The organism is Micromonospora sp. NPDC050686, assembly GCF_040654475.1.
Taxonomy (GTDB): domain Bacteria; phylum Actinomycetota; class Actinomycetes; order Mycobacteriales; family Micromonosporaceae; genus Micromonospora.
Window position 1 is genome coordinate 225,852 of record NZ_JBFAID010000002.1, and the last position, 47,266, is coordinate 273,117.

Here is a 47,266-nt window from a genome sequence, read left to right on the forward strand (position 1 = left end):
AGCACCGCGGCCACCCTGGCGGAGGTGCTCACCGGCACCATCCTGGTGCTCTTCGCCACCTTCTTCTTCCTGCGGGACGGCAACCGGATCTGGCGGTTCCTGGTCGGGCTGCTGCCGTTGGCGGCCCGGTGGAAGGTCGACGACGCGGGCCGGGCCTCCTGGGCCACCCTCGGCGCCTACGTCCGGGCCACCGTGCTGGTCGCCTTCATCGACGCCGTGGGCATCGGCGTCTTCCTGGTCATCTTCGACATCCCGTTCGCCTTCCCGCTGGCCGCACTGGTCTTCCTCGGCGCGTTCATCCCGATCGTCGGCGCCACGCTCTCCGGCGTGGTGGCGGTGCTCGTCGCCCTGGTGGACAGCGGTCCGTACATCGCCCTGGTGATCCTCGGCGTGGTGATCGGTGTGCAGCAGGTGGAGGGGCACGTGCTCCAGCCGCTGATCATGGGCCGGGCGGTGGCCATCCACCCGCTCGCCGTGATCATCGGCATCGCGGCCGGCGTGGTGCTGGCCGGGATCACCGGCGCGGTGGTCGCGGTGCCGCTGATCGCCGTGCTCAACACGGCCGTCCGCCGGCTGGCCGCCCGGTCGGTGCCGGAAACCCCACCGGACGCCGTGGTGGTCGCCTCCCAGGCGCCCTGACCGTTCCGTGCCCGGCCCCGTTCCCGCTCGCCGGGAGCGGGGCCGCGTCAGGACCTGCCGAGGCGCTCCAGGGCGCCGCGGGCCACCTCCGGGCGGGTGGTGTACCAGAACGGGGGCAGCGACCGGCGCAGGAACGGGCCGTACCCGCGGGCCGTCTCCAGCCGGGAGTCCAGCACCGCCACCACGCCCCGGTCCCCGGTGGCCCGGATCAGCCGGCCCACCCCCTGCGCCAGCCGGACCGCGGCGATCGGCACGCTCACCGCCGCGAAGCCCGAGCCGCCGGTCGCGTCCACGGCCGCCGCCCGGGCCGCGGCGAGCGGCTCGTCGGGGCGGGGGAAGGGCAGCCGGTCGATCACCACGAGCTGGCAGGCGTCGCCGGGCACGTCCACCCCCTGCCAGAGCGACATCACCCCGAACAGGCAGCTGGCGCGCTCCTCGCGGAACCTGCGGACCAGCAACGGCAGCGCTTCCTCCCCCTGGAGCAGCACCGGCAGGTCGGTCCGCGCCCGCACCAGCTCCGCCGCCTGCTGCGCGGCCCGCCGGGAGGAGAACAGCCCGAGGGTACGGCCACCGAGTGCGCCGATCAGCCCGAGCAGCTCCTCACCGGCCGCCGTGGGCAGGCCCGACACGCTGGGGCGGGGCAGGTGCGCGGCGACGTAGAGGATGCCCTGCCGGGCGTAGTCGAACGGGGAGCCGACGTCCAGTGAGGACCAGCCCGGCCCCTCGGTGGCCGGGACGGTGCCGGTGGCGGCCCGGCTGCCCGGCGCGGCGGCCACCGGGGCCTGCGCCGCCGCGTCGCCGCGCGCCGTGCTGGCGGCCAGCGCGGCGGCGGCCGGCGACGGCGGGGCCGGAACGGGGGCGTCCAGCCCGAGCGCCCGGGCCACCGTGTCGAAGCGGCCACCCAGCGCCAGCGTGGCCGAGGTGGCGACGACGGTGCGCTCGTCGTACAGATGGGTGGCGAGGGTGCCGGCGACCGAGAGTGGCGCGACCACCAGCGCCCGGCGACTGCCGTTCTCCGGCTTCTCGACCCAGGCCACGTCGTGCTCGGCCTCCTCCAGCAGCCGCTGCGCCGTGGTGGAGAGCTCGTCCAGCACGGCCTTGGTCTGCTGCTTGCGGACCGGGTCCGGATCGTCCGACTTCACCTCGCCGATCGCGTCCAGCCCGGCCCGGGTGGCGGCGTCGAGCAGCGTGCACGCCTCCCGCAGCGGGACCGGCAGCCCGGTGGTGAGCCGCCCGGCCGGCGCCTCCGCCAGACCCACGGCGAGCGCGTCGCCGGCCTCGGTCAGCCGTTCGGCGACGTCCGGCTTGAGCAGCGGCCGGGCCCGCCGGGCCGCCCGGTCGATCAGCTCGGGCACCAGCTCGGCCTGCGCGGCCGAGGAGACCCGGTCGGCCAGCTCGTGCGCCTCGTCCACGATCAGCAGCTTGTGCGGCGGCACGATGTGCCGGCCGGCGAGCATGTCCACCGCCAGCAGGCTGTGGTTGGTCACCACGATGTCGGCCTCCCGGGCCCGGGCCCTTGAGGCCTCCGCGAAGCACTCCTGGCCGAACGGGCAGCGGGTCGCCCCGACGCACTCCCGGGCCGGCATGGAGACCATCCGCCAGGCCTGGTCGTCGACGCCCGGGTCCAGTTCGTCGCGGTCGCCGGTGTCGGTCTCCTCCGCCCAGTCCCGCAGCCGCTGGATCTGCTTGCCGACCCGGCCGGCCTCGCCGAGCCACTTCGTGCCGCCGCCGGAGCCGGGCGCGTCGAAGAGGGCGTCCTCCGGCTCCTCCTCCGTGGAGTTGTCCAGCCGGGCCAGGCAGAGGTAATGGTGCCGGCCCTTGAGCACCGCGAAGGTGGGCCGCCGGCCGAGCAGCGGCTCCACCGCGTCGGCCAGCCGGGGCAGGTCGTGGTCGACCAGCTGGGACTGCAGGGCCAGGGTGGCGGTGGAGACCACCACCGGGCCGTCCACGGTCAGCGCCGGCGCCAGGTAGGCCAGCGACTTGCCGGTGCCGGTGCCGGCCTGCACCAACAGGTGCTCACGGCTGGCGATGCTGTGCTCGATCGCGACGGTCATCTGCTGCTGACCGGGACGGGTCGCGCCGCCGGGCACCGCGCCGACCGCGGCGGTGAGCAGCTCCGTCGCGCCGGGCCGGGAGCCCCGGCGCCGGGCTCGGGGCGAAACGGGGCCGGTGGCGGTGCGGGGCGCGGTCACCGTGCGACGGTACCCGCCGAGGGCGACACCGCCGGCCGCCCCCGCCCGCGTGGCGCCGTCACCGTACGGAATCGCACCCGCGCTGTCCGGTTACTTTCGTCGCAGCGTTGGTTGGGCGATATCGGTTAGGGTGCGACTCATGCCGAGCGACGTGGTCCGTGTGATCTACCGCAAGTACGACGGCAGCGCCCACCGCGACTACCCGGCCCGCCGGCTCACCGAGGACGATCTCGGTGTCTGGCTCGGCGTGCCGACCGGCACCGAGTCCGTCTACCATGGCCGCCCCTCGGTCGAGCAGATCCCGTTCGTGCTGCTGGTGCCGCACCACGGCTGGTGGACGGGGATGTTCAACCCGCCGCCGCGGACCAGCGAGGTCTACTGCGACATCGCCACCCCGGCCCGCTGGGAGGGCGACACCGTCCACCTGGTCGACCTCGACCTGGACGTGGTGCGCCGGCGGGGGACCGGCCTGGTCGAGCTGCGCGACGAGGACGAGTTCGCCGATCACCGGGAGCGCTTCGGCTACCCGGACGACGTGGTCGCCGAGGCGCGGGCGGCGGCCCGGTGGCTGCTCACCGCGCTCGGCGACGGCACCGAGCCGTTCGCCACGTCGTACCGGAAGTGGCTGGCCCTGGTGGTCTGACCCGGCGCCCGGTCAGCGGCCCGGCGGCCAGCCGGCCTCCTGGGGGAGCGCGGGCACGGCGGTGAGTTTCTCGGGGTTGAGCTGGTTGAAGATGCCGGTGATCCGGCCGTCGGCCACCGCGAAGGTGGTGACCACCCGGATCAGCTGGCCGGCCCGGTCGAGGGTCTCCAGCTGCAGGCCGAGCGTCCCGTCCACCAGCACGGCGCGGGCCTTCACCCGCCCGCCGTAGCGCCCGGCCTGGCCGAAGAGGCCGAGGGTGAACCGGCCGACCGCCTCGGCCCCGGTGACCGGGCGGCGGGCCGCCGGGAAGTGGCCGCCGCTGTCCCCGATCAGCACCACGTCCGGGGCCAGCACCTGGACCAGCGCGGCCAGGTCGCCGGACTCGGTGGCGGCGACGAACGCGGCCATCACCCGCTGCTGCTCGGCGAGGTCGGCGGTGTGCCGGGGCGCGTCCGCGGCGGTGACCGCCCGACGGGCCCGCGAGGCGAGCTGCCGGGCCGCCTCCGGGGTGGTCTCCAGCGCCTCGGCGATCCGGGCGAACGGAACGGCGAACACGTCGTGCAGCACGAACGCCACCCGCTGCTCCGGGGTGAGCCGCTCCAGCACCACCAGCAGCGCGGTGCCCACCTGGTCGCGGCGGACCGCGCGTTCCGCCGGGTCCGGCGCGAAGCCGTCGGCGGCCGGGGCGAACGGGGCCACCAGCGGCTCGGGCAACCACTGCCCCGGGTACGTCTCCCGGCGCACCCGGGCGGAGCGCAGCACGTCCAGGCAGATCCGGGCGCAGGTGGTGGTGAGCCAGGCGCCGAGGTGCCGGATCTCGGCGCGGGCGGCCGGGTCCCCGAGCGCCGACGAGTAGCGCAGCCAGGTTTCCTGGACGGCGTCCTCAGCCTCGCTCCGGCTGCCCAGCATCCGGTACGCCACCGAGGTCAGCCGTCCTCGCTCGGCCTCGAACTCCGTCGCCGACATGCCGCCTCCCGCGCAGATTGTCCCCACCCACCGGACGCACCGTAGCCCCCGAACCTGACACGGAGGCGTCCCGGCGGGGCGGCGTCCGCTCGGGAGGCGAGGGCCGACGCCGTGGGTGAAGATCGGGGGATGGGCGTTGATGACGTGACGGAGATCGTTCCGCCCGAGGGCGGGACGATGCGCGAGCTGCTGCGGGTCGGATCGGACGGCGGCGGGGTGGACCTCGGGGCGATCGATCCCCGGTCCACGCCCGGCCTGCCTGCGGCGGCGGGCGCCGGGGGCGCGCGCAAGGCGTGGGCCCGGCAACAGGTCCAGGCGACCGGCGCCGAGCTGGGCCGGCAACAGGAGATGTTGTTCGCCGCCGCGAAGGCCGCCCAGCCGGGCGCGGCGACCTCCGTGCCGACCACCGGCGGGCCGGACCTGGGCGCGGACCGGCCCCGCCGGGTGCTGCTGGTCCTGCAGGCCATGGACTGCGGCGGCAAGGACGGCACGATCAAACGGGTGGCCGGCGCGATGAACCCACTCGGCCTGCACATCCGCTCCTTCGGCCCGCCCACCGCAGAGGAGTTGCGGCACGACTTCCTGTGGCGGATCCGGCGGGCCCTGCCGCCGCCCGGGTACGTCGGGATCTTCAACCGGTCGCACTACGAGGACGTGCTGGTCGCCCGGGTGGACGGGCTGGTGCCGGAGGCCACCTGGCGGTCCCGGTACGACGAGATCAACGCCTTCGAGCGGGAGCTGACCGAGGGTGGGGTGACCCTGGTCAAGGTGCTGCTGCACATCTCCCGGGCCGAGCAGGGTGAACGGCTGCTGGAACGGCTGACCGAGCCGCGCAAGTACTGGAAGTACAACCCGGGCGACATCGACGCCCGGTCGCGCTGGGACGACTACCAGGCCGCGTACGCCGAGGCGCTGGCGCGGTGCGGCTTGGCCGGGGCGCCGTGGTTCGTGGTGCCGGCGGACCGCAAGTGGTACCGGGACTGGGCCGTGGCCCACCTGCTGCGGGAGACGTTCGCCACGCTGGATCTGGGGTATCCGCCCGCGGACTTCGACGTGGCGGCGGAACGGGCGCGTTTGCGTGGACTCCGGCCGGGTGAAGGTGAACGGCGGGTGAACGAGGCATGAATCCCGCCTGACCAGGGGTGGGCCGGTCAAGGACCGGTCCTGGCGTTTTCTAGCATTCCCCCGGCAGGCACCCCCGGTGGCCGCGCGCCACCCCTACCACCAAGACGACGAGGTCCGTGCTGTGAAGTTTTCCTTCCGCCCTACCGAGGGCGCCTTCTACGAGCTCTTCACCAGGGCCGCACAGAACCTGGTAAGGGGCACCGAACTGCTCAACGAGCTGGGGCTGCCCGGCGCGGACGTGCAGTCGGTGAGCGAGCGGCTGACCGAGGTCGAGCACGACAGCGACCAGATCACCCACGAGCTCTACAAAAAGATCAACTCTACCTTCATCACGCCGTTCGACCGGGAGGACATCTACCGGCTGGGCTCGCTGCTCGACGACGTGATGGACCACCTGGAGGCGGTCGGCAACCTGCTCTACCTGTACGGGCTGACCAAGCTGCCCTCGCTGCCCCGCGAGATGCACGAGCTGGTGAACGTGCTGGACCAGCAGGCCAAGCTGACCGCCGAGGCGATGCCCCGGCTGAAGTCGATGAAGGATCTCGAGGACTACTGGATCGAGTGCAACCGGCTCGAGAACGACGGCGACCGGGTGTACCGGATGCTGCTGGTCCGGCTCTTCTCCGGCGAGTACGACGCGCTCACCGTGCTGAAGATGAAGGAGGTCGCCGACGAACTGGAGGCCGCCTGCGACGCCTTCGAGCACGTCGCCAACACCGTCGAGACCATCGCGGTCAAGGAGTCCTGAGCCGGTGACTCTGACACCCGAACTCATCGCCGTGCTGGCGGTGATCGCGGTGGCCCTGGCGTTCGACTACACCAACGGCTTCCACGACGCCGCCAACGCGATCGCGACCAGCGTCTCCACCCGGGCGCTGACGCCCCGGATCGCCCTCGGGCTCGCCGCGGTCGGCAACTTCGTCGGCGCCCACTTCGGCGCCGGCGTGGCCAAGACCGTCGGCGACGGCCTGGTCACCCTCCCCACCGGCGTGGGCAGCCTCGGGGTGGTCTTCGCCGGGGTGCTCGGCGCCATCGCCTGGAACCTGATCACCTGGTACTTCGGCCTGCCGTCGTCGTCCTCGCACGCGCTCTTCGGCGGCCTGGTCGGGGCGACCCTGCTCTCCACCGGCGGCATCGTGCAGTGGGTCACCATCGGCGAGAAGGTCATCCTGCCGATGATCCTGTCGCCGATCGTCGGCCTGGCCCTCGGCTACCTGGTGATGCTGGCCATCCTCTGGCTGTTCCGCAACGGCCAGCCCGGCAAGCTCAACCGCGGCTTCCGCTGGGCGCAGACCGCCTCGGCGGCGGCCATGTCGGTCGGCCACGGCATGCAGGACGCTGCGAAGACGATGGGCATCGTGGTCCTGGCGCTGTACACCGGCGGCTTCCAGAACGACAAGACGCACATCCCCGGCTGGGTGTTCTGGACCTCGGCGACCATGCTGGCCCTGGGCACGTACGCCGGTGGCTGGCGGATCATCCGGACCCTGGGCCGGAAGATCATCGACCTCGGGCCGCCGGAGGGCTTCGCCGCCGAGACGGTGGCCAGCGCCGTGCTCTACTTCAACGCGCTGGTGCTGAAGGCCCCGATCTCCACCACCCACACGATCACCTCGGCGATCATGGGCGTGGGCGCGACCAAGCGGCTCTCCGCCGTGCGCTGGAACGTCGCCGGCAACATCGTGATCGCCTGGATCATCACGTTCCCGGCCGCCGCGCTGATCGCCTGCCTGGCCTACCTGCTGGTCCGCCCCCTGTTCTGAGGCGTCAGGCGGGGGCCCTGGTTGACACACGGGTGTTAACCAGGGCCCCCGCCTTTCACAGGTAGTCGACGCCGACGAGGGCGCGGACGTCGTCCAGCAGGCCCATCACCTCGAGGGTGGCCGCGTGCGGCACCAGCGGGCTCTCCAGCAGTCCGTCGGCCAGGCAGCGCTGCACCTCGGCCGCCTCGTACTGGTAGCCGCCACCCTCCAGCGCGACCTCGATGGTCTCCGGGGCGGCCTCGGCCCGGTGCACGGTGACCGAGCCGGGCCGGAAGAACGGCTCGGCCAGCTCGATCCGCCCGGCGCTGCCGGTGATCGAGGCGACCAGCGGGGTGGCCCCGATCATCCCGCAGCTCAGCGTGGCGACCGCGCCCGAGTCGTAGCCGAGGACCATGCCGGTGTTCTCGTCCACCCCCTCGGGGCCGATCTTCGCCCAGGCGCGGAGGTGCTGCGGCACGCCGAGCAGCAGGTGGGCCAGGCTGACCGGATAGACCCCCAGGTCGAGCAGGGCGCCACCGCCCAGCGTTCGGGCCCGCATCCGGTGCTCCGGCGGGAACGGCCCGGCCACGCCGAAGTCCGCCCGCACGCTCGTCACCGCGCCGATCGCGCCCTTCTCGATCAGCTCGACCACCGTGCGGATGGCGGGGTTGGTCCGCATCCACATGGCCTCCATCAGGAACAGGCCCCGCTCCCGGGCCGTCTCGACCAGCTCCCGGCTGCTGGCCAGGTCGAGGGTGAGCGGCTTCTCCACCAGCACCGCCTTGCCGCCGGCCAGGCAGGCCATGGTCGCCTCGTGGTGCGCGGAGTGCGGAGTCGCCACGTAGATGACGTCCACGTCCGGGTCCGCCGCCAGTTCCGTCCAGGAGGCGTACGCCCGGGGCACGCCGTGCCGGGTGGCGAACAGGTCGGCGCTCTGCCGGGTCCGCGAACCGACCGCGACCAGCTCGGCCCCCGGCACCAGCCGCAGGTCCTCGGCGAAACGGGCGGCGATGTGCCCGGTGGCCAGAATTCCCCAACGCGTCATGCCGGCACGCTAGCCCAGCGGGTCCGACGGCCGGAAAGTTGATCCACGGGTCGGGAACCGGACCTGGCCACGGCGTGACCTAGGCTCGCGGAATGACAATCGACAGCCACGGTTTCCCGCCCCCGCCCGGCCTGGTCGAGAACGCCCGCCGGTTCTATGCCGAGGGTGGCACGCCGGCCGTCCCCCGGGTGGCGGCGACCGTCATGCTGCTCCGTCCCGCCGGCGACGACTTCGAGGCGTACGTCATCCGCCGGGTCGCCGGGATGGCCTTCGGCGGGGTGTACGCCTTCCCCGGCGGCGGGGTGGACCGCTCCGACTCGCAGGCGCACCTGGACTGGGCCGGCCCGCAACCGGCGTCCTGGGGCGAGCGCCTGTCGCTGTCGCCGGACGCCGCGCAGGCGGTGGTCTGCGCCGCCGCCCGGGAGGTCTTCGAGGAGGCCGGCGTGCTGCTGGCCGGGCCGGACGCGGCGACCGTGGTGGGCGACGTCAGCGACGACGACTGGGAGCGGGCCCGGGAGGACCTGGTGGCCCACCGGCTGGGCTTCGCCGACCTGCTCGCCGGGCGGCGGCTGACGCTCCGGTCGGACCTGCTGCTGCCGTGGAGCCGGTGGATCACGCCGGAGTTCGAGCCGCGCCGCTTCGACACGTACTTCTTCGTGGCACTGCTGCCCGAGGGACAGCGGACCCGGGACGTCTCCGGCGAGGCCGACCACACCATGTGGATCCGGCCGGCGGACGCCCTGGCCCGGGCGCAGGCCGGCGAGATCAGCATGCTGCCGCCGACCGTGTTCAACCTGGCGGAGGTGGCCGCCGCCGGGAACCTGGCCGGGCTGACCCGCGCGGCGGCCACCCGCGACCTCGCCAGCCCGGTCACCCCCCGGGTCGAGTTCCCCGACGGTGCCGCCCCCCGCTTCGTCGTGCGGTGAGCGCCGCCGGGGTCTGGCGGGCGTTAGGAGGGGCCCCCGCTTAACGCATCCCGGAGGAAGGGGCCCCGCCTAACACCTCAGCCGAAGCGGCCGGTGATGTAGTCCTCGGTCTTCTTCTGGCTCGGGTTGCTGAAGATCTTCTGCGTGTTGTCGTACTCGATGAGGCGGCCGGGGTCACCGGTCTTCTCGATCGAGAAGAACGCGGTGCGGTCGGAGACGCGGGCGGCCTGCTGCATGTTGTGCGTGACGATGATGATGGTGAACTTGTCCTTGAGCTGGAACATCAGGTCCTCGATGGCCAGCGTCGAGATCGGGTCCAGCGCCGAGCACGGCTCGTCCATCAGCACCACCTGCGGCTCGACCGCGATCGTCCGGGCGATGCAGAGCCGCTGCTGCTGGCCGCCGGAGAGGCCGGCGCCCGGCTTGCCCAGCCGGTCCTTCACCTCGTCCCAGAGGTTCGCCGAGCGCAGCGCCTTCTCGGCCGCCTCCTCCAGGATCGACTTGCGCTTCAAACCGTTGAGCCGCAGGCCGGCCACCACGTTCTCGAAGATGCTCATGGTGGGGAACGGGTTGGGGCGTTGGAAGACCATGCCGATGGTGCGGCGGACGGCGGTGACGTCCACGTCGCGGTCGTAGATGTTCTGCCCGTCGATGGTCAGGCTGCCCTCGACCCGGGCACCCGGGAGCACCTCGTGCATCCGGTTGATCGACCGCAGGAAGGTCGACTTGCCGCAGCCGGAGGGGCCGATCAGGGCGGTCACGGTCTTCGGTTCGACGGTCAGGTTGATGTCCTCGATCGCCTTGAAGTTGCCGTAGTAGGCGGTGACGTTCGTGGCGTCGATGCGCTTGGCCATGGTGGTACCTCCGGGGTTCATCGGCCGAGCCGGTTGCGACGGGCCAGCAGCTTCGCGGCGATCGTCAGGATCAACACGAGGGCGACCAGGGTGAGTGCCGCCGTCCAGGCCCGCGCCGGCGCGTACCTCGACGCGTCACCGGCCTGCTGGTAGACGTAGAGGGCCAGCGACGACTGGTTGTTCTCGAACGGGTTGAAGTTGATCGCGGCGCCGCCGCCGGCGACCAGCAGCACCGGGGCGGTCTCGCCGGCGGCGCGGGCCACGGCGAGCATCACGCCGGTGACGATGCCGGGCAGCGCCGTCGGCAGCACCACCCGCAGGATGGTCTTCCACTTCGCCACACCCAGGGCGTACGCGCCCTCGCGCAGCGGCGCGGGCACCAGGCGCAGCATCTCCTCGGTGGAGCGGACGACGGTGGGCAGCATCAGCACCGCCAGCGCCAGCGCCGCGGCGAAGCCGGAGAAGCCGGGCCGGCCGTCGTTGAACACCGGCGAGACGATCAGCACCCAGAACGCCAGCACGAACAGGCCGGAGACGATCGACGGGATGCCGGTCATCACGTCGACGAAGAACCGGATCGTGAAGGCGAACCGACCACGGCCGTACTCGACGACGTAGATGGCGCAGAGGATGCCGAGCGGGACGGTGATCAGGGTGGCGATCCCGACCTGTTCCAGCGTGCCGATGATCGCGTGGTACGCGCCGCCCTGCGGGTCCCGGGCCCCGATGTTGTTCATCGAGGTGCCGAAGAAGTTGCCGTCGAGGCGCTCGACGCCCTTGCTCACCAGGGTCCAGACCACCGAGGCGAGGGGCAGCACGGCCAGCACGAAGGCCGAGTGGATCAGGGCACTCCAGGCCCGGTTGCGAGCCGACCGGCGTCCCTCCACTCTGGTCGCGGCCGTGTAGAGCCCGGCCAGGTAGAGCAGGGCACCGACGACCACCACCAGCACCGGGCCGCCGACGCCGGTGCCGAGCACCAGCGCGGCGGCGACGAGCAGGGCGACCACGGCGATGGCCGGCGAGGCGTACGCGGGCAGCCGCCTCGCCTTCAGCGTCGCCGGCTGCGCCGGCGGCCGGGAGCGGCGCGGGTTGAGGGTGGTGGTCATGCGGTGCTTCCTCCAGTTCGCGACTGCGGGGCTCGCAAACCCGGCTCACTCCTCGCGCTCACGCGGCGGACTCCGTGAACTCGCGGCGGCGGTAGATGATCGCCCGGGCCGTGATGTTGACGATCAACGTGATGGTGAAGAGCACCAGGCCGGAGGCGATCAGTGCGCCCCGTCCGGTCGCGTTCGCCTCGCCGAACGCGTTGGCGATGTTCGCGGCGATGGTGTTGCCACCGTTGGAGATCAGGTTGACCGAGATGCCGAAGGTGATGCCGAGGGTCATCGCCAGCGCGATGGTCTCGCCGAGGGCCCGGCCGAGGCCGAGCATCACCGCGGCGATGATGCCGGGCTTGCCGTACGGGAGCACCGCGGTGCGCAGCATCTCCCAGCGGGTGGCGCCGAGCGCGAGCGCGGCCTCCTCGTTCATGGTGGGGGTCTGCAGGAACACCTCGCGGGAGAGCGAGGTGATGATCGGCAGCACCATGATCGCCAGCACCAGCGAACCGAGCATGATCGAGCGGCCGAAGGGACCGTCACCGCCGAAGAGCGGGATCCAGCCGAAGTACTCGTTGAGCCAGGCCGAGAAATCCCGTACCGGGTTGACGAAGACGTCCCGCCCCCACAGGCCGAACACGACGCTGGGCACCGCGGCCAGCAGGTCGATCAGGAAGCCCAGGGCGGTGCCGACCCGGCGGGGCGCGTAGTGGGAGAGGTAGAGCGCGATGCCGAGTGCCACCGGCACCGCGATGAGCAGCGCCAGCGCGGCGCTGAGCACGGTGCCGAAGGCGAGCGTGCCGATGCCGAACTTCGGCTGCGACTCGTTGGGGGACCAGCCCTCGTAGGTCCAGAAGTTCTCGGTGTTCGCGCGCAGCGCCGGAACGGCCTTGGCGATCAGGAAGACCGCGATCGCCGCGATGATGACCAGTACGGCGGTGCCGGCGGCCAGGGCGAGGGCGCGGAACGCCCGTTCCGCGCCGAACGCCCGGGCCCGGGGCAGCCCGCCGCCGCCGCCCATTCCGTTCCCATCCGGGATGCGGGTGCTGACTGGCGCCTCGGCCACACGCGCCGAGGCACCGGCGGGCCACTCGTGACCTTCAGTCACGGAGTTCCCGCCGGTGCCGGCGTGTGCCGAGCGCTGAGGGGTTTCACCCATCTGCTCGCTCGCTTAGTTGAGAAGGTGGTGTCGCTTCGGTCAGGAGAGGTTCTTGACCGCGGCCTCGACCTTGGTACGCACCGAGTCCGGCAGCGGGGCGTAGCCCAGCTCGGTCAGTTCCGACTGGCCCTGGCTGCTGGCCGCGTGCCCCAGCAGGCCCTTGACCAGCGGCAGCTTGTCGGCGGCGAGGCCCTTGTCGCAGACGATCTCGTAGGTCACCAGGACGATCGGGTACGCCCCGGCCTCCTTGGTGTTGTAGTCGATCTTCATCTTCAGGTCGTCGCCCTGGCCCTCGACCTCGGCGCTGGCGATGGTCTTACCGGCCGACTCGGCGGTCAGCTCGGCGAACTCGCCGTTGCCGTTGCCGATCTTGGCCTTGCTCAGACCGGAGTTCTCGGCGTACGACCACTCCATGTAGCCGATGGTGCCCTCGGCGCCCTTGACCGCGCTGGCCACGCCGTCCGAGCCCTTGGCGCCGGTGCCGCCCGGGGCCTTCCACGCCTTGGCCTTGCCGAAGGTCCAGTCCGCCTCGGCGGTCTTGGACAGGAAGTTGGTGAAGTTGTCGGTGGTGCCCGACTCGTCCGAGCGGTGCACCGTCTGGATCACGCTCGACGGCAGCTTGGCGTCCGGGTTGTCGGCCTTGATCGCCGCGTCGTCCCACTTGGTCACCTTGCCGGCGAAGATCTTCGCCAGGGTGGCCGGCTTGAGCTGGAGGTTGTCCACGCCGCCGAGGTTGTAGGCGACCGCGACCGGGCCGATCACCATCGGCAGGTGGATGGCCTTGCCGCCGTTGCACTTGGCGTCGGCCTGCGGCTGCTCCTCCTCCTTGAGGGCGGAGTCGGAGCCGGCGAAGTCGGCGGTCCCGGCGATGAACGCCTGGATGCCGGCACCCGAGCCCGAGGGCTCGTAGTTGATCGTCGTCCCGGAGCACTGCTGCTGGTACGCCTTGATCCATTCGGCCATGGCGTTCTTCTGGGCGGAGGAGCCCTGCGCGTTCAGGGTGCCGGAGGCGCAGTCGGCGGCGGAGCCGGAAGCCGAGGGGCCGGCCGACTCGTTGTTGTCCGAGCCGCAAGCACTGAGACCGAGCACCGCTGCGAGAGCGAGGCAGGCGATGGCGCCCTGCCGCTGGAGCTTCACCTGAGGGGTTTCCCTTCACGTCTTTGATCAGGTCACCCGGACCGTGGCCGGGTACCGGTGCGCTGACCGGCTGACACGAAAGGTAGGAGGGCCAGGTGGACGGTTCGCCGGTCGGAAGTGAACGACGGATGAACAAGCCCGGCCGCCGTGGTGGCCGTTGCCTGAGGGCCGGCTGTCTTCCGAGTTAACGGCGGCCGAGTTATCCACATTTATCGGATATGCCAGGTGGTCCGTTACCGCGCGGAGGTCGCCGCGTGACCGCGCTGTGACCGCCTGGCCGGGGGCTCAGCCCAGGTGGTAGTTGACGTGCGCGGACCAGCGGGCGAACCCGAGCCGCTCGTACAGCGCCACGGCGGCGCTGTTCGACTCGTCCACGTAGAGCATCACCCGGCCCAGGGACCGCCGGTCGCGCAGGTACGCCAGCCCGGCCGTGGTCAGCGCCCGGCCCAGCCCGCCGCCGTGCGCCGCCGGGTCCACCCCGAGCACGTACACCTCGCCGATCCGGGCCGAGCCGGGGCGCTCGTGCACCTTCGTCCAGTGGAAGCCGAGCAGCCGGCCGGTCGACTCCTCCGCCGCGAGCAGGAAGCCGGCCGGGTCGAACCACGGCTCGGCCAGCCGGAGTCGCAGGTCGTCGGCGGTCCACCGGCCCTGCTCGGGGTGCTCCGCGAAGGCCCGCGCGTTCAGCGCCAGCCAGGCCTCGTCGTCGGCCCCGGGCCGGAAGGCGCGCAGCGTGACCCCCGCGGGCAGCCGCGGCTCGGCCAGCGGGGCGGTCAGCGGGCGGCGCAGCTGCCAGAGCACCCGGGCCCGGGTGAAACCAAGGTCGACCGCGAGCGCCGCGGCGGACGGATGGTCGCCGTGCGCCCAGGCGCGCAGCGATCCGGCGGCCACGGCCAGCACCCCGCGGGCCAGCGCCCGGCCGGCGCCCCGCCGCCGGTACGCCGGGTGCACGACCAGCTCGACGCCGATGCCTTCGGGGTCGCTGGTGTCCAGGTGGGCGTAGCCGGTGAGCGTGCCGTCGGTGGCGCGGGCGGTGAGGTGCACCGCCGCGGCCTCCGGGTCGCGCAGCCGCAGCAGCACGTGCTCGTCGAGCGGGTCGGCGCCGTCGGCGTCACCGGCCACCCGGGCCAGCGCCAGGATCTCGGCCGTCTCGTCGGGGCTCAGCCGCTCGGCCCGGGTCACCTCGTCGATCGTCGCCTCGGCGTTGCTCACCCCGTCACCGTAGTCGCCGAGGACCGGCCGGCCCACCCGTACCGGTGAGCCGGCCGGAGGCCGCCCGGCACGGTGCGCCCGGCCGAAAGCGGGCCGACGCCGCCGACGGCCGGCCGGCGAGCCCGGGCTCAGGTGGCGCCGGTGGGCAGCGCCTCGAGCTGGAACCGGTACCGCAGCTCGGGCAGCAGGGTGTGCAACGCCTCGACGGTGCCGCGCCGGTCGCCGCCGGCGTCGTGCAGCAGCACGATGGCGCCCGGTCCGGTGCCGGCCAGCACCGAGTCCACGATCCGGGTGCTGCCCGGCGCCTGCCAGTCGGCCGGGTCGACCGTCCAGTGCAGCGGGGTCAGGCCGAGCCCCTCGGCGACCGACACCAGCTGGTAGCTCCAGTTGCCGCCGGGCTGGCGGTAGTAGGCGACGTGCGCGTCCGGCACGGCCGCCCGGATCGCGTCGTTGGTGTGCAGCAGGTCGGCGCGGATCTGGTCGGGCGAGCGGGTGCCGAGCTGGATGTCGTGACTCCAGCTGTGGTTGCAGAGGGTGTGCCCGTCGGCGACGATCGCCTGGATCAGGTCCGGGTGGTCCTGCGCGTTCTGGCCGACGACGCAGAAGGTCGCCTTCACCTGGTACGCGCGGAGCAGGTCCAGCACCTGCGGGGTCCACTGCGGGTCCGGACCGTCGTCGAAGGTGAGGGCGACCTCGGGGGAGCCGGTGCTGATCCGGCTGCCGAACGGCCCGTCCCCGTCCGCGGCGGGGCTGTCCGCCGGGCCCGGGGTCCGCGCCGGCGCGCTGCGGGTGGCCTCCGGCGGCGTACGGCCGCCGGGCGTGCCCGGCCGGGTGGCGCCATCCTCGGCGGGCTGCTCGGCGTAGTGCGGGGACGCCACGCTCGCGCCCACCCCGGTGTCCTGGCGTGGCGGTTCCGGCACCATGCCGCGGCCGAGCGCGTACGCCGAGCCGAGCAGCGCCGCCACGACCAGGCTGGCCACCACCACGCCGCGGCCGGTCGTCCCCGCCGGCATCAGCTGTCCCGCCTCGACGGGGCCCGGCACGCTCGCGCCGTCGCCCCCGTGGTCACCGTGCGCACCGCTGCCCCTTCCGCCGCCCGACCAGGCAGTCAGAATAGAACCGGCATCACGTTCAAAACGGGCTTACGGGAAATAGTCCACCGAGCGGTGCGATCGGGGAAGCGCGGCCGGTCAGACCGGGATCGGCGCCGGCTCCGACTCCGGCAGCGACCGCGACGGCGGTACGACGAACTTGTAGCCGACCTGCCGCACCGTGCCGATCATCGACTCGTACTCGGAGCCGAGCTTGGCCCGCAGTCGCCGCACGTGCACGTCCACGGTCCGGGTGCCGCCGAAGTAGTCGTACCCCCAGACCTCGCGCAGCAGTTGGTCGCGGGTGAACACCCGGCCCGGGTGCTGGGCCAGGAACTTCAGCAGCTCGAACTCCTTGTAGGTGAGGTCGAGCGGGCGGCCCTTCAGCTTTGCGGCGTACGTGTCGGGGTCGATCATCAGCTCACCGGCCCGGACCGATCCGCCGGCGCCGGCCGTCGCGTTGCTCAGCCGGCCGACCGCCAGCCGCAGCCGGGCCTCCACCTCGGCGGGCCCGGCGCCGGCGAGGATGACGTCGTCGACGCCCCAGTCGGCGTTGAGCGCGATCAGGCCCGCCTCGGTCACCACGGCGACCAGCGGCACCCCGAGCCCGGTGGCGTGCAGCACGCGGCAGGTCGCCCGGGCCTCGCTCAGCTCGGAGCGGGCGTCCACCAGGACCGCGTCCGGGCTCGGGCCGGAGACCAGCGTCCGGACGTCCCGGGGCGCGGTACGCACCGAGTGGGGCAGCAGGTCGAGTGCCGGCAGCACCGCGGACGGCTCGCCTGCGCGTGCGGTCACCAACAGCAGGAGCTCCACACGATCACCTCCGTCCCGGCGGCCCTCGGGCCGCGCGCGACCAGCGGCGGCCTGGGGGCCGCCCGCTGAGAACTTCGTGGGTCCCGGCGTCGATGACGGGGCGGGTGTAACGGGTTGAGCCTAACGGATGGCTCGGAGGCCACCTTGGCGGTCCTTACCCTTTGCCCGAGATGCCCCTCCCGGCGGGCCGAGTTTTAACGTTGCCGAAACCGTGGCCTCCGCGGCGGCCCGTCGGTCTGGCACGATCGGGTCGTGTATCCCTCCTCCGCCTCGTCCGAGACCGGCCGCGACCCGTGGGCCGACGGCCCCCGACCGGCGCCAGCCGGTCCGACCCGCGGCTACCCCCCGGAGCCGCGTACCGGCCCGGCCGCCGAGGAGACCGGTGAGCGGCGGCAGCGGGGCCCCCGCCGGGCCCGCCGCGGCGGCGAGCCGCCCCGACGCGCCGACGACGAGCCGGCCGAGCCGGCCGAGGAGGAGGCCGTCGAGCCGGTGCCGGTGAACCGGCCGCTGGCGCTGACCGTGGCCGGCTTCGCCGCGCTGCTCGGCGTCGGCCTGGTGCTCGGCGCGCAGACGGCCGGCCCCGGGCACCGGCTGCCCTTCGCGGGCATCATCCTCGGCGTCCAGCTGCTCTACGTGCTCGCCTGGACGATGGCCATGCGCCCGCCCGCGCTGCTGGTGGTCGCGCTGGTCAGCACGGCCGCCGCGGTGGCCGCGGACGCCGCCGCCGTACGCTCCGACATCGCCGCGCTGGCCCCACTGGGGTACGTGGCCGCCGGCGGCTTCCTGCTCGGGGTGCTGGGCCAACTGGTCCGGCGGGTGGACCGGGCCCGGGTGACCGAGTCGCTCGGCGCCACCCTGCTGATCGTGGTCGGGGTGGTGGCCTTCGCCACCCTCGTCGTGCTGAGCCGGATCCCGGCCGGCACCCAGGCGATCACCGTCTGTCTCACCGCGGCCGGCGTCGCGCTGACCGTCGCCCGGCTGACCGACGCCGTGGCGCCCTGGCCGCGGCTCGCCCCGCAGGTGCCCAGGGGGGCGGCCGGCGTGGTCGCCGGGGCGATGGTCGGCACGCTGGTCAGCGCGGTGCTCGGCAGCTACCTGGTCGGGTTCACGCCGACCAGCGGGGCGTTGATCGGCGTGGTCACCGCGGCCACCGCCGTCCTCGCCGACCTGGCCGTCGGGTACGCCGAGGCGGGCCGCCTGATGGCCGGCGAGCCGCCGACGATGTGGGTCGCCCGGCACCTGCAGGGGCCGCTCGGCGGCTTCGCCCTCGCCGCCCCGGCGGCGTACGCGATGTGCACGCTGTTCCTCTGACGCGGTTGAATCCCTTTCCCATCGGGTATCACCGGTGCGCCCCGCCCCGCGCCGGCGTCGTCCGGTGGCGGGTCGGGCTGGCAAGCGCCGCGACGGTGGCGCCCGGACACAGGAGGCGGCGTGACTGAGGCCTACCCGGCGGACGAGAAGCGGCCCCGGCGTCGGGGCCGCAAGGTGCTCGGCACACTCGTCGTGCTGCTGCTGGTCGTCGCGGGACTGCTGGTCGTCGCGGACCGGGTGGCCGTCGGGGTGGCCGAGCGGACGATCGCCCGGCAGGTCAGCGACGAGTTGGCGAAGCAGGACGCCCGGTCGGCGAAGCCGCAGGTCGAGGTGGCCGGTTTCCCCTTCCTCACCCAGGTGGTCGCGGGCAGGTACGAGCACATCTCGATCGTGCTGCGTGACGTGCAGGGCTCGGTGCAGGGCGACGCGGTCAGCCTGCCGCGGCTCGACGTGGACGCGCGGGACGTCCGGGCCTCGCTGGACACCCTCCGCTCGGGCCGGGGCGACGTGGTCGCGGACAGTGTCCGGGGCACCGGCACGATCAGCTACGACAGCCTCGCCGCGCTGCTCGACCGGCCCGGGTTGAAGCTCGGCGAACAGGGCGGTCGGCTGGCGGTGACCGCGCCGCTGGACATCCTCGGCGCCAAGCTGACCGTCAACGGCACCGCCGACATCACGGTCAGCGACCAGGGCAAGGTGGCCCTGCGGTTCAACGACCTGAACGCCGAGGGGCTGCCCGCGCTGCCGCTGGCCCAGACGATGCTCAGCAACTACGCGAAGGGCATCTCCGTCGACATCCCGCTGCCGGAACTGCCCTTCCAGCTCGCCGTCCGGGAGGTCAGGCCGACGCCGGAAGGGCTGGTCGTGACCGCCGACGCGAAGAACGTGCCGATCAACTCGGTCAGCTGACCCGCTCCCGCCGGCCCGCCGGCCGTCCCGGATGCTGGTCGGTCCGGTGGCCCTGTGCGGGACGGCTGGTAGGCTCCGTGCTCATGGGGACCCTCCTCACCAAGCGGCGCGCGGTCGACCTGTGCCGTGTGGCCACCTGCCTGTGTCGCAGCGTCATCTGACGGCGACGCAGTTCCCGGTCGCCCCGGCGGCCGACCGGCATTGAGGGTCCACGTTCCTTCTCGTGCCCTCCCCGTGAAGCGTCCGGCAGCGGCGCCGTCGCATGAATCCGTCCATCCTCCATGGGTCCTGCGCACGATGAGATATCCATGCCTCGAAATCTGTGCGTAGGCTCGCAACCATCCTCACCAGGGAGTGATCTGATGAGTCGCGACTCCGCACTCGTGTCGGCCGAGTGGGCCGAAAAGAACATCGACGCGCCGGGCGTGGTCTTCGTCGAGGTCGACGAGGACACCTCCGCCTACGACACCGGCCACCTCGCCGGGGCGGTCAAGCTGGACTGGAAGACCGACCTCCAGGACCCGATCCGCCGGGACTTCGTGAACAAGGCCCAGTTCGAGGCGCTGCTCTCCGAGCGGGGCATCGGCAACGACGACACCGTCATCCTCTACGGCGGCAACAACAACTGGTTCGCCGCGTACGCGTACTGGTACTTCAAGCTCTACGGCCACCGCGACGTCAAGCTGCTCGACGGCGGCCGCAAGAAGTGGGAGCTGGACGCCCGGCCGCTGGTCACCGACCAGGTGCGGCGCCCGCGCACCGAGTACGTCGCGCAGGAGCCGGACACCTCGATCCGCGCCTTCCGGGACGAGGTCGTCGCCGCGATCGGCACCAAGAACCTGGTCGACGTGCGCAGCCCCGACGAGTTCGCGGGCCGGCTGCTCGCCCCCGCCCACCTGCCGCAGGAGCAGGCGCAGCGGGCCGGGCACATCCCCACGGCGATCAGCGTTCCGTGGTCCAAGGCGGCCAACGAGGACGGCACCTTCAAGTCCGACGACGAGCTGCGCCGGATCTACGCCGACGCCGGGCTGGACGACGGCAAGGAGACGATCGCGTACTGCCGGATCGGCGAGCGCTCCTCGCACACCTGGTTCGTGCTCCAGGAGCTGCTCGGCCACCGCGACGTGAAGAACTACGACGGCTCCTGGACCGAGTACGGCTCGCTGGTCGGCGTGCCGGTGGCGCTCGGCGACGAGCCGGGGGAGGCGTGACGATGACCGCGCCCACCGCCGCCGGCTGCGCCGCGCCGGACCAGGCCGCCCCGCTGCCGGCCAGCCTGGACCTCGAGAAGGAAACCGTCATCACCGGCCTGGTGAGGGCCGAGTCCGGGGAGTTCGTGCCGGGCGCGTACGTCCGGTTGCTGGACTCCACGGGCGAGTTCACCGCCGAGGTGGTGACCTCGCCGGCCGGCCAGTTCCGGTTCTTCGCCGCGCCGGGCAGCTGGACCCTGCGGGCGCTCTCCCGGCACGGCAACGGCGACACCGCCGTCACCGCCGACCGCGGCATCAACGAGGTGACCGTCACGGTCAAGGCGTGAGGAAGGGCCCCCTGTTGACGCTTTCGGTACAGCAGGGGGCCACTGTTGACACCCCGCTCTGGTACCGCCCCGTCGGGCGAAACCGGCGTCCCGGCGGGGGCGGTGACGGCGCGTGACACGATGGCCCGGTGAGTGGTGCTGCGCAGGCGGGATACGCCCCGCCGACCGGTCCCCGAGACCCGGTGCCCGCCCGTCGGCGGTTCCGCTGGCTGCTCGCCGCGGTGGTCGCCTGGGCGGCCCTGCTGGGCGTACTGACCTGGGTGTCGGTGCGCGACGACCCGCCGACCGTCCGGGAGCAGCGCACCCTCGCGCAGGCCGGCCCGGTGGTCGACCGGGCGGTCGGCGAGCTGGTCGGGGCAGCCGGCGACCGGGTCGTGGTGCTCCAGCCCGAGCGGGTCGAGCGCGGCTGCCGGTTGACCCCGGCGCTCGGCGGCGCGACGCTGGAACGCGCGGTGGAGGTCCTCGATCCGGGCGCCGACCCGCGCGCGGTGCTCACCGAGATGGCCGACCGGCTCCCCACGGGCTGGCTGGCCGGGGTGCGGGTCACCGGCGACGGTCCCCGGCTGCGCGCCGACGCGGGCGAATTCGTCCTGGTGGAGGGGCGCCCGGCCGGTGGCGACCGGCTCCGGTTGACCGTACGCACCGGATGCCGCCCGGTCGGCGCCGGCTACCGGCCGCCCGCCGCGCAGGGCGGCCCGGCGGCGGACGCGCTCGCCGCCGCCCTGCGGACGCTCGGCCAGTCGACCGTCCCGGCCGTGCCGCAGGTCGCCGCGCCCTGCCCCGGCGGCGACCGCCAGGCCCGCACCGCCCGGGTCACCCTCGACCAGGCCCCGGCGGAGCCGGCCCGCGCGCTGGCCCCGGTCGCGGGCGACGCCGTCGTCCTGGAAACCCCCGAGGTGTACGCCTACCGTCAGGGCGCGGTCACCGTGGCACTGGCCGGACCCGACCTCACCGCCACCACCGGCTGCCCCGCCTGAACCCGCCCGCGCAACTGGTGGAGGCAGACGCGGCGGCGGAGGCCGCGGTGGAGGCGGGCGGCCCGGGAGAGCGTGGGCGATGCCGACCCGGGCAGCGGCCGGCGAAAGAGGGGCCGGTCGGACGGCGGGTGGGTAGACCCGCGCCGGCGTGTCCGCCGGGCCCGGGCTGACCGGCGCCGGCTCAGTGTCCGTGGGTCCCGTTGTGCGGGCCGCGACTGCGGCCGAGGGCGTCCACCCGGCCCCAGCGCCCGCGGATGTCGAGCAGTTCGACCCGGCCCATGCCCTCCGGCACCGCCGGGTCGATGATCAGGTGCTCACCGTGCGGTTCCAGGCCCAGCATCACCCGCAGCAGGAGCAGTGGCGTGCCGGCCGACCAGGCCTGCGGGCTGCACGCGGTCGGATACTGCACCGGGTAGTCGGTGAGGTCGCGGTCGTAGCCGGCGAACGCCTCCGGGAGGCGCCCGTCGAAGAACCGCGACGCGCTCAGCATCGCGTCGCAGATCCGGCCCGCCTCCTCGCGGAAGCCGTACCGCCACAGGCCCCACGCGATGATCGAGTTGTCGAACGGCCAGACCGTGCCGACGTGGTAGCCGATCGGGTTGTACCGGCCCTCGTCCGAGGCGAGGGTGCGTACCCCCCAGCCGGAGAAGAGCCGGGGCCCGAGCAGGTGCTCGACGACCGGGCGGGCCCGTGGCTCGTCGACGATCCCGCTCCACAGCAGGTGGCCCATGTTCGACGCGAGGGCGTCCACCGGCCGGCCGTCGGGGTCCAGGGCGAGCGCGTAGTACTCCCGGTCCGGCAGCCAGAAGTCGCGGTTGAACCGCTCCTTCAGCTCGGCCGCCTCCCGTTCCAGCTGGTCGGCGTACACCGGGTCGTTCCAGAAGGTGCGGGCCAGCCGGGCACCGCGCAGCTTCGCGTCGTACGCGTACCCCTGGATCTCGCAGGTGGCGCGGGGAAACCCGGGGAGCCGGCCGTCGGCGTACGAGATGGAGTCCCACGAGTCCTTCCAGCACTGGTTCTGCAGCCCGGTCTCCGGGTTGCGGGTCTCGTACCAGACGTAGCCGCTGCCGAGCAGGTCCCCGTACGTGTCGAGCCAGGCCAGCGCCGCCCGCGCCGGCGCCTCCAGCTCCCGGACCAGCCGCGCGTCGCCGGTCCAGCGCTCGTACTCGTCGAGCAGGATCACGAAGAGCGGGGTCGAGTCGGCGGAGCCGTAGTAGGGGGAGTGTGGCTGCTCCTCGAAACCGGCGGTCTCGCCGTACCGCAGCTCGTGCAGGATCTTGCCCGGCTCCTCGTCGCGGAAGTCGTCGAGGCGGGAGCCCTGGAGACCGGCCAGCATCAGGATGGTGGGCTTGACCAGGTCCGGCAGGAAGGGCAGCACCTGTAGCGAGGTGAGGAGGCTGTCCCGGCCGAACAGGGTCATGAACCAGGGCAGCCCGGCGGCGAGCAGCCGCACCCCCAGGGTGATCGACTCGTAGCGCAGGGCGGCGAGGTCCTTGAGGCTGCGCTGGTACGCCCCGGCCAGCGGCTGGCAGTCGCAGCCGAGCGTCGGCGCCCGCTTGATCAGGTCCTGTTCCTCGGCCCGGATGGCGCCGACCGACCGTTGACCGCCCAGCGGCAGGGCTGCCCGGGCGTCCTCGCCACGGGCGCCGTAGATCACGGTGGCGACGTGCAGGCTGGTGACCCACTCGCCGTGCGGGTCGAGCCGGATCACGAACGTCATGCCCGCCTCGTCGACCCGGCACGGCATGCTGCTGTTGACCACCGACTCCCGGTGGAACCGGTCCCGCCGGTACACCAGCCGCAGCTCGTTCTCGCCCACGGCGGTGGTCACCCGGCCCTTCTTCTGCCGCCCGTGCTTGATCTCGAAGAGGTCGGCGAAGTCGGACCCGATGTCGAGCCGGACGGTTAGTTCCACCTCCCGTCCCTCGTGGTTGAGCACCCGCAGCTCCTCGTCGAGGCTGCCGCCGATGGACCGGGAGCGGATCACCGACACCTTGGCGTCGAGGTAGTGCGTGGGCTCCCCGGGCACCATGAAGAAGCGGGTCCGGTACGACTCCGCGTCGTCGATCGACAGGGCGTGCAGGAACTGCCCGTTGAGGGTGAGCACCCAGGTGGAGAGGAACCGGGTGTCGAAGGAGAACAACCCGGTCGGGAAGTCGAACGACGGTTCGATGTTTCCCCGCACGTCGCTGACCAGGAACGTGTTCCCGTCGAGGATGCTGACCCGTTCCCTCACCGCGATCGTCCCGCCTGCTCCCGGGCCACCTCGCGGGGGTCGCGGGTGCCCGGCGGGTCGGGGAAGAAGTGCCGGAAGAGCAGGAAGAGGGTGAGGTCCCCGCTGAACGTGCTCTCGTTGCGCAGCACCGCGGCGATGCCCTGGGTCCGGCCGGTGACCAGCCGTTCGAAGAGGTCGGCGCTGCTGTACCAGATGGCGTCCGCCGGCTCCGGCGAGCGGGAGACCCGGGCCTGCCCGGGGGCCAGCTCGACCCGCCAGTGGTCGGTACGCGCGCCGGTCGAGAGGTCGATCCGGATGGTGCCGCTGACCGGGCTGCGGAGGACCGCCGGGGCTCGCGCCGGCAGCGATGCGAAGAAACTCTCCGTCACCTCGGTCACAGACGAATCGTAGGCAGCGGAGCGGCCCGCCGGGACGATATCGACGCTCAGCACAGCGCCGACGGTAGGCCGCCGGCCGGGCGTCAGTAGACCAGCGCCCGTACGTCCTCGGCCATGATCTCCTCGACGAAGACCGCCGCGCCGGCGATGCGTACGCCCGGCAGCACGTCGTCCGGGCCGATGTCCCGGCGGGCCGCGCACTGGGTGCAGGCGGTGACCCGGCCGGTGCTCAGCAGCACGTGCAGCAGCTCGGCCAGCGGGGCGGAGTGCGGCAGCTCGAACTGCTCGGCGCGGCCGGGCAGCGCGAACCAGGTCGACTCGCCGGTCAGCCAGAGGGACACGTCCACTCCGGCCGCGGCGGCGGTGGCGGCGACGGTGAAGGCCTGCGCGCACCGCTCCGGGGCGTCCGCCCCCGCGGTGACCTTGACGACGAGGGATCCGGCCATGGGCTCAGCATAGGATGGCCCGGATGGTTACCGAGATCGGGTTCGTCAGCCTGCTGGTCGCCGGCCTCGGCGCGCTCGCCGGTGGCCTGGTCTACCTTGCCGTACGCATTTCGAGAGGTAATTGGTGAGCGCGAGGAGTGAGCCGGGTTTGCGAGCCCCGCAGTCGCGAACGAAGGTGGCAGAGTGAGCGAGGAGAATCCGCTTCAGCCGCCGTGGCTGAACGCGCCGCCGGTCGACCCGTACCCGTACGAGGAGAGCCACGACCTGCGCGTCGGCCCGAAGCTGCACCCGAGCCTGGACGGCCTGCTGCCGTACATCGGGGTGTGGCGCGGTCGCGGGCGGGGCGGTTTCCCGACCATCGAGGACTTCGACTTCGCCCAGGAAATCCGGATCAGCCACGACGGCCGGCCGTTCCTGTCCTACGAGTCCCGCGCCTGGATCCTGGACGAGCAGAGCCGGCCGGTCCGCCCGGCCGGCCGTGAGGTCGGCTGGTGGCGGCCGGTGATGGACGGCGAGCGGGTCACCGACGAGATCGAGGCCCTGATGAGCACGCCGACCGGGATCGTGGAGCTGCACATCGGCAAGCGCACGGGCACCCAGATCGAGTTCGCCACGGACGCGGTGCTGCGGACCGCCACCGCCAAGGAGGTCACCGCCGGGGCCCGGCTCTTCGGCATCGTCGAGGGCGCGCTGCTCTACGCCCAGGAGATGGCCGCCGTCGGCCACGGCCTCAGCCCGCACCTCTCCGCCCGCCTGATCCGGGTGGGCGGCTGACCCAGCCGCGGCCTCCCGTCCGGCACCCCTTCAGTGGCCGGGCGGGTCGACGGGAAAGCCCAGCAGGGCCTGCAGGGCTCCGGTGTGCGGGGAGGGCGGCAGGGGGCGGCCGTCCAGGGAGCGGAACTCGGCGAGGCCGCGTACCGACGAGGTGAACCAGCGGCCGTCCGCCGCGACGAGGTCCGCCGGGGTGGCCATCCGTTCGGCCGCCGTGAAGCCGGCCGCGTCGGCGTGGGCGAGCAGCCAGGCCACCGTGGTGCCGGGCAGGATGCCGGTGCTGGCCGCCGGCACCGTGCACAGGGTCCGGCCGGCCAGCCAGACCACGTTGGCGCTGGGGCCCTCCAGCACGTAACCGTCGCTGGAGACCCAGAGCACGTCGTCCACCCCGGTCCGGGCCGCCCACCGCCGGGCCGCGCTGCTGGCGCCGTAGGACGTGGACTTGATGCCGGCGGGCAGCCAGTCCAGCTCGGGCCGGGCCGCGGCCGGCACCCCGAGGGGGAGGGTGGCGACCGTCACCCCGTCCCGGCGGGCTCGCCGGGTGGCCGGCGTCACCTCGCTCAGCGTGGCATAGACCGTCGGCGGCCCGCCGCCCTCCGGCCCTCGGGTGCTGACCAGGCGCAGCGCGCCCTCCACCTGCGCCGGCCAGCCGTCGGCGACGGACTCCAGCAGCTCGACCAGCGCCTCGTCGGGGGGCAGCGGCAGCTCCACCGCCGCCGCGCCGCGCCGCAGCCGGGCCAGGTGCTCGGCGCGCAGCCAGGGCCGTCCGGCCCGCAGGTGCATGGTCTCGAAGAGCCCGTCCCCGCGCAGCACCCCCAGGTCGTCGCCGCGCAGCACCGCCGCCCCGGTCGGCACGAGCCCCTGACCGAGCAGCGCGATCCTCGGTGCCACCATGACCGCCGAGCCTAACGACGCCACGGCGGTGGCGGAACGGCGAACTATGATCGGATGGTGTCCGAATCCTCCCTCGCGGAAATGCTCCGCGCCCGTGGGCTGCGGCTGACGGCGCAGCGTCAGCTGATCCTCCAGGCGGTGCTGGATCTCGGGCACGCCACCCCGGAGCAGGTGCACACGGCGGTCCGCGAGGTCGCCGCCGGGGTCAACATCACCACCATCTACCGGACCCTGGAGCTGCTGGAACGGCTCGGCCTGGTGACCCACACCCACCTGTCGCACGGATCGCCGACGTACCACGCGGCGGGCGAGCATCAGCACGTCCACCTGGTCTGCCGGGAGTGCGGCGCGATCGACGAGATCGACCGCGAGCTGCTCGGCCCGCTCGCCGACCAGTTGGCGGCCCAGCGTGGGTTCCGGGTCGACATCGGGCACGTGGCGCTCTTCGGCGTCTGCGGACGGTGCGAGGACGGGGAAGAGAAATGATCGACATCGCGGGCGCGGTGCGCGCCGAGGCAATCGACGAGCAGACCCGGGACCAGCCCGAGCCGGCGCACCGCGCGGCCGGGGTGGGCCCGGTGGCCGCCCACTACGGCGACCCGATGCGCGAGCAGCGCGTCCTCGCCACGGCGGTCGGCCTGGTCGACCGTTCGCACCGGGGCGTCGTCGCGGTGCCCGGCGAGGAGCGGGTCGGCTGGCTGCACACGCTGACCAGCCAGCACCTGGCCGCGCTCGCCCCCTGGCAGGGCAGCGAGCTGCTGGTGCTCTCCCCGCACGGGCACGTCGAGCAGCACGCCATGGTCGCCGACGACGGCGAGACCACCTGGCTGGACACCGAACCCGGGATGACCGGCGGACTGTTGTCGTACCTGGAACGGATGCGGTTCTTCAGCAAGGTCGACCCGCGCGACGCCACCGCCGATCACGCGCTGCTGTCGCTGGTCGGCCCGGAGGCGGTCCAGGCCGCCGGCACGCTCGGCGTCACCGGGCTGGCCGCCCCGGACGTGCTCGCGGTGCCGGGCCCGAAGTTCCGCGCCGGCGAGCTGCCGCCGCGGCCCACCGTGCTGTACGACGTGCGGCCGCTGGCGGCCGGCGGCTGGGCCCGCCGGGTGGCGCTCGGGGTGGACCTGCTGGTCCCCCGGGAGGCGATGACCCAGGTGGTGGACGAGCTGCGCGGCGCCGGGGTGCCGGTGGCGGGACTGTGGGCGTACGAGGCGGTGCGGGTGGCCGCCCGGCTGCCCCGGGTCGGGGTGGACACCGACCACCGAACCATCCCCGCCGAGGTCGGGCTGGTCGCCCCGGCGGTGCACCTGGACAAGGGCTGCTACCGGGGCCAGGAGACGGTGGCCCGGGTGCACAACATGGGCCGGCCGCCGCGTCGCCTCGTACTCCTGCATCTGGACGGGGTGACCACCGACCAGCCGCCGGCCGCCGGCACGCCGGTGACCCTGGACGGCCGGGCGGTCGGCTTCGTCGGCACCGCCGTGCACCACCACGAGCTGGGCCAGGTGGCCCTCGCGGTCCTCAAGCGCAACGTCCCCGACGACGCCCACCTCCTCATCAACGAAACCGCCGCCGCGGTGGAGGCGTAAGGAAGGGCCCTTCTTGACGCCTCCGGTAGCGGAAGGGCCCCCTCATAGCGCGCCTGCCGCCGGAAGACTTCCTGTTCGGCGGCGTCTAGGATGCCGGGCATGAGCACAGGGACGTTGATCACGGTTGCCCCCACCGGCGCGGAGTCGGCCAAGGCGGAGGTGCCGGCGCTGCCGGTGACCCTCGACGAGTTGCTGCTGACCGCCAAGGAGTGCGAGGCGCTGGGCGCCGCCGTGATCCACGTCCACATCCGCGACGACGAGGCGAAGCCGACGCTCGACCAGGGCCGGCTGCGGGAGACCGTGGCCGCGCTGCGGGAGGGTACCGACCTGATCGTGCAGCTCTCCTCCGGCGGCGCGGTGACCGACCCGGAGTCCGCCCGGCTCGCCGTGCTCGACGCCGGGCCGGACATGGCCTCCTGCACCATGGGTACGGTCAACTTCGGCGACGACGTCTTCCTCAACCGGTGGGAGTTCATCGTCGACCTGCACACCCGGATGCAGGAGCGGGGTGTCGTCCCCGAGTACGAGATCTTCGACCTCGGCCACCTCACCGCGCTGCAGCGCCTGCTCGGCAAGTACGGCCTGCCGCACGGCGGGCACGTGCACGTCGACTTCGTGATGGGCGTGCCGGGCGGCATGCCGGGCACCACCGCCACCCTGGTCGCCGCCCAGCAGCTGCTGCGCGACCTGCCCGAGGGCACCACCTTCTCGGCCACCGGGATCGGCCGGAGCACCATCCCGGTGCTGCTGGCCTCGCTGTCGGCCGGCGGCCACCTGCGGGTCGGCATGGAGGACACGGTCACCTACGCCAAGGGTCGGCCGGTCGAGTCCAACATGCAGCTGGTCGCCCGCGCGGTCGGCTTCGCCCAGCTCGCCCAGCGTCCGCCGCTGACCACCGGCGAGGCCCGTACGCTGCTCGGCCTGTAAGCCGCGCACCCGCCCGAGCCCCTTGCCGCCTGCGGCCCCCGTCGCTGGTCACCCGGGTGATCGGCCCCGTCGGGCCCTCGGTACCGTCCACTTCGTGGGAAAGACGTACGAGGGCGGTGTGCCGCTCACCGAGGTGGTCCGGTCCGGGTTCGTGGAGGGTTTCCACCGCGGCTCGGTGGTGGCGCTGGACGCCGGCGGCGCGCCGGTGGCCGTGGCGGGTGACGTGACGTCGCCGGTCTTCCCGCGCTCGTCGAACAAGCCGATGCAGGCGGTCGGGATGCTCCGCGCCGGCCTGCCGCTGACCGGGGCGGCGGACCTCGCGCTGGTGTCGGCGAGCCACGCCGGTGAGCAGTTCCACCTGGAGCGGGTCGCCGGCCTGCTGCGCGGCGCCGGGCTGGACGAGTCGGCCCTGCACTGCCCGCCGGACCTGCCGGTCGGCGAGCTGGCCCGGGAGGCGGTGCTGCGCGCCGGAGGCGGGCCGGCCCGGATCCAGATGAACTGCTCCGGCAAGCACACCGGAATGCTGCTGACCTGCCTGGCGGCCGGTTGGCCGCTGGACGGGTACTGGCGGCCCGAGCACCCGTTGCAGCAGCGGCTGACCGCCGCGATCGAGGAGTTCACCGGCGAGCGCGCGGCGGCGGTCGGGGTGGACGGCTGCGGCGCGCCGGTGCTCGCCGTCTCGCTGACCGGGCTGGCCCGGGCGTACCTGCGGCTGGTCTCCGCCGAACCCGGCACCGCCGAGCGGACCGTGGCCGACGCGATGCGGGCGTACCCCGAACTGGTGGGTGGCACCCAGGCCGAGGACACCCGGCTGATGCGCGGGGTGCCCGGCCTGCTGGCCAAGGTGGGTGCCGAGGGCGTCATCGCGACGGCCGTGCCCGGCGTCGGCGCGGTCGCCCTGAAGATCGACGACGGGGCCGGGCGGGCCCGGATGCCGGTGCTGGTCTCCGCGCTGCGCCGGCTCGGCGTCGACGCCCCGGTGCTGACCGAGTACGCCGAGGTGCCGCTGCTGGGCGGCGGCGTCCCGGTGGGAGCGGTCCGCCCGGTCTGGTGACCGCGCCCGCCCGCGTTGCTGCCGGGTTGGCGGGTGTCAACCGGGGGCCCCGCCTGTGCAGAATGCGTCAAGCGGGGCCCCCTCCTTTCACGGCAGGAAGGCGAGCAGGGCGGCGTTGACGGGGGCGGGGCGTTCCAGGGGGAGCAGGTGGGCGGCGTCCGGGACGTCCGGCATCCGTACGCCCTGCGGGGCCTCGGCGGCGATCCGGTCGGCCAGCCGGCGGATGTCCGCGAGGTCGTCCGCGCCGGTCCCGACCAGCACCGGCATCCGCAGCTCACCGAGCCGTTCGATGGCCGGCGGGTCGAGTTCGTCCACGTCGATCGCGCTGAGCGCCTGTTCGGCGGCGAGCGCCCGCTGGTCCATCTCCTCGGCGAACCGGATCAGCTCCGGGTCGACGTCCGCCGGCTGGCGGGTGGGGCCGACCACCCAGAACCGCACCTCACCGGTCGCGCTCGCCGCGAAGTCCTCCGGGTCCACCTCGCCGACCAACTCGTCCCAGAGCCGTTCGGTCTCCTCGGACCACTCGTTGCCGGAGACCGGCGCGCCGAACAGCGCCAGCGCGGAGATCCGGTCCGGGTACGCCAGCGCGGTGTCCACCGCCACCCGGCCGCCGAGCGAGCAGCCGACCAGGGCGGCGCGCTCGATCCCCAGCGCGTCGAGCAGCCCGACCAGGTCGTCGTGGTGCGCGAACGGGCTGGGCGGCAGCTCGGACTCCCCGTAGCCGCGCAGCTCGGGCACGATCACCCGGTGCCGCTCGGCGAGCGCGGGCACCTGCGCCCGCCACATTCGCCGGTCGGCGATGCCGGCGTGCACCAGCACTACCGGACTGCCGCTGCCGGCCTCGTCGTACGCGAGCCGGGCGCCGTTGACTTCGATCTTGGCCATGGCAGGACGGTACGTACCGGACACCGGGTGCGCAACGGGCTTGCTGAGACGTTGCTAACTCCCGCTAGCATTCTGCTTGCAGTTGCTAGCGCTGGGAGTTAGCGTGGAGTCATGGCCACCGGTAAGGACCTTCCCGACGTCGGCGGGTTCATTCGCGATCTGCGCCGCAACGCGAAGATCTCGCTCCGCCAGCTCGCCGACCAGGCGGGCGTCAGCAATCCGTACCTGAGCCAGATCGAACGCGGGCTGCGCAAGCCGAGCGCCGAGGTGCTCCAGCAACTGGCCAGCGCGCTGCGGGTCTCCACCCCGGCCATGTACCTGCGGGCCGGGCTGCTGGACGACAAGGAGGCCAAGGGCGTCCTCGCGGCGATCGCCGTGGACCCCGACCTCACCATGGCGCAGAAGCAGTCACTCACCCAGATCTACGAAACCTTCCGCCGGGAGAACGCCCGGCTGGCCGAGGCGACCTCGGCGGCTGAGCAGGCCGAGACCGCCACGGCTGCGCCGCCGCCGAGCGAGCCGGCGCAGCCCACCGGCGCCGCGGCCACCGTCACGCCGGCCGCCACCGGTCCCGCCACGCCTGAGGGCGCGCCCACCGAGGCCGTACTCGAGTCGGTGGCCGTGACCGAGGCGGGCCAGGCGCCCGCCCCCACCACCAGCAACCCCGCCAGGAAGGCCGCCCCGACGGCGGCCCCGGAGGCCGCACCGGCGGCCGAGGAGGAGAAGTAACCATGACCACCCAGCCGAAGACCAACCGCGTTCCGGCCCCGCTCTACGCCGCTGCCGGCGCCGGTGACCTGGCCCTGGAGCAGCTGCGCAAGCTCCCGGCCGTGTTCACCGAGTTCGGTGGCCGGGCCGTGGTGACCGGTGTCGAGCTGCGGCAGAAGGCCACCGAGACGCTGCGCACCGCCAACGAGACCGCGACCGGCCTGCGTGACAAGGCCACCCCGGCCGAGCTGCAGCGGCTGCGCGAGGCCGCCGACCTCAACCGGCTCCGCGAGGCCGCCGACCTGGACCGGCTGCGCGAGGCCGCCACCCGCAACGCCGCCGTCGTGTTCGCCGGCGCGCAGGCCGCGCAGGGCCGGGCGCTGGCCGCGTACGCCGAGCTGGTCGCCCGCGGCGAGCGGGTGGTCGGTGCCGGCGTGCTGGAGGCCGCCGAGACGGTGAACGCCGACATCGAGGCGACCGAGGCCCCGGCCGTCGCCGCGACCGCGCCCACCGAGGTCCCGAGCCCGGCCGAGGTGGCCGAGGTCGTCGAGGCCAAGCCGAAGGCCGTCCGGCCGCGGGCGCCGCGGGTCCCGAAGGCGACCGCCGCCAAGGCCACCCCCTCGGCGAAGCTGCCGAAGGCCACCAAGCGGACCCGCCCGGCCGCCGAGTAACGATCCACCCGCCCACGCCCCCGGTTGCGTCCTGTCGGACGGAGCCGGGGGCGTCGGCATACCATTGCCGGCATGGCCTACGCCGCGCCGATCTTCGTTTTCGACGTCCGCTACGTGATCGAACTGGTCCTGCTCGTCCTCGCGCTGATCATCCAGGGCGTCGCGCTGGTGCACGCCATCACCCAGCGGGCCGACGCCTTCCCGGCGATCGGCACCCTCCCCAAGGGCGGCTGGATCGCCATCCTCGCGGTGTGCATGGTGCTCACCCTGCTCGGCTTCGGCCCGATCAGCCTCTTCGGCCTGGTCGGCATCGCGGCCGGCCTGATCTACCTGCTGGACGTCCGGGTCGGGCTGCGCGACCTGCACGACGGCAAAGGGTTCTGGTGAGGGGTTTCCGCTGGCCGCCGCCACCGGACGGCGGGCCCCGCACCTGGGGCCCCGGGCCGGGAGGCCCGCGCACCGGGCGGCCGGCGCTGCCCGAGCCGGAGACCGAGCTGATCGCCACCCCGCACGGCGTACGGCTGGAGCGGCTCGTCACCGGCAGCGGTGACCCGGTGACCGTGTTCGCGCACGGGCTGGGCAACGGCATCGCCACCACCCGTCCGTTCGGCAGCGGGGTGACCGGCCGGAAGGTCTTCTTCCAGTTCCGCGGGCACGGCCGCTCCGACTCGCCACCGGGGCGGTGGAGCTACCTGGACCTCGCCCGCGACCTGCGGGCCGTGGCCGACCTCGGTGGCGCCACCCGGGCCTTCGGCGCCAGCCTCGGTGCCGGGGCGCTCTGCCGGCTGCTGTCGGAGAGCCCGGACCGCTTCGACAAACTGGTCTTCTTCCTGCCGGCGGCGCTCGCCACCCGGCGTGCTGAGGTGGCCCGCCGGCGGATCACCGACCTGCTGGACGCGGTGGCCGGCGGGGACGCGGCCGCGCTCGCCGACGTGGTCGCCGTCGAGCTGCCGCCCGCGGTGCGTAACACCCCGGCCGGCTGGGCGTACCTGCGCCAGCGGCTCGACCAGCTGCTCCGCGACGGGCTCGCCCCCGGCCTCGCCGGGCTGCCCGACCAGGTGCCGCTGACCGAGCCCGGGCAGCTGGCCGCGGTCACCGCGCCGGCCCTGGTGATCGGCTGCGCCGGCGACGAGCTGCACCCGGTGGGCGTCGCCGAGGAACTGGCCGCCGCGCTGCCCAACGCCACCCTGCACGTGTACGACCGTCCCGGGGTGCTCTGGTCCGAACGCGCCGACCTGCGGGGGCGGGTCGCCGGCTTCCTCAACGGGTAACGTGCGCTGTCATGGGCGTCACACACCACGGACGTACGCACCGCCTCGACCTCGCCGACCCCACGCTGCGCGAGTGGGAGTGCACCGTGCTGGCGGCCGACCCGGAGCAGGGCATCGTGCTGGACCGGTCGGCGTTCTACCCGGGCGGCGGCGGGCAGCCGCCGGACCACGGCGTGCTGCTCTGGCAGGGCGTACAGACCCGGATCGTCGGCACCCGCAAGGGCGACGACCTCTACCTGATCCCGGCCGAGGGTGATCCGCTGCCGCCCGCCGGCACCGCCGTCACCGGCGCGGTCGAGGACCAGCGGCGCAGCCTGCTGATGCGGACCCACTCCGGGCTGCACGTGCTCTGCGGGGTGGTGTTCCGGGACTTCGGCGCGCTGGTCACCGGCGGCAACATGGAGCCCGGCGAGGCCCGGATGGACTTCAACCTGCCCGAGGTGCCGCCGGACTTCAAGGCCCGGATCGAGGAGTTGGTCAACACCGAGGTGGCCGCCGACCTGTCGGTCGCGGTGCGAGTGTTGCCCCGGGACGAGGCGCTCGCCCTGCCGGACATCATCCGGACCCAGTCGAATCTGATCCCGGCGGACGAGCAGGAGGTCCGGATCGTCGACATCGTCGGGCTGGACGTGCAGGCCGACGGCGGCACCCACGTCGCCTCCACCGCGCAGATCGGCAAGGTGCAGGTGGTCAAGGTGGAGAGCAAGGGTCGGGCCAACCGCCGGGTCCGCCTCCGCCTCACCGACTGACAGGGCCGGCGAATCCGACCGGAAAACCTGACACAGGTTGTCAGCCTTCGTTGTCAGGCTCGGTCACATGACGACGAAACCGCTGACAGGGAAAATCGCACTGGTGGCCGGGGCGACCCGGGGCGCCGGCCGGCAGATCGCCGTCCAACTCGGCGCGGCCGGCGCGACGGTCTACGCCACCGGCCGCAGCACCCGGGCCAACCGCTCGGAGCTGGACCGGCCGGAGACCATCGAGGAGACCGCGGAGCTGGTCACCGCGGCCGGCGGCACCGGCATCGCGGTCGCCGTCGACCACCTGATCCCCGAGCAGGTCCGCGACCTGGTGGCCCGGATCGACGCCGAGCAGGGCCGGCTCGACGTGCTGGTCAACGACATCTGGGGCAGCGACCACCTGGTCACCTGGCACGAGCCGGTCTGGAAGCAGCCGCTGGACCGCGGCTTCCGGATCCTGGAACTGGCCGTGCACACCCATCTGATCACCAGCCATTTCGCGCTGCCCCTGCTGATCCGTAACCCGGGCGGGCTGGTGGTGGAGATCGGCGACGGGACGAAGGCGTACAACGACACCCACTATCGGCTGTCCGCCTTCTACGACCTGGCCAAGACCTGCGTGAACCGGCTCGGCTTCGTGCAGGCCGAGGAGCTGAAGCCGCACGACTGCACGGCGGTGGCCCTGACCCCGGGATGGCTGCGGTCGGAGACGATGCTGGAGCTCTTCGGCGTCACCGAGGAGAACTGGCGCGACGCCGTCAAGAAGCAGCCGGGCTTCGAGGTCTCCGAGACCCCGGCGTACGTGGGACGGGCGGTGGCCGCGCTGGCCGCCGACCCGGACCGGGCTCGGTGGAACGGCAGGTCGTTGGACAGCGGCGAGCTGGCCCAGGTGTACGGCTTCACCGACCTCGACGGCAGCCGGCCGCAGGGCTTCCGGTACATCGTGGAGGTGATCGAGGGCGGCCGGAAGGCCGACGTAGCCGAGTACCGCTGATCCGGCCTTCTCCGCACGGCAGGTGTCAAGCGGGGGCCCCGCTACAACAGAAAGCGTTAAGCGGGGGCCCCGCCTTGCTCCCCGGCGGTGTAGAGCGCGGCCGAGCGGAGGGCCGCCTCGGTGAGGAGTTTCCGCAGCTCGGGTGGGTCCAGCACCTCCGCCTCGGGGCCGAGGCCGAGCAGCATGCCGTACGCCACCGGCACGGATTCGACGGGCAGCCGGGTCACCACCCACCCCTGCCCGTCGGGCTCGCTGGCGGCGGCCACCGCCTCCTCGTACGCGAGCGGGGACCCGGCCACGCCCCGCAGCGCGCGCAGCCCCGCCTGGCTCAACCGGACGGTGACCCGCTCGGGCTGCAGTTGCCGGAGGAACGCCTCGGCCTGCTCCCGCCAGTGCCCGGCCAGGTCGAACTGCTCGTCCCGGTCGAAGGTCTCCTCGCCCGCCTCGACCCCTACCACCCGGTCCACCCGGTAGGTCCGGGTCGCCCCGCCGACCCGGCCCACCAGGTACCAGGTCCCGTTCTTGAGCACCAGCCCGTACGGCTCGACCCGGCGGACCACCTCGCGCTCCCCGCGCCGGTAGCGCAGGTCCACCACCCGGTCCCGCCAGACCGCCCGGGCCAGCTCGGCCAGCCACGGCGGCGGGGTCGACTCCCGGAACCAGCCCGGCACGTCCAGGTGGAACCGTTGCCCGGTCCGGGCCGGGGCGTCCCGCAACCCGGGCGGCAGCGCGGCGAGCACCTTCAGCTCGGCGGCGGCCACCGCGTCGGCCAGCCCCATCTCCCCGGCGGGGCCGGGCAACCCGGTCAGGAAGAGCGCCTCCGCCTCGTCCCGGGTCAGCCCGGTCAGCCGGGTCCGGTAGCCGCCGAGCAGCCGGTAGCCGCCGGCGCGGCCCCGGTCGGCGTACACCGGGATGCCGGCGGCGGAGAGCGCCAGCACGTCCCGGTAGACGGTCCGCTCGGAGACCTCCAGCTCGTGGGCCAGTTCGGCCGCGGTCATGGTCGCGCGCGACTGCAACAGCAGCAGCAGGGAGATCAGTCGAGACGCCCGCACCCGCCCATTGTGCAAGGAGGGGCCCCCGGTTGACGCCTCCGGTAGAGGAAGGGCCCCCGGTCAACACCTCCCGGGTAGACGTGCCCGGGACCGTTAGGCTCGGCGGTCGTGAACGCACCCCGCTCCGTCGCGCCGGTGGCCGGCGCCGCCGGCCGCTTCCTCGCCGGCGCCGGCCTGCTGCTGCGCGGCCTGGCCCTGTACGTCCGCAGCCCCGGCCTGATGCTGCTCGGCGTCGTCCCGGCGTTGATCTCCGGCGCGCTGTTCCTGGGCGCGCTTGGCGCCCTGGTGTACTTCGTGGACGATCTGGCGGCCTGGGCCACCCCGTTCGCCGACGACTGGTCGACCACCCTGCGTGGCGCGGTCCGGGTGGTGGCCGGGCTGGCCTTCCTCGGCGTCGGCGGGCTGCTCGGGGTACTCACCTTCACCGCGGTCACGCTGGCCCTCGGGGACCCGTTCTACGAGAAGATCTCCGAGCGGGTGGAGGAGCGCCTCGGTGGCACCCCCGGTGCGGTCGAGGTGCCCTTTTGGCCGTCGCTGCGCCGCAGCGTGGCCGACTCGCTGCGGCTGATCGGCCTCTCCGTGCTGGTCGGCGTCCCGCTCTTCGCCGCCGGGTTCATCCCGGTGATCGGCCAGACCGTGGTGCCGGTGGTCGGCGGCGCGGTGGGTGGCTGGCTGCTCGCCCTGGAACTGGTCGGCTCGCCCTTCTCCCGCCGTGGGCTGCGGCTGCCCGACCGGCGGGCGGCCCTCAAGGCGGACCGCCCGACCGCGCTCGGCTTCGGCGTGGCGGTTTTCGTCTGCTTCCTGATCCCGCTCGGCGCGGTGCTGATCATGCCGGCCGCCGTCGCGGGCGCCACCCTGCTGACCCGTCGCTCGTTGGGCCAACACACCGAGGAGCGCTGACATGGAGATCACCCTGGTCGAGGGGGACATCACCGCCCAGCCGGTCGACGTGGTGGTGAACGCGGCCAACTCGTCGCTGCTCGGCGGCAGTGGTGTCAGCGGCGGTGGCCGGCCCGAAGGCCCGGCGGCAGCCCGGCCCGGCCCGCCGCACAGTCAGGTCAGCTCGCGCAGGCAGCTCCACTGGGACGCCACCGGCCGGTAGCCGAGCCGGGCGTTGACCGCCAGCATCGGCCGATTCGCCTCGTCGTTCGAGGTGTACGCCACGGTGACCCCGCCGGCGGCGGCCCGGTGCAGGGCGGCCCGCTTGGCCAGCCCGGCCAGGCCGCGCCCCCGGTACGCCGGGATGGTGCCGGTGAACGCCGACCACATCCGCTCACCGTCCCGCTTGACCAGGCTGACCACGGCCGGCGTGCCGTCGACCTCCAGCAGCGTGCTGGCGTGCCGGTCCAGCCCCGGGTTGTCCCAGACCTCGTACCGCCAGATGTCGTAGCCCATGGCGTCGGTCGGGACGTCGCCCGGCTCGTCCAGCGACGCCGCGGCGTCCACCTGGTAGACCAGGCGCGGGTCCACCTCGTCGGCCGACCGCAGGTGCACCCCCGGCGGCGGCTGCGGCAGCGGCGGGGCCGGTCGCAGGTCGAGCGCCGAGTAGCGCAGCTCCCGGCTGGGCGTGAAGCCGTGCCGGCGGGCGAACGGCAGCGAATCCGGCTGCGACCAGGTCAGCACCCGCCGCACGCGGAGGGTCCGCAGGTGGTCCAGCGCCGCGGCCAGCAGCCCGGTGCCGAGGCCGCGACCGCGGTGTTCCGGGTGTACGTGCAGGGTGGAGACCTCCCCGAAGTCCGGCTCGGAGGTCTGGCTGTTCCGGTACGCCGACGCCCAGCCGACCACCCGGCCGTCGGCCTCGGCCACCCAGGCGGTCCAGTCCTCCCCGGGCGGCGGATTGGCGATCATGTGCCGGGTCGAGTCGACCCCGCGCACCAGGTACGGGTGCACCAGGGCGCGCAGCGCGACCACCTCGGCGGCGTCCGCCGGCAGGCAGGTCCGGATCCGCACTCAGCCCACCTCCCGGACGGCGGCGACCGCCTCCACCTCGACGAGCTGGTCGGGGTAGCCGAGCACCGCCACGCCGAGCAGCGTGCTGGGCGGGTGGTGGTCGCCGAAGGCGTCGCGTACCACCTGCCAGACGGTCACCAGGTCGGGCCGGTGGGCCGACGCGACGTACACGGTGGTCTTGACGACGTCGGCGAGGCCCGCGCCGGCCGCGGCCAGCGCGACCTCCAGGTTCGCCAGCACCTGCCGGGCCTGGCCGGCGAAGTCGCCGGGGGCGACGGTACGGCCAGCGGCGTCGAGCGGGCAGGCGCCGGCGGTGAAGACCAGCCGGGCCGGCGGGTCGACCGTGGCGGCGTACGCGTACTGGGCGGTGTCGGAGAGTTCGGGCACCGGAACCAGCCGGCCGGATGTGGTCATCCGGGGACGGTAGCGCCGGGCGGCTCGATCACGCGAGCTGTTAACAGGGGCCCCCGGCTATACCGAATGCGTTGAGCGGGGGCCCCTCCTTACCCCTCAGGCGGAGCCGCGGACCACCAGTTCCGTGGGGAGGATGACGGTCTCCTCGATCGGCTCGCCGGCCGCCATCCGGAGCAGCTGGCGGGTCATCGCCCGGCCCAGCTCCACGATGTCCCAGCGGACGGTGGTCAAGGGCGGTTCGGTGTACGCGGCCGTCTCGATGTCGTCGAAGCCGACCACCGCGACGTCCGCCGGCACCCGCCGCCCCGCCCCGTGCAGCGTGCGCAGGGCGGCGTGCGCCATCAGGTCGGAGGCGGCGAAGACCGCGTCCAGGTCGGGGTGCTCGGCGAGCAGCTGGTGCATCGCCGCGGCCCCCGACTCCCGGGTGAAGTCGCCGTACGCGATCAGCTCCGGCAGCCCGGCCGCAGCGACCGCCTCCCGGTAGCCGGTGAGCCGCTCGATGGCCGCGACCATGTCCTGCGGGCCGGCGATGGTGGCGATCCGCCGCCGGCCGCCGTCGATCAGGTGGCGCACCGCCCGGGTCACCCCGCCGACGTTGTCCACGTCGACGTACGGCACCTCGGCGCCGCCCAGCGGGCGGCCGGCGCAGACCACCGGGATGCCGAGCCGGGACAGCGTGCCGGGCAGCGGGTCCTCGCCGTGCAGCGAGGCGAAGAGCACCCCGTCGACGTGCCGGCCGGTGGTGTACCGCTCGACCCGTTCGTGCCCGGCCGCCGACCCGGCCAGCATCAGCACCAGCTGCTTGTCGGCCGCCTCCAGCTCCTGGCTCACCCCGCGGATGATCCCCGGGAACACCTGGTCGTCGGAGAAGACCCGGGTGGCCTCCTCGGGCATGACCAGGGCCACCGAGTCGGTCCGCTGGGTGACCAGGCTGCGGGCGGCGAGGTTGGGCACGTACCCCAACTCGGCGACCGCCCGGTGCACCGCCTCGCGGATCGGCACGGCGACCGTGGTCGAGCCGTTCACCACCCGGGACACGGTGGCCCGGGACACCCCGGCCAGCCGGGCCACCGCCTCCAGGGTCGGTCGCTGTGCGGTCGTCATCCCCGTTACCACCACCTCGTCACAGCCCGTTCCGGGCGATCACCTCCTGGTACCAGCGGGCGCTCTCCTTCGGTGTGCGCCGCTGGGTCAGGTAGTCGACGTGGACGATCCCGAACCGCTTGCGGTAACCCTCGGCCCATTCGAAGTTGTCCAGGAACGACCATACGAGATAACCGCGCAGGTCCACCCCTCGGGCGATGGCCGCGTGCGCCGCCCGCAGATGCCCGTCGAGGTACGCCACCCGGTCGCTGTCGGCCACCCAGCCGGTGCCGTCCGGGCCCTCCTCGCCCGCCTTGTCGGGGAACGCCGCGCCGTTCTCGGTGATGATCAACGGCAACCCCGGGTAGTCGGTGGCGATCCGTTCCAGCAGCCGGGTCAGCGACGCCGGCTCGATCATCCAGCCCATGTCGGTCAGCGGGCCCACCGGCGGCAGGAACTCCACCGATCCCTCGGTGCCCGGCCACGCGCTGCCGCCCGCCGCGCCGGCCCGACCGGCGACGTAGGTCGGCGCGTAGAAGTTGACCCCGAGCAGGTCGATCGGCGCCGCGATGGTCTTCTCGTCGCCGTCCCGGATGAAGTCCGGCTCGACCATCCGGGAGACGTGTTCCAGCACGTCCGCCGGGTACCCGGCGCCGGTCAGCGGGTCCAGGAAGATCCGGTTGTGCAGGCCGTCGACCAGGCGTACCGCGGCGGCGTCCGCCGCGCTGTGCGGGTCCGCGGGCCGGACGTCCGCCGGGTTCAGGGTGATCCCGACGACCTCCGCGCCGGCCGCGCGCAGCGCCCGGGCGGCCAGGCCGTGCCCCAACAACAGATGGTGTACGGCCCGGAAGGCCGCCCCCGGGTCCCGCTCGCCGGGGGCGTGCAGCCCGTTGCCGTATCCCAGGTAGGCCGAGCACCACGGCTCGTTGAGCGTGGTCCAGGTGCGGATCCGGTCGCCGAGCCGGGAGTGCACGGCGACCGCGTAGTCGGCGAGGTGCGCGGCGGTGTCCCGGCTGGTCCAGCCCCCGGTGTCCTGGAGGCTCTGCGGCAGGTCCCAGTGGTAGAGCGTGACGATCGGGTCGATGCCCCGCTGCAGCAGCGCGTCGGTGAGCCGGTCGTAGAAGTCCAGCCCGCGCGGGTTGACCGGGCCGGTGCCGTCGGGCCGGATCCGCGGCCAGGCCACCGAGAACCGGTACGCCCGCAGCCCCAGGTCGGCCATCAGCGCCACGTCGTCGGCGTACCGGTGGTAGTGGTCGCAGGCGACGTCGCCGGTGTGCCCCTGGAACACCCGTCCCGGCGTACGGCTGAAGGTGTCCCAGATCGACGGGCCGCGGCCGTCCTCGGTGGCCGCGCCCTCGATCTGGTACGCCGCGGTCGCCGCCCCCCAGACGAAGCCCTCCGGAAACCGCAGCTCGCTCCTCGCGCTCATGCTTTCACCGCACCTTCCATGATGCCCCCGATGATCTGGCGGCCGAACACGATGAACACCAGCAGCAGGGGCAGGGTGGCGATCGCCGTCCCGGTGAACACCTGCGACATGTCCTGGTAGTAGCCGTCCGACAGGGCCCGCAGCGACAGCTGCACGGTCGGGTTCTCCGGGTCGTTGAGCACCGCGTACGGCCAGAGGAAGTCGTTCCAGGTGGTCATGAAGGTGAGCAGGCCGAGCACCGCGGCGGCGGGACGCAGCGCGGGCAGCACCACGTTCCAGTAGATCCGGGCGCTGTTGCAACCGTCCATCCGGGCGGCCTCGATGAGTTCGGTGCTCACCGCCTGGCCGGCGTACTGGCGCATGAGGAACACACCGAAGCCGGTGACCAGGGCCGGCACGATCACCGCCGGGAGCCGGTCGTTCCAGTTCAGCTTGGTCATCAGCAGGTACAGCGGGATGATGCCGAGCTGGGTCGGCACCATCATGGTCGCGATGATCACCAGCAGCAGCGCGTTGCGCCCCCGGAAGCGCAGCTTGGCGAAGGCGAACCCGGCCAGGGTGGAGAAGAACACCACCGACACGGTGACCGTGGTCGCCACGATCGCCGAGTTGATCAGACCGGTCAGGAAGTACGCGTCGGTGTTGTCGAAGAGCTGGGCGATGTTCGCGCCCAGGTTGCCGCCCGGGGTGACCGGTGGTGGCACCTGGCCCATCGCGTCGCTGGTCCGGCTGGCCACCACGAACATCCAGTAGATCGGGAAGATCGACAGGACGGCGGTGAGGACCAGGGCCAGGTAGGTGAGTCGGCCGGCCGACCAGATCCGGGACATCAGGCGTCCTCCTTCAGGCCGCCGCCACCGCCGAGCCGGCGCAGCAGCAGTACGTTGACGGCGGCGACCACCGCGATCAGCGCGAAGAGCAACCAGGCGACGGCCGAGCCGTACCCGAAGTTGTAGTTCGGGGCGAAGGCGTTCTCGAACATGTACATGGTCACCGTCTGTGATTCCCGCAGGCTGCCGCCCCGGATCGGATTGGTGCCGGAGTGGAACATCCGTGGCTCGGTGAAGAGCTGAAGGCCACCGATGGTGGAGATGATGACCGCGAAGATGATGGTCGGCTTGAGCAGTGGCACGGTGATCGACCAGAACTGCCGCGACCGGCTCGCGCCGTCGATGGAGGCGGACTCGTACAGGTCGCGCGGGATGGCCTGCATGGCGGCCAGGAAGATCAGCGCGTTGTAGCCGGTCCACCGCCAGTCGACCATGGTGGAGATCGCCACCCAGGAGGCGATCCGGTTCGCCTTCCAGTTGATCGCGTCGATGCCGACGTGGTCGAGCAGCCAGTTGATCATGCCGAACTCGCGGCCGAAGAGCACCCCGAAGACGATGGCCACCGCGGCGGTCGAGGTGACGTTCGGGACCAGCACCGCCATCCGCCAGCCGGTCCGCGCCCGCAGCCGGCGGTTGAGCAGGTTGGCCAGCCAGAGCGCGAGGAGCAGTTGCGGGACGGTGGAGATGACGAAGATGCCGAGGGTGTTGACCACCGCGTGCCAGAAGTCGGGGTCGCCCATCAGCGCGGTGTAGTTGTCCAGCCCGATGAACCCGGGGCTGGTGCCGAGCAGGTCCCAGTCGTGCAGCGAGACCCAGAAGGTGTAGATCAGGGGGTAGAGCCCGAAGACGCCGAAGAGCAGGAAGAACGGCGCGACGTACAGGTAGGGCGAGTACTTCGTGTCGAACCGGCTGAGCCGGTGCCCCCGGCGGGGGCGGGCGGTGCCGGGCGTCGGTGCGACCGGCGGGCGGGCATCGAGCTGGACGGCCATGGCCCGGGACTCCTTTCCGCCGTGCGGGCGGCACCGGAGTGTCCGGGACCGCCCGCACGGATGGCATCGGGCTACTTGGCGGCGGCCTTCTTCGCGTTTCCGACCGCGTCGTTCCAGCCCTGCTCGGGGCTGCGCTGCCCCAGCTCGACGGTGCGCACGGCGTTCTCCACCTCGGTCCGGACGGCCTGGTTCTTCGGCCCCATGTAGACCGGCTTCAGGCTCTTGGCGCCCTCGGCGAAGATCTTGCCGACCGGAGCGTCGGAGAAGTACGCGTTGGTCGAGTCGACGATCGCCGGGTCCTCGAGCGCCTGCGGCGAGGAGGGCAGCGGGCCCTTGGCCTTGAACGCGCCGATCTGGCCCTTGGCGCTGGTCAGGAACTTGGCCAGCTCGATCGCCTCGGCCCGGTGCTTGCTCTGCTTGGGCACGGCCAGGAAGGAGCCGCCCCAGTTGCCGCCGTCGCCGGGGACGTCGGCGACGTCCCACTTGCCCTTGGCGCCCGGGCCGGCGTTGCCCTCGATGACGCCGGTCAGCCAGGCCGGGCAGGCGATGGTGGCGAACTTCGACTGCTTGAACGCGGAGACCCACTCCTCCGACCAGGAGCCGTACTTGCCGGAGAGGCCGGAGTCGATGATGTCCATTGTGGTGTCGTACGCCTGCCGGACCGCCGGGTTGCTGTCCACGACCAGCTTGTCGGCGGTGTCGTAGTAGCTGTAGCCGGTGGTGTTGCCGGCGGTCTGGAGCAGCACGGTGTTGAAGGTGTTCGTCGCCCCGTCCAGGAACGACGCCCCGGTGTTCTTCGCCTTGAACTGCTCACCGACCTTGATGTAGTCCTGCCAGGTCGGCCAGAGCTTGCCGACCTCGTCCCGCTCGGTGGGCAGGCCGGCCTTGGCGAACAGGTCCTTGCGATAGCACATCGCCATGCCGCCGACGTCGGTGCCGAGCCCGATGAGCTGCTTGCCGTCGGCGGTCAGGCCCTGGTTCCACTTCCACTCCAGGAAGTTGCCCTTGAGGTCGGCGGCGCCGTGGTCGAGCAGGTTGACGAAGTTCTGCGGGTTGGCCTTGTACTCGACGAGCAGGCCCTCCTCGATGGCGACGACGTCGCCGGCGCCCTTGCCCGCGGCCAGCCACTGGGTGAGCTTCGGCGAGTACTCGTCGAGGTTGCTGCCGGTGCCCCGCTCGACGATCTTCACGTCGGGGTGGGCGGCCATGTACTCCTTGTAGAGCTCGTCGTAGCCGAACTGGCCGAACACGTCCACGGTCAGGGTGACCGGTCCGCCCTCGGCGGGATCGTCACCCCCGCCGCAGGCGGCGGTGGCGAGCAGGGTGCCGGCGGCGACGAGAGCGACCGCCGCGAGGCGACGGCGCGAAAAGGTAGCCATCTCTTATCTGACCCCTCTAGGTCGACGGGTGGTGGAGTGGGTCCACGAACTGAGAGAGCGCTCTCACGAAAGGGTGGCCGCTGCCCCGACTCCTGTCAAGAGAGCGCTCTCAGACCGTTACCAAAAGCGCGAGGGCCGCCCTCCGCCGGGGAGGGCCGCCCTCGATGGCGGCGGGGTGGCGGGCCGGGTCAGGCGCCGACCCGGAGGCCGTCCAGCAGTCCCCGGTCGCCGGCGACCACCAGGTTGTCGAAGCTGACCCGTCCCATCAGGGCGAGCAGCAGGTCGCTCGCCGTGCCGGTGACCTGGGCGCGGGCGTGATGGTCGTCGTGATCGAGGATGGTGGCGGTGTCCAGCAGGGCAATGCCCTCGCCCCGCAGCCGCAGGTACCAGTGCTGGGCGGCGTCCGTGGCGATCAGCTGCACCACCCCGTGCCACTGGCCGGGCGTGACCCGCCGGCCGGCCGGCAGCCAGGTGTCCAGCACCTCGCTCACCCCGTCCGCCGCGAGCTTGGCCTCGATCGGCTCGCCGGCCGCGATGGCGAGCTGGGCGTCCCAGCGGTGCACGGCGGTCTCGTGCGCCATCCGGCGCGGCCAGAACGCCGCCTTCTTCGGCTGCGGCGCGAAGTTCCACGCCGGGGCCTCCGGGTCGATCCCCTCGAAGATCCTGATGAGCTGGTCGAACTCCCGCTGGTACCACTGCGCCGGGGTCAGCCCGGCCGGCGGCTCCGGGTCATGCCGCTCGGGCCGGGTGGCGGATCCGGCGGTGACCGCCGTACGGGCCCAGACGTAGGCCCGGGTGAGATGGTGGGCGAGATCGGTCACGGTCCAGCCGGGGCAGGAGAGCACGGGTGTCTCGGGCGGCGCCTCGGCGACGGCGGCGGCGAAGGCGGGGCCCTCCGACCGGAGTGCGCCGATCCAGAAGTCCTTGGTGCCGTGCAGTCTGCTCATGCAATCCTCCCCGGGGGTGACCGAGCCACCAGACGGTTGCCGCGGCTACCCCTCAGCCTAGGGTGAAAGGCGTGTCAGACGTCTACGCCCATCCGTCAACCGACGCCCAGCCGGCCGCCGACCTGCTGGCCGGTTACACCACCCTGCGCCTCGGTGGCCCCGCGGGCCGGCTGGTGACCGCCGTCAGTGCCGAGGAAATCGTACAAAAGGTGCAGCAGGCGCAGCTACAGGGCGAGCCTGTCCTCGTCCTCGCGGGCGGCAGCAACGTGGTGATCGGGGATCAGGGCTTCCCCGGCACCGTGGTGCTGGTCCGCTCGCGCGGGCTGCGGGTGCTCACCGAGGACGCCGACACGGTGACCGTACGGGTCGAGGCCGGCGAGCCGTGGGACGACTTCGTCGCCGCCACCGTCGCCAACGGCTGGTCCGGCGTGGAGTGCCTCTCCGGCATCCCCGGCTCGGCGGGCGCCACCCCGATCCAGAACGTCGGCGCGTACGGCCAGGAGGTGGCCGAGACGATCACCGGCGTCCAGGTGTACGACCGCACCGACGGCAGCGTCGGCCAGGTCGACGCGGCGGACTGCGGCTTCGCGTACCGGTCCAGCATCTTCAAGTACAGCGACCGCTGGGTGGTGCTCTCGGTCGACTTCCGGCTGGCCCGCTCGCCGCTGTCCGGCCCGGTCCGCTACGCCGAGCTGGCCCGGTCGCTCGGCGTCGAGGTCGGCGGCCGGGTGCCGCTGGCGGACGCCCGGTCCACGGTGCTGCGGCTGCGCGCCGGCAAGGGCATGGTGCTGGACGCGGACGACCCGGACACCTGGTCGGTTGGGTCGTTCTTCACCAACCCGGTGCTCGACCGGGAGGCGTACGAGCTGCTCCGCGAGCGGGCCGCCGACCTCGGCGAACCACCCTCCTGGCCGTGCCCGGGCGACATGGTCAAGGTCAGCGCCGCCTGGCTGATCGACAAGGCCGGTTTCGCCAAGGGGCACCCGGGTCCCGAGGGCACCGCCATCTCCAGCAAGCACACCCTCGCCCTGACCAACCGCGCCGGCGGCACCAGCACCGCCGCCCTGGTGGGGCTCGCCCGGGAGATCCGCGACGGCGTCCACTCCCGCTTCGGCATCCCCCTGCACCCCGAACCCGTCCTGATCAACTGCACCCTCTGATCCCCACCCCCACCCCCGCCCGGTTCCCGCGCTACCGCCCGTTGACCAAGGGGTTTGCGTCAGGATTCGGCCGGCCGGTTGACGCAAACTCCTTGATCAACAGAGTCGAGGGGGGAGTCAGGGGTGGGTGGGGGCGATGGTGGGCCAGGGGAGGGTCAGGGTGCCCTGGCGCCAGTGGCGGGGGCGGCCCAGGACGGGCCAGCCGGATTGGCGGACCGCGGTGACCGTGCGGGTCCAGCGCTCGCGGGGACCGAACGGGGCGTAGCCGGCTGCCGCCTGCCAGGCGTCCTCCAAGGCGCGGATCAGGTCGTGGATCCGCTCGCCGGGGACGTTGCGGTGGATCAGCGCCTTGGGCAGCCGCTCGGCGAGCTGGGCCGGGCTGGACAGGGTGGTCGGCCTCGCGGCCAGGGTGAGCGTACGGGGGCCGCCCGCGTCCAGCAGCACCCAGCCGCCCAGCCGCCCCAGCTCGTCGCAGGTGCCCTCGACCAGCAGCCCGCCCGGGGCGAGCCGCTCCGTCACCGTGCGCCAGGCCCCCGCGACCTCGCTCTCGTCGTACTGGCGCAGCACGTTGAACGCGCGGACCAGGGCGGGACGGAGCCCGGCCAGCTCGAACCCGCCCCGGGCGAAGGTGAGCCACGGCGGGTCGGCGGCCGGCTCGGCGGCGGCCACGCGTACCGGATCGATCTCCAGCCCGACCACCCGCACGTCGGGGCGTACCCGCGCGGCCAGCCGGGCACGCAGCTCGACCGGGGTGACCGGGGTGGCGCCGTAGCCCAGGTCGACCACCAGCGGGTCGGCGGCGGCGCGCAGCGCGTCGCCGCAGGTCTCGACGATCCAGTTGTCGACCCGCCGGAGCCGGTTGGGGTTCGTCGTCCCCCGGGTGATCACCCCGAGCGGACGCCGGGCCCCCGGACGCGGGGCCGGGTGGGTCACTGTGCCGGCTCCCGTTCGCGACTGCGGGGCTCGCAGGCCCGGCTCACTCCTCGCGCTTCACTGTGTCGGCTCCCGTTCGCGACTGCGGGGCTCGCAGGCCCGGCTCACTCCTCGCGCTTCACTGTGTCGGCTCCCGTTCGCGACTGCGGGGCTCGCAGGCCC

Annotated in this window: 51 protein-coding genes and 1 pseudogene (1 of these 52 running past the window's edge); 27 read left to right on the forward strand and 25 right to left on the reverse strand. The window is 73.2% G+C overall.

Annotated features, from left to right (window positions below; genetic code table 11):
• Positions 1 to 639, forward strand: partial view of an AI-2E family transporter gene (locus tag AB0H57_RS03215; RefSeq protein WP_357502308.1) — the final stretch only. 708 nt of this gene lie to the left of the window's left edge; 639 of the gene's 1,347 nt are visible here — the last part of the coding sequence; its start codon lies beyond the left edge, outside the window; the stop codon is at positions 637 to 639.
• A 47-nt stretch (positions 640 to 686) separates the two neighbouring features.
• Here the strand turns inward: AB0H57_RS03215 and AB0H57_RS03220 are convergent, their stop codons facing one another.
• The gene (locus tag AB0H57_RS03220; RefSeq protein ID WP_357502108.1) at positions 687 to 2,831 is read right to left on the reverse strand and encodes an ATP-dependent DNA helicase; all 2,145 of its coding nucleotides are present in this window, start codon (positions 2,829 to 2,831) and stop codon (positions 687 to 689) included.
• 139 nt (positions 2,832 to 2,970) lie between these two features.
• Between AB0H57_RS03220 and AB0H57_RS03225 the strand changes: the two genes are divergently transcribed.
• A complete protein-coding gene (locus AB0H57_RS03225; protein ID WP_357502110.1) occupies positions 2,971 to 3,474 on the forward strand; it encodes a DUF402 domain-containing protein in 504 nt (167 codons plus the stop codon).
• A gap of 12 nt (positions 3,475 to 3,486) precedes the next feature.
• Here the strand turns inward: AB0H57_RS03225 and sigJ are convergent, their stop codons facing one another.
• A complete protein-coding gene (sigJ, locus tag AB0H57_RS03230) occupies positions 3,487 to 4,440 on the reverse strand; it encodes an RNA polymerase sigma factor SigJ (protein WP_357502111.1) in 954 nt (317 codons plus the stop codon).
• 129 nt (positions 4,441 to 4,569) lie between these two features.
• On the opposite strand from sigJ, the gene AB0H57_RS03235 reads away from it, so the two are divergent.
• The 3 genes from AB0H57_RS03235 (at position 4,570) to AB0H57_RS03245 (ending at position 7,328) form a co-directional block, all read left to right on the forward strand.
• Complete coding sequence (locus AB0H57_RS03235; RefSeq protein WP_357502113.1) at positions 4,570 to 5,565, forward strand: PPK2 family polyphosphate kinase; 996 nt, start codon at positions 4,570 to 4,572, stop codon at positions 5,563 to 5,565.
• Positions 5,566 to 5,686: 121 nt separating this feature from the next.
• Positions 5,687 to 6,313, forward strand: a complete 627-nt coding sequence (locus tag AB0H57_RS03240; protein WP_357502115.1) for a DUF47 family protein — start codon at positions 5,687 to 5,689, stop codon at positions 6,311 to 6,313.
• A 10-nt stretch (positions 6,314 to 6,323) separates the two neighbouring features.
• Positions 6,324 to 7,328, forward strand: coding sequence for an inorganic phosphate transporter (locus AB0H57_RS03245; RefSeq protein WP_357502310.1), 1,005 nt, complete (start codon positions 6,324 to 6,326; stop codon positions 7,326 to 7,328).
• Between the two features lie 55 nt (positions 7,329 to 7,383).
• On the opposite strand, the gene AB0H57_RS03250 is transcribed toward AB0H57_RS03245, so the two are convergent.
• Positions 7,384 to 8,352 (reverse strand): Gfo/Idh/MocA family oxidoreductase, encoded by a 969-nt coding sequence (locus AB0H57_RS03250; protein WP_357502117.1) that lies wholly within the window; start codon positions 8,350 to 8,352, stop codon positions 7,384 to 7,386.
• Between the two features lie 92 nt (positions 8,353 to 8,444).
• Between AB0H57_RS03250 and AB0H57_RS03255 the strand changes: the two genes are divergently transcribed.
• Positions 8,445 to 9,278 carry an NUDIX hydrolase gene (locus AB0H57_RS03255; protein WP_357502119.1) on the forward strand — a complete coding sequence of 278 codons (834 nt, stop codon included), beginning with the start codon at positions 8,445 to 8,447 and terminating at the stop codon, positions 9,276 to 9,278.
• Between the two features lie 77 nt (positions 9,279 to 9,355).
• Here AB0H57_RS03255 and pstB read toward each other — a convergent pair whose 3' ends face one another.
• From pstB to AB0H57_RS03290, 7 genes are all read right to left on the reverse strand, one after another.
• A complete protein-coding gene (gene pstB / locus AB0H57_RS03260) occupies positions 9,356 to 10,132 on the reverse strand; it encodes a phosphate ABC transporter ATP-binding protein PstB (RefSeq protein ID WP_357502121.1) in 777 nt (258 codons plus the stop codon).
• Positions 10,133 to 10,149: 17 nt separating this feature from the next.
• Positions 10,150 to 11,238: a phosphate ABC transporter permease PstA gene (gene pstA, locus AB0H57_RS03265; protein WP_357502123.1), complete on the reverse strand. Its 1,089-nt coding sequence runs from the start codon at positions 11,236 to 11,238 to the stop codon at positions 10,150 to 10,152.
• Positions 11,239 to 11,296: 58 nt separating this feature from the next.
• Entirely contained in the window at positions 11,297 to 12,388 is a 1,092-nt protein-coding gene (gene pstC / locus AB0H57_RS03270; RefSeq protein WP_357502124.1) for a phosphate ABC transporter permease subunit PstC, read from the reverse strand.
• Between the two features lie 39 nt (positions 12,389 to 12,427).
• Entirely contained in the window at positions 12,428 to 13,525 is a 1,098-nt protein-coding gene (gene pstS, locus AB0H57_RS03275; protein WP_357502126.1) for a phosphate ABC transporter substrate-binding protein PstS, read from the reverse strand.
• Between the two features lie 285 nt (positions 13,526 to 13,810).
• Positions 13,811 to 14,734: a mycothiol synthase gene (mshD, locus tag AB0H57_RS03280; protein ID WP_357502128.1), complete on the reverse strand. Its 924-nt coding sequence runs from the start codon at positions 14,732 to 14,734 to the stop codon at positions 13,811 to 13,813.
• Between the two features lie 128 nt (positions 14,735 to 14,862).
• Positions 14,863 to 15,747 (reverse strand): polysaccharide deacetylase family protein, encoded by an 885-nt coding sequence (locus AB0H57_RS03285; RefSeq protein WP_357502130.1) that lies wholly within the window; start codon positions 15,745 to 15,747, stop codon positions 14,863 to 14,865.
• Between the two features lie 177 nt (positions 15,748 to 15,924).
• Complete coding sequence (locus AB0H57_RS03290) at positions 15,925 to 16,638, reverse strand: response regulator transcription factor (protein WP_357502132.1); 714 nt, start codon at positions 16,636 to 16,638, stop codon at positions 15,925 to 15,927.
• A 252-nt stretch (positions 16,639 to 16,890) separates the two neighbouring features.
• On the opposite strand from AB0H57_RS03290, the gene AB0H57_RS03295 reads away from it, so the two are divergent.
• The 6 genes from AB0H57_RS03295 (at position 16,891) to AB0H57_RS03320 (ending at position 21,372) form a co-directional block, all read left to right on the forward strand.
• Positions 16,891 to 17,949, forward strand: a complete 1,059-nt coding sequence (locus tag AB0H57_RS03295; RefSeq protein WP_357502134.1) for a hypothetical protein — start codon at positions 16,891 to 16,893, stop codon at positions 17,947 to 17,949.
• Between the two features lie 120 nt (positions 17,950 to 18,069).
• Positions 18,070 to 18,858, forward strand: a complete 789-nt coding sequence (locus tag AB0H57_RS03300; protein ID WP_357502136.1) for a DUF2993 domain-containing protein — start codon at positions 18,070 to 18,072, stop codon at positions 18,856 to 18,858.
• 83 nt (positions 18,859 to 18,941) lie between these two features.
• A complete protein-coding gene (locus AB0H57_RS03305; RefSeq protein WP_331214547.1) occupies positions 18,942 to 19,019 on the forward strand; it encodes an Ms5788A family Cys-rich leader peptide in 78 nt (25 codons plus the stop codon).
• 201 nt (positions 19,020 to 19,220) lie between these two features.
• Complete coding sequence (locus tag AB0H57_RS03310; protein WP_357502138.1) at positions 19,221 to 20,069, forward strand: sulfurtransferase; 849 nt, start codon at positions 19,221 to 19,223, stop codon at positions 20,067 to 20,069.
• A gap of 2 nt (positions 20,070 to 20,071) precedes the next feature.
• Positions 20,072 to 20,395, forward strand: coding sequence for a DUF1416 domain-containing protein (locus AB0H57_RS03315; RefSeq protein WP_357502140.1), 324 nt, complete (start codon positions 20,072 to 20,074; stop codon positions 20,393 to 20,395).
• Between the two features lie 128 nt (positions 20,396 to 20,523).
• Positions 20,524 to 21,372: a hypothetical protein gene (locus AB0H57_RS03320; RefSeq protein WP_357502141.1), complete on the forward strand. Its 849-nt coding sequence runs from the start codon at positions 20,524 to 20,526 to the stop codon at positions 21,370 to 21,372.
• A 181-nt stretch (positions 21,373 to 21,553) separates the two neighbouring features.
• On the opposite strand, the gene AB0H57_RS03325 is transcribed toward AB0H57_RS03320, so the two are convergent.
• From AB0H57_RS03325 to AB0H57_RS03335, 3 genes are all read right to left on the reverse strand, one after another.
• The gene (locus AB0H57_RS03325; protein ID WP_357502143.1) at positions 21,554 to 23,608 is read right to left on the reverse strand and encodes a glycogen debranching N-terminal domain-containing protein; all 2,055 of its coding nucleotides are present in this window, start codon (positions 23,606 to 23,608) and stop codon (positions 21,554 to 21,556) included.
• On the reverse strand, positions 23,605 to 23,985 hold the full coding sequence (locus AB0H57_RS03330; RefSeq protein WP_357502145.1) for an SCP2 sterol-binding domain-containing protein: 381 nt from the start codon (positions 23,983 to 23,985) through the stop codon (positions 23,605 to 23,607). The genes AB0H57_RS03325 and AB0H57_RS03330 overlap by 4 nt, the downstream gene beginning before the upstream one ends.
• Positions 23,986 to 24,068: 83 nt before the next feature.
• A complete protein-coding gene (locus AB0H57_RS03335) occupies positions 24,069 to 24,431 on the reverse strand; it encodes a DsrE family protein (protein WP_357502147.1) in 363 nt (120 codons plus the stop codon).
• 23 nt (positions 24,432 to 24,454) lie between these two features.
• Between AB0H57_RS03335 and mtfM the strand changes: the two genes are divergently transcribed.
• Positions 24,455 to 24,559: a small membrane protein MtfM gene (mtfM, locus tag AB0H57_RS03340; RefSeq protein WP_266320062.1), complete on the forward strand. Its 105-nt coding sequence runs from the start codon at positions 24,455 to 24,457 to the stop codon at positions 24,557 to 24,559.
• 55 nt (positions 24,560 to 24,614) lie between these two features.
• Positions 24,615 to 25,205 (forward strand): FABP family protein, encoded by a 591-nt coding sequence (locus AB0H57_RS03345; protein ID WP_357502149.1) that lies wholly within the window; start codon positions 24,615 to 24,617, stop codon positions 25,203 to 25,205.
• 30 nt (positions 25,206 to 25,235) lie between these two features.
• Here AB0H57_RS03345 and AB0H57_RS03350 read toward each other — a convergent pair whose 3' ends face one another.
• A complete protein-coding gene (locus AB0H57_RS03350) occupies positions 25,236 to 26,096 on the reverse strand; it encodes an aminotransferase class IV (RefSeq protein WP_357502150.1) in 861 nt (286 codons plus the stop codon).
• Between the two features lie 54 nt (positions 26,097 to 26,150).
• On the opposite strand from AB0H57_RS03350, the gene AB0H57_RS03355 reads away from it, so the two are divergent.
• From AB0H57_RS03355 to AB0H57_RS03370, 4 genes are all read left to right on the forward strand, one after another.
• A complete protein-coding gene (locus tag AB0H57_RS03355; protein WP_357502152.1) occupies positions 26,151 to 26,582 on the forward strand; it encodes a Fur family transcriptional regulator in 432 nt (143 codons plus the stop codon).
• Positions 26,579 to 27,688, forward strand: a complete 1,110-nt coding sequence (locus tag AB0H57_RS03360; protein ID WP_357502154.1) for a folate-binding protein — start codon at positions 26,579 to 26,581, stop codon at positions 27,686 to 27,688. The genes AB0H57_RS03355 and AB0H57_RS03360 overlap by 4 nt, the downstream gene beginning before the upstream one ends.
• Positions 27,689 to 27,787: 99 nt before the next feature.
• The gene (locus AB0H57_RS03365; protein ID WP_357502156.1) at positions 27,788 to 28,615 is read left to right on the forward strand and encodes a 3-keto-5-aminohexanoate cleavage protein; all 828 of its coding nucleotides are present in this window, start codon (positions 27,788 to 27,790) and stop codon (positions 28,613 to 28,615) included.
• Between the two features lie 94 nt (positions 28,616 to 28,709).
• The gene (locus AB0H57_RS03370) at positions 28,710 to 29,669 is read left to right on the forward strand and encodes an asparaginase (protein ID WP_357502158.1); all 960 of its coding nucleotides are present in this window, start codon (positions 28,710 to 28,712) and stop codon (positions 29,667 to 29,669) included.
• 87 nt (positions 29,670 to 29,756) lie between these two features.
• Here AB0H57_RS03370 and AB0H57_RS03375 read toward each other — a convergent pair whose 3' ends face one another.
• On the reverse strand, positions 29,757 to 30,554 hold the full coding sequence (locus AB0H57_RS03375) for an alpha/beta hydrolase (RefSeq protein ID WP_357502160.1): 798 nt from the start codon (positions 30,552 to 30,554) through the stop codon (positions 29,757 to 29,759).
• 111 nt (positions 30,555 to 30,665) lie between these two features.
• Between AB0H57_RS03375 and AB0H57_RS03380 the strand changes: the two genes are divergently transcribed.
• The 6 genes from AB0H57_RS03380 to AB0H57_RS03405 all read left to right on the forward strand — a co-directional run bounded on the left by AB0H57_RS03380 (position 30,666) and on the right by AB0H57_RS03405 (position 34,938).
• Positions 30,666 to 31,283 (forward strand): helix-turn-helix transcriptional regulator, encoded by a 618-nt coding sequence (locus AB0H57_RS03380; RefSeq protein WP_357502162.1) that lies wholly within the window; start codon positions 30,666 to 30,668, stop codon positions 31,281 to 31,283.
• A 2-nt stretch (positions 31,284 to 31,285) separates the two neighbouring features.
• Complete coding sequence (locus AB0H57_RS03385; RefSeq protein WP_357502164.1) at positions 31,286 to 31,933, forward strand: hypothetical protein; 648 nt, start codon at positions 31,286 to 31,288, stop codon at positions 31,931 to 31,933.
• 72 nt (positions 31,934 to 32,005) lie between these two features.
• Entirely contained in the window at positions 32,006 to 32,320 is a 315-nt protein-coding gene (locus AB0H57_RS03390; protein WP_357502166.1) for a DUF2516 family protein, read from the forward strand.
• Positions 32,317 to 33,204, forward strand: a complete 888-nt coding sequence (locus AB0H57_RS03395) for an alpha/beta hydrolase (RefSeq protein ID WP_357502168.1) — start codon at positions 32,317 to 32,319, stop codon at positions 33,202 to 33,204. Before AB0H57_RS03390 ends, AB0H57_RS03395 begins: the two co-directional genes overlap by 4 nt.
• Before the next feature lie 11 nt (positions 33,205 to 33,215).
• On the forward strand, positions 33,216 to 33,953 hold the full coding sequence (locus AB0H57_RS03400; protein ID WP_357502170.1) for an alanyl-tRNA editing protein: 738 nt from the start codon (positions 33,216 to 33,218) through the stop codon (positions 33,951 to 33,953).
• A 67-nt stretch (positions 33,954 to 34,020) separates the two neighbouring features.
• A complete protein-coding gene (locus tag AB0H57_RS03405; RefSeq protein WP_357502171.1) occupies positions 34,021 to 34,938 on the forward strand; it encodes an SDR family oxidoreductase in 918 nt (305 codons plus the stop codon).
• Between the two features lie 56 nt (positions 34,939 to 34,994).
• Here the strand turns inward: AB0H57_RS03405 and AB0H57_RS03410 are convergent, their stop codons facing one another.
• Positions 34,995 to 35,990, reverse strand: a complete 996-nt coding sequence (locus AB0H57_RS03410) for a WYL domain-containing protein (protein WP_357502172.1) — start codon at positions 35,988 to 35,990, stop codon at positions 34,995 to 34,997.
• Between the two features lie 108 nt (positions 35,991 to 36,098).
• On the opposite strand from AB0H57_RS03410, the gene AB0H57_RS03415 reads away from it, so the two are divergent.
• Both AB0H57_RS03415 and AB0H57_RS03420 read left to right on the forward strand, forming a co-directional pair.
• Entirely contained in the window at positions 36,099 to 36,890 is a 792-nt protein-coding gene (locus AB0H57_RS03415) for an EI24 domain-containing protein (RefSeq protein ID WP_357502173.1), read from the forward strand.
• A gap of 1 nt (position 36,891) precedes the next feature.
• Positions 36,892 to 36,993, forward strand: a pseudogene (locus tag AB0H57_RS03420) (O-acetyl-ADP-ribose deacetylase); the annotation flags it as partial.
• Positions 36,994 to 37,043: 50 nt separating this feature from the next.
• On the opposite strand, the gene AB0H57_RS03425 reads toward AB0H57_RS03420, so the two are convergent.
• From AB0H57_RS03425 to AB0H57_RS03460, 8 genes are all read right to left on the reverse strand, one after another.
• Positions 37,044 to 37,940 (reverse strand): GNAT family N-acetyltransferase, encoded by an 897-nt coding sequence (locus tag AB0H57_RS03425; RefSeq protein WP_357502174.1) that lies wholly within the window; start codon positions 37,938 to 37,940, stop codon positions 37,044 to 37,046.
• Positions 37,941 to 38,354: a RidA family protein gene (locus tag AB0H57_RS03430; protein ID WP_357502175.1), complete on the reverse strand. Its 414-nt coding sequence runs from the start codon at positions 38,352 to 38,354 to the stop codon at positions 37,941 to 37,943.
• A gap of 96 nt (positions 38,355 to 38,450) precedes the next feature.
• The gene (locus tag AB0H57_RS03435) at positions 38,451 to 39,458 is read right to left on the reverse strand and encodes a LacI family DNA-binding transcriptional regulator (protein WP_357502177.1); all 1,008 of its coding nucleotides are present in this window, start codon (positions 39,456 to 39,458) and stop codon (positions 38,451 to 38,453) included.
• Between the two features lie 19 nt (positions 39,459 to 39,477).
• Positions 39,478 to 40,866, reverse strand: coding sequence for a GH1 family beta-glucosidase (locus AB0H57_RS03440; protein WP_357502179.1), 1,389 nt, complete (start codon positions 40,864 to 40,866; stop codon positions 39,478 to 39,480).
• Entirely contained in the window at positions 40,863 to 41,696 is an 834-nt protein-coding gene (locus AB0H57_RS03445; RefSeq protein ID WP_357502181.1) for a carbohydrate ABC transporter permease, read from the reverse strand. The genes AB0H57_RS03440 and AB0H57_RS03445 overlap by 4 nt, the downstream gene beginning before the upstream one ends.
• Complete coding sequence (locus AB0H57_RS03450; RefSeq protein WP_357502183.1) at positions 41,696 to 42,685, reverse strand: sugar ABC transporter permease; 990 nt, start codon at positions 42,683 to 42,685, stop codon at positions 41,696 to 41,698. The genes AB0H57_RS03445 and AB0H57_RS03450 overlap by 1 nt, the downstream gene beginning before the upstream one ends.
• Positions 42,686 to 42,756: 71 nt before the next feature.
• Positions 42,757 to 44,064: an extracellular solute-binding protein gene (locus AB0H57_RS03455; RefSeq protein ID WP_357502185.1), complete on the reverse strand. Its 1,308-nt coding sequence runs from the start codon at positions 44,062 to 44,064 to the stop codon at positions 42,757 to 42,759.
• Between the two features lie 188 nt (positions 44,065 to 44,252).
• The gene (locus tag AB0H57_RS03460; RefSeq protein ID WP_357502187.1) at positions 44,253 to 45,011 is read right to left on the reverse strand and encodes a maleylpyruvate isomerase family mycothiol-dependent enzyme; all 759 of its coding nucleotides are present in this window, start codon (positions 45,009 to 45,011) and stop codon (positions 44,253 to 44,255) included.
• A 71-nt stretch (positions 45,012 to 45,082) separates the two neighbouring features.
• Between AB0H57_RS03460 and AB0H57_RS03465 the strand changes: the two genes are divergently transcribed.
• Positions 45,083 to 46,171, forward strand: coding sequence for a UDP-N-acetylmuramate dehydrogenase (locus AB0H57_RS03465; RefSeq protein ID WP_357502189.1), 1,089 nt, complete (start codon positions 45,083 to 45,085; stop codon positions 46,169 to 46,171).
• Between the two features lie 117 nt (positions 46,172 to 46,288).
• Here AB0H57_RS03465 and AB0H57_RS03470 read toward each other — a convergent pair whose 3' ends face one another.
• The gene (locus AB0H57_RS03470) at positions 46,289 to 47,104 is read right to left on the reverse strand and encodes a class I SAM-dependent methyltransferase (protein WP_357502191.1); all 816 of its coding nucleotides are present in this window, start codon (positions 47,102 to 47,104) and stop codon (positions 46,289 to 46,291) included.
• Positions 47,105 to 47,266: the final 162 nt, after the last annotated feature.

Excerpts from the sequence above, each read along its gene's own strand:
- AB0H57_RS03225 (WP_357502110.1), top strand. The coding sequence starts at position 2,971 with ATGCCGAGCGACGTGGTCCGTGTGATCTACCGCAAGTACGACGGCAGC.
- sigJ (WP_357502111.1), bottom strand. The coding sequence starts at position 4,440 with ATGTCGGCGACGGAGTTCGAGGCCGAGCGAGGACGGCTGACCTCGGTG.
- AB0H57_RS03235 (WP_357502113.1), top strand. The coding sequence starts at position 4,570 with ATGGGCGTTGATGACGTGACGGAGATCGTTCCGCCCGAGGGCGGGACG.
- AB0H57_RS03250 (WP_357502117.1), bottom strand. The coding sequence starts at position 8,352 with ATGACGCGTTGGGGAATTCTGGCCACCGGGCACATCGCCGCCCGTTTC.
- AB0H57_RS03255 (WP_357502119.1), top strand. The coding sequence starts at position 8,445 with ATGACAATCGACAGCCACGGTTTCCCGCCCCCGCCCGGCCTGGTCGAG.
- pstB (WP_357502121.1), bottom strand. The coding sequence starts at position 10,132 with ATGGCCAAGCGCATCGACGCCACGAACGTCACCGCCTACTACGGCAAC.
- pstA (WP_357502123.1), bottom strand. The coding sequence starts at position 11,238 with ATGACCACCACCCTCAACCCGCGCCGCTCCCGGCCGCCGGCGCAGCCG.
- pstC (WP_357502124.1), bottom strand. The coding sequence starts at position 12,388 with ATGGGTGAAACCCCTCAGCGCTCGGCACACGCCGGCACCGGCGGGAAC.
- AB0H57_RS03285 (WP_357502130.1), bottom strand. The coding sequence starts at position 15,747 with ATGCCGGCGGGGACGACCGGCCGCGGCGTGGTGGTGGCCAGCCTGGTC.
- AB0H57_RS03305 (WP_331214547.1), top strand. The coding sequence starts at position 18,942 with ATGGGGACCCTCCTCACCAAGCGGCGCGCGGTCGACCTGTGCCGTGTG.
- AB0H57_RS03310 (WP_357502138.1), top strand. The coding sequence starts at position 19,221 with ATGAGTCGCGACTCCGCACTCGTGTCGGCCGAGTGGGCCGAAAAGAAC.
- AB0H57_RS03315 (WP_357502140.1), top strand. The coding sequence starts at position 20,072 with ATGACCGCGCCCACCGCCGCCGGCTGCGCCGCGCCGGACCAGGCCGCC.
- AB0H57_RS03335 (WP_357502147.1), bottom strand. The coding sequence starts at position 24,431 with ATGGCCGGATCCCTCGTCGTCAAGGTCACCGCGGGGGCGGACGCCCCG.
- mtfM (WP_266320062.1), top strand. The coding sequence starts at position 24,455 with ATGGTTACCGAGATCGGGTTCGTCAGCCTGCTGGTCGCCGGCCTCGGC.
- AB0H57_RS03350 (WP_357502150.1), bottom strand. The coding sequence starts at position 26,096 with ATGGTGGCACCGAGGATCGCGCTGCTCGGTCAGGGGCTCGTGCCGACC.
- AB0H57_RS03355 (WP_357502152.1), top strand. The coding sequence starts at position 26,151 with ATGGTGTCCGAATCCTCCCTCGCGGAAATGCTCCGCGCCCGTGGGCTG.
- AB0H57_RS03360 (WP_357502154.1), top strand. The coding sequence starts at position 26,579 with ATGATCGACATCGCGGGCGCGGTGCGCGCCGAGGCAATCGACGAGCAG.
- AB0H57_RS03365 (WP_357502156.1), top strand. The coding sequence starts at position 27,788 with ATGAGCACAGGGACGTTGATCACGGTTGCCCCCACCGGCGCGGAGTCG.
- AB0H57_RS03375 (WP_357502160.1), bottom strand. The coding sequence starts at position 30,554 with ATGGCCAAGATCGAAGTCAACGGCGCCCGGCTCGCGTACGACGAGGCC.
- AB0H57_RS03380 (WP_357502162.1), top strand. The coding sequence starts at position 30,666 with ATGGCCACCGGTAAGGACCTTCCCGACGTCGGCGGGTTCATTCGCGAT.
- AB0H57_RS03385 (WP_357502164.1), top strand. The coding sequence starts at position 31,286 with ATGACCACCCAGCCGAAGACCAACCGCGTTCCGGCCCCGCTCTACGCC.
- AB0H57_RS03390 (WP_357502166.1), top strand. The coding sequence starts at position 32,006 with ATGGCCTACGCCGCGCCGATCTTCGTTTTCGACGTCCGCTACGTGATC.
- AB0H57_RS03400 (WP_357502170.1), top strand. The coding sequence starts at position 33,216 with ATGGGCGTCACACACCACGGACGTACGCACCGCCTCGACCTCGCCGAC.
- AB0H57_RS03405 (WP_357502171.1), top strand. The coding sequence starts at position 34,021 with ATGACGACGAAACCGCTGACAGGGAAAATCGCACTGGTGGCCGGGGCG.
- AB0H57_RS03430 (WP_357502175.1), bottom strand. The coding sequence starts at position 38,354 with ATGACCACATCCGGCCGGCTGGTTCCGGTGCCCGAACTCTCCGACACC.
- AB0H57_RS03435 (WP_357502177.1), bottom strand. The coding sequence starts at position 39,458 with ATGACGACCGCACAGCGACCGACCCTGGAGGCGGTGGCCCGGCTGGCC.
- AB0H57_RS03440 (WP_357502179.1), bottom strand. The coding sequence starts at position 40,866 with ATGAGCGCGAGGAGCGAGCTGCGGTTTCCGGAGGGCTTCGTCTGGGGG.
- AB0H57_RS03445 (WP_357502181.1), bottom strand. The coding sequence starts at position 41,696 with ATGTCCCGGATCTGGTCGGCCGGCCGACTCACCTACCTGGCCCTGGTC.
- AB0H57_RS03450 (WP_357502183.1), bottom strand. The coding sequence starts at position 42,685 with ATGGCCGTCCAGCTCGATGCCCGCCCGCCGGTCGCACCGACGCCCGGC.
- AB0H57_RS03455 (WP_357502185.1), bottom strand. The coding sequence starts at position 44,064 with ATGGCTACCTTTTCGCGCCGTCGCCTCGCGGCGGTCGCTCTCGTCGCC.
- AB0H57_RS03460 (WP_357502187.1), bottom strand. The coding sequence starts at position 45,011 with ATGAGCAGACTGCACGGCACCAAGGACTTCTGGATCGGCGCACTCCGG.